41 protein-coding genes and 1 pseudogene (1 of these 42 running past the window's edge) are annotated in these 57,671 nt (G+C 41.5%); 17 read left to right on the top strand and 25 right to left on the bottom strand.

The features are described 5' to 3' along the window. Together V7L20_RS08270 and pgmB are read right to left on the bottom strand one after the other, a co-directional pair. A protein-coding gene (locus tag V7L20_RS08270; protein WP_334743608.1) for a PAS domain-containing sensor histidine kinase crosses the window boundary here: on the bottom strand, nt 1-1,055 show its 5' portion. The gene continues 259 nt to the left of window position 1, outside the view; only the first 1,055 of its 1,314 coding nucleotides appear in the window; its start codon is at nt 1,053-1,055; its stop codon lies beyond the left edge, outside the window. Nucleotides 1,056-1,461: 406 nt separating this feature from the next. After that, nucleotides 1,462-4,509, bottom strand: a complete 3,048-nt coding sequence (pgmB, locus tag V7L20_RS08265; RefSeq protein ID WP_334743607.1) for a beta-phosphoglucomutase — start codon at nt 4,507-4,509, stop codon at nt 1,462-1,464. A 23-nt stretch (nt 4,510-4,532) separates the two neighbouring features. Between pgmB and V7L20_RS08260 the strand changes: the two genes are divergently transcribed. Next, on the top strand, nt 4,533-4,907 hold the full coding sequence (locus V7L20_RS08260) for a hypothetical protein (RefSeq protein ID WP_334743606.1): 375 nt from the start codon (nt 4,533-4,535) through the stop codon (nt 4,905-4,907). 82 nt (nt 4,908-4,989) lie between these two features. Here the strand turns inward: V7L20_RS08260 and V7L20_RS08255 are convergent, their stop codons facing one another. Together V7L20_RS08255 and V7L20_RS08250 are read right to left on the bottom strand one after the other, a co-directional pair. After that, nucleotides 4,990-7,398 carry a sucrose synthase gene (locus tag V7L20_RS08255; protein WP_334743605.1) on the bottom strand — a complete coding sequence of 803 codons (2,409 nt, stop codon included), beginning with the start codon at nt 7,396-7,398 and terminating at the stop codon, nt 4,990-4,992. A gap of 419 nt (nt 7,399-7,817) precedes the next feature. Continuing rightward, nucleotides 7,818-10,574: a PAS domain S-box protein gene (locus tag V7L20_RS08250; protein ID WP_334743604.1), complete on the bottom strand. Its 2,757-nt coding sequence runs from the start codon at nt 10,572-10,574 to the stop codon at nt 7,818-7,820. An 852-nt stretch (nt 10,575-11,426) separates the two neighbouring features. Between V7L20_RS08250 and V7L20_RS08245 the strand changes: the two genes are divergently transcribed. After that, on the top strand, nt 11,427-12,659 hold the full coding sequence (locus V7L20_RS08245; protein ID WP_334743603.1) for a cysteine desulfurase-like protein: 1,233 nt from the start codon (nt 11,427-11,429) through the stop codon (nt 12,657-12,659). Nucleotides 12,660-12,689: 30 nt separating this feature from the next. Here V7L20_RS08245 and V7L20_RS08240 read toward each other — a convergent pair whose 3' ends face one another. The 7 genes from V7L20_RS08240 to V7L20_RS08210 form a co-directional block, all read right to left on the bottom strand. Then, complete coding sequence (locus V7L20_RS08240) at nt 12,690-13,964, bottom strand: molybdopterin molybdotransferase MoeA (RefSeq protein ID WP_334743602.1); 1,275 nt, start codon at nt 13,962-13,964, stop codon at nt 12,690-12,692. Nucleotides 13,965-14,019: 55 nt separating this feature from the next. Further along, nucleotides 14,020-14,646, bottom strand: a complete 627-nt coding sequence (locus V7L20_RS08235) for a PEP-CTERM sorting domain-containing protein (RefSeq protein ID WP_334743601.1) — start codon at nt 14,644-14,646, stop codon at nt 14,020-14,022. A gap of 283 nt (nt 14,647-14,929) precedes the next feature. Continuing rightward, nucleotides 14,930-16,690, bottom strand: coding sequence for a protein kinase domain-containing protein (locus tag V7L20_RS08230; RefSeq protein ID WP_334743600.1), 1,761 nt, complete (start codon nt 16,688-16,690; stop codon nt 14,930-14,932). Between the two features lie 271 nt (nt 16,691-16,961). Next, complete coding sequence (gene rpsU, locus V7L20_RS08225) at nt 16,962-17,150, bottom strand: 30S ribosomal protein S21 (protein ID WP_012407716.1); 189 nt, start codon at nt 17,148-17,150, stop codon at nt 16,962-16,964. A 117-nt stretch (nt 17,151-17,267) separates the two neighbouring features. After that, nucleotides 17,268-17,585, bottom strand: a complete 318-nt coding sequence (locus V7L20_RS08220; protein ID WP_334743599.1) for an RNA recognition motif domain-containing protein — start codon at nt 17,583-17,585, stop codon at nt 17,268-17,270. 179 nt (nt 17,586-17,764) lie between these two features. After that, nucleotides 17,765-17,887, bottom strand: coding sequence for a hypothetical protein (locus V7L20_RS08215; protein WP_334743598.1), 123 nt, complete (start codon nt 17,885-17,887; stop codon nt 17,765-17,767). A gap of 173 nt (nt 17,888-18,060) precedes the next feature. Further along, on the bottom strand, nt 18,061-19,710 hold the full coding sequence (locus V7L20_RS08210; protein ID WP_334743597.1) for a hypothetical protein: 1,650 nt from the start codon (nt 19,708-19,710) through the stop codon (nt 18,061-18,063). Between the two features lie 652 nt (nt 19,711-20,362). Between V7L20_RS08210 and V7L20_RS08205 the strand changes: the two genes are divergently transcribed. Further along, nucleotides 20,363-20,545: a CsbD family protein gene (locus V7L20_RS08205; protein WP_334743596.1), complete on the top strand. Its 183-nt coding sequence runs from the start codon at nt 20,363-20,365 to the stop codon at nt 20,543-20,545. A 238-nt stretch (nt 20,546-20,783) separates the two neighbouring features. On the opposite strand, the gene V7L20_RS08200 is transcribed toward V7L20_RS08205, so the two are convergent. The 3 genes from V7L20_RS08200 to V7L20_RS08190 form a co-directional block, all read right to left on the bottom strand. Further along, nucleotides 20,784-21,923, bottom strand: a complete 1,140-nt coding sequence (locus V7L20_RS08200; RefSeq protein ID WP_334743595.1) for a GNAT family N-acetyltransferase — start codon at nt 21,921-21,923, stop codon at nt 20,784-20,786. Nucleotides 21,924-22,222: 299 nt separating this feature from the next. After that, complete coding sequence (locus tag V7L20_RS08195; RefSeq protein WP_334743594.1) at nt 22,223-22,990, bottom strand: DsbA family protein; 768 nt, start codon at nt 22,988-22,990, stop codon at nt 22,223-22,225. Between the two features lie 14 nt (nt 22,991-23,004). Then, on the bottom strand, nt 23,005-23,886 hold the full coding sequence (locus V7L20_RS08190) for a 4-hydroxybenzoate solanesyltransferase (RefSeq protein ID WP_334743593.1): 882 nt from the start codon (nt 23,884-23,886) through the stop codon (nt 23,005-23,007). A 439-nt stretch (nt 23,887-24,325) separates the two neighbouring features. Here V7L20_RS08190 and V7L20_RS08185 point away from each other — a divergent pair, with 439 nt between their 5' ends. Beyond that, complete coding sequence (locus V7L20_RS08185; protein WP_334743592.1) at nt 24,326-25,975, top strand: Ppx/GppA phosphatase family protein; 1,650 nt, start codon at nt 24,326-24,328, stop codon at nt 25,973-25,975. A 352-nt stretch (nt 25,976-26,327) separates the two neighbouring features. Here the strand turns inward: V7L20_RS08185 and V7L20_RS08180 are convergent, their stop codons facing one another. From V7L20_RS08180 to V7L20_RS08145, 8 genes are all read right to left on the bottom strand, one after another. Then, complete coding sequence (locus V7L20_RS08180) at nt 26,328-26,582, bottom strand: hypothetical protein (RefSeq protein WP_334743591.1); 255 nt, start codon at nt 26,580-26,582, stop codon at nt 26,328-26,330. Nucleotides 26,583-26,753: 171 nt separating this feature from the next. Then, on the bottom strand, nt 26,754-28,325 hold the full coding sequence (locus V7L20_RS08175; protein ID WP_334743590.1) for an ammonium transporter: 1,572 nt from the start codon (nt 28,323-28,325) through the stop codon (nt 26,754-26,756). 1,028 nt (nt 28,326-29,353) lie between these two features. Continuing rightward, nucleotides 29,354-29,731, bottom strand: a complete 378-nt coding sequence (locus V7L20_RS08170; RefSeq protein WP_334743589.1) for a response regulator — start codon at nt 29,729-29,731, stop codon at nt 29,354-29,356. A 9-nt stretch (nt 29,732-29,740) separates the two neighbouring features. After that, complete coding sequence (locus V7L20_RS08165) at nt 29,741-31,234, bottom strand: hybrid sensor histidine kinase/response regulator (RefSeq protein ID WP_334743588.1); 1,494 nt, start codon at nt 31,232-31,234, stop codon at nt 29,741-29,743. Beyond that, nucleotides 31,224-32,381, bottom strand: a complete 1,158-nt coding sequence (locus V7L20_RS08160; RefSeq protein WP_334743587.1) for an ATP-binding protein — start codon at nt 32,379-32,381, stop codon at nt 31,224-31,226. The genes V7L20_RS08165 and V7L20_RS08160 overlap by 11 nt, the downstream gene beginning before the upstream one ends. Next, entirely contained in the window at nt 32,353-35,952 is a 3,600-nt protein-coding gene (locus tag V7L20_RS08155) for a PAS domain S-box protein (protein ID WP_334743586.1), read from the bottom strand. Before V7L20_RS08155 ends, V7L20_RS08160 begins: the two co-directional genes overlap by 29 nt. A gap of 75 nt (nt 35,953-36,027) precedes the next feature. Further along, nucleotides 36,028-36,390 (bottom strand): PAS domain S-box protein, encoded by a 363-nt coding sequence (locus tag V7L20_RS08150; protein WP_334743585.1) that lies wholly within the window; start codon nt 36,388-36,390, stop codon nt 36,028-36,030. A 71-nt stretch (nt 36,391-36,461) separates the two neighbouring features. After that, nucleotides 36,462-38,792: a response regulator gene (locus V7L20_RS08145; protein ID WP_334743584.1), complete on the bottom strand. Its 2,331-nt coding sequence runs from the start codon at nt 38,790-38,792 to the stop codon at nt 36,462-36,464. A gap of 652 nt (nt 38,793-39,444) precedes the next feature. Here V7L20_RS08145 and V7L20_RS08140 point away from each other — a divergent pair. Next, a complete protein-coding gene (locus V7L20_RS08140) occupies nt 39,445-39,753 on the top strand; it encodes a hypothetical protein (RefSeq protein WP_334743583.1) in 309 nt (102 codons plus the stop codon). Nucleotides 39,754-40,109: 356 nt separating this feature from the next. Here V7L20_RS08140 and V7L20_RS08135 read toward each other — a convergent pair whose 3' ends face one another. Beyond that, entirely contained in the window at nt 40,110-41,315 is a 1,206-nt protein-coding gene (locus V7L20_RS08135) for a DUF4336 domain-containing protein (RefSeq protein WP_334743655.1), read from the bottom strand. Nucleotides 41,316-41,799: 484 nt separating this feature from the next. Here V7L20_RS08135 and V7L20_RS08130 point away from each other — a divergent pair, with 484 nt between their 5' ends. From V7L20_RS08130 to V7L20_RS08100, 8 genes and pseudogenes are all read left to right on the top strand, one after another. Beyond that, nucleotides 41,800-42,876, top strand: coding sequence for an AI-2E family transporter (locus tag V7L20_RS08130; RefSeq protein WP_334743582.1), 1,077 nt, complete (start codon nt 41,800-41,802; stop codon nt 42,874-42,876). Between the two features lie 129 nt (nt 42,877-43,005). Further along, nucleotides 43,006-43,755, top strand: a complete 750-nt coding sequence (locus tag V7L20_RS08125; RefSeq protein ID WP_334743581.1) for an SDR family NAD(P)-dependent oxidoreductase — start codon at nt 43,006-43,008, stop codon at nt 43,753-43,755. A 545-nt stretch (nt 43,756-44,300) separates the two neighbouring features. Beyond that, nucleotides 44,301-46,193, top strand: a complete 1,893-nt coding sequence (locus V7L20_RS08120; RefSeq protein WP_334743580.1) for a lipoxygenase family protein — start codon at nt 44,301-44,303, stop codon at nt 46,191-46,193. A gap of 343 nt (nt 46,194-46,536) precedes the next feature. Next, nucleotides 46,537-47,901, top strand: coding sequence for a cytochrome P450 (locus V7L20_RS08115; protein WP_334743579.1), 1,365 nt, complete (start codon nt 46,537-46,539; stop codon nt 47,899-47,901). Nucleotides 47,902-48,140: 239 nt separating this feature from the next. Beyond that, complete coding sequence (locus V7L20_RS08110; RefSeq protein WP_334743578.1) at nt 48,141-48,701, top strand: hypothetical protein; 561 nt, start codon at nt 48,141-48,143, stop codon at nt 48,699-48,701. A 120-nt stretch (nt 48,702-48,821) separates the two neighbouring features. Further along, nucleotides 48,822-48,920 (top strand): annotated as a pseudogene (locus V7L20_RS32550) (group II intron reverse transcriptase); the annotation flags it as partial. A gap of 156 nt (nt 48,921-49,076) precedes the next feature. Next, nucleotides 49,077-50,144 carry a DMT family transporter gene (locus V7L20_RS08105; protein WP_334743577.1) on the top strand — a complete coding sequence of 356 codons (1,068 nt, stop codon included), beginning with the start codon at nt 49,077-49,079 and terminating at the stop codon, nt 50,142-50,144. Between the two features lie 345 nt (nt 50,145-50,489). Next, on the top strand, nt 50,490-51,626 hold the full coding sequence (locus V7L20_RS08100) for a peptidoglycan-binding protein (RefSeq protein ID WP_334743576.1): 1,137 nt from the start codon (nt 50,490-50,492) through the stop codon (nt 51,624-51,626). A gap of 2 nt (nt 51,627-51,628) precedes the next feature. Here the strand turns inward: V7L20_RS08100 and V7L20_RS08095 are convergent, their stop codons facing one another. After that, complete coding sequence (locus V7L20_RS08095; RefSeq protein ID WP_334743575.1) at nt 51,629-52,084, bottom strand: DUF2141 domain-containing protein; 456 nt, start codon at nt 52,082-52,084, stop codon at nt 51,629-51,631. 729 nt (nt 52,085-52,813) lie between these two features. Here V7L20_RS08095 and V7L20_RS08090 point away from each other — a divergent pair. Continuing rightward, entirely contained in the window at nt 52,814-54,427 is a 1,614-nt protein-coding gene (locus V7L20_RS08090) for an NAD(P)H-quinone oxidoreductase subunit 4 (RefSeq protein WP_334743574.1), read from the top strand. 267 nt (nt 54,428-54,694) lie between these two features. Here the strand turns inward: V7L20_RS08090 and V7L20_RS08085 are convergent, their stop codons facing one another. Then, nucleotides 54,695-55,441, bottom strand: a complete 747-nt coding sequence (locus V7L20_RS08085; protein WP_334743573.1) for an SDR family oxidoreductase — start codon at nt 55,439-55,441, stop codon at nt 54,695-54,697. 85 nt (nt 55,442-55,526) lie between these two features. Here V7L20_RS08085 and V7L20_RS08080 point away from each other — a divergent pair, with 85 nt between their 5' ends. The 3 genes from V7L20_RS08080 to V7L20_RS08070 all read left to right on the top strand — a co-directional run bounded on the left by V7L20_RS08080 (nt 55,527) and on the right by V7L20_RS08070 (nt 57,494). Continuing rightward, nucleotides 55,527-56,444 carry a LysR family transcriptional regulator gene (locus tag V7L20_RS08080; protein WP_334743572.1) on the top strand — a complete coding sequence of 306 codons (918 nt, stop codon included), beginning with the start codon at nt 55,527-55,529 and terminating at the stop codon, nt 56,442-56,444. Between the two features lie 191 nt (nt 56,445-56,635). Continuing rightward, complete coding sequence (locus tag V7L20_RS08075) at nt 56,636-57,166, top strand: Uma2 family endonuclease (RefSeq protein ID WP_442943514.1); 531 nt, start codon at nt 56,636-56,638, stop codon at nt 57,164-57,166. A gap of 70 nt (nt 57,167-57,236) precedes the next feature. Beyond that, nucleotides 57,237-57,494 carry a DUF5678 domain-containing protein gene (locus V7L20_RS08070; protein ID WP_334743571.1) on the top strand — a complete coding sequence of 86 codons (258 nt, stop codon included), beginning with the start codon at nt 57,237-57,239 and terminating at the stop codon, nt 57,492-57,494. Nucleotides 57,495-57,671: the final 177 nt, after the last annotated feature.

Genomic DNA, 57,671 nt, shown 5'->3' with positions numbered 1-57,671 from the left:
GAAAACTTAACTGTGCTACCAATAGGAGAGTATTTCAGACAATTCGAGAATAAATTAGTCAAGATTTGCCGCAGTAGTTTCGCGTCTAAGTAAGCTCTTGTAGATTGACACTCACTGCTAAAAGCGATCGCATGTTGTGAGCGATCGCTCTGTTGTAATTCTTCTAATATATCGCGGCAAAATTCTACCAAATTTAGGGGTGTTGGATTAAACTCTAGCTTGCCTGTTTCATCCTGACTCAGCACCAATACATCATTTAACAACTGGGTTAGATGCATAACAGATGTTTGAATGCGACGTAAGTGGGTCTGTTGTCGCTCGTCGTTCCATAGATGGCGATAATATTCTAGTAATTCTGCAGAAGAGTGGATGGTAGCCAAAGGGGTGCGAAACTCATGAGAGGTGATAGTAAGCAAGCGGGATTTAAGTTCACTAAACTTTCTTTCTTTGGTAAGGGCTTGTCGCATCGCCTGTTCTGCCCATTGCAGCTTGGCTTGGCTTCGCTTGCTTTCGCTAATATCCCGCAATATCCACCGCAAACCGACTAACCTACCTTTTTGATTACGGACAGCAACCACCTTAACCGCAGCAATAATTGGCGTTTTGTTACATGGCCGCAGGTTTACCTCCCACTCTTGCATTTTCCAGTCTGGAATTTCGGCATGATCGCGCAGATGAAGCAGTTTCAGATGAAAAGCAATTATTTCTTTCTCAATCACATAAATTCCTAAGAGTTTGCCCAACAAAACACTTTTAGAAATGTTTAGCAGAGTGGTGGCGGCTGAGTTAACTTCTTGAATTAACCCTTTTGTATCAGTCACAAAATAAGCGTCTGGTACTTCCTCAAATAGTTCCTGGTAGCGTTGACGTTGTGCTACTAAAGCTTGTTGAGTATTGGATAATTCTTCATTCTGCTGCTGTAGGTCTTCATTAGCTATTTGCAATTCTTCCAAAGTTAGGTGGATTTCTTTTAATAATGCGGTAATAAGTTCAATATCTTCCTGTGCATTTTGCTGTTCACTCTGGCGTTGCAAAAGGGCGACGCGCTTACGCATACTCTCTATCTGTAAGGCTAATTCGTCCAAATTCACCCTCTGACTCCTAATTTGGATATCTAAACTTGCGTTGTATTTTAGATTCCCTATTTAAATAATCTTAGCTTTTGGAGGTTAATAGTTATTAGTTATTAAAATAAAATTCATAAATCAGGAGTCAGAATTAAGTTAAATATTCTGACTGAAAAAGCAAATAGAGTAATCCTTTTAAAGGGGAGCTAGTGCAGTCTTCTCTCTACAGCCTTTCTTCTAAAGAAAGGAGATGCTATGCGTAGCTTGCTTCCCCGTAGGGGTACGGGCATCTTAGAGCAGGCGTTAGCCGAGAAGGGGAAACTTTAAGGCTTTAGCAAGTCTGCGAACATTTTGATTCTAATTTATTGATTCTAAATTCTAAATTCTGAATTCTTTAATTGGAAGTCCCTGAATATTTTTCTCTGGCAATATTGCTTAATTTAGTTCTTAAATCTGCCCATTTGACTCCTTCTAAGTTGGGCAAAACAATATGAGCGGCTCCAACTCGTTCAGTTGGGCCGAGTCCTATTGCCCACATACCACCGACTAAAGCTGCCTCAATACCTGCTGCGGCATCTTCTACAACTACAGATTGCGCTGGTTCGAGTCCAAGCTGCTTGGCTGCGTACAGAAATAGGTCGGGTGCTGGCTTAGGTTGCTGTACACTATAACCGTCAGCGATCGCATCAATTTTATCGGCAATGCCCAATCGCTCGATGACTGTGCGGGCATTTTTGCTACCTGAACCAATACCGATTTTAATCCCAGCTTGTCGCAGTTCATCCAAAAAAGCGATCGCACCTGGTAATAAATCCTTGGATGTCATGCTTTGGATCAATTCCCCATAGTAGCGATTTTTACGCTCCATCATCTCCTCAATTTGTGCTTCTGAATACGGTCTATTTCCAATAATCAGCATCAGGGAAGCACGACGAGATACACCGCGCAGCGCTTCATTAGCTTGTCGATTAAATGGTATACCTTCTTCATCTGCTAGCTTTTGCCAAGCTAAATAATGAAGTTCTGCTGTATCTGTTAGCACACCATCTAAGTCGAAGATGAATCCTTTGATGTTGGGGTTGTGGGTCGCTTCGCTTGGGGATTGGGAATTGGGGAGTGGGGGGGATGAGGGAGCAGGGGAGGCAGGGGGGGAAAACTGGTGTTTAGAAGCTTGTGAGGGGGAATTTTGGGAGAGGGAAAGTTGGAGATATTCTAGTTGACGAGTTATATCTTGAGTGACTTGTTCTTTGCGTAAATCGAAGTCATGCCATTTTCCTTGCCAGTGTAGTTTAAACTTCAAGCGTGTCCAGCCATCAGGTAGATGGGAGTTGGCTACGGGGCCATTTTCAGTTAGTTGAATGCCGCCGAATCCAAAAATTACAGCTTGCCAAACGCCACCAGCAGTAGCACCGTGAATTCCATCGCTGGTGTTACCTCGGTTATCTTCAAGATCCACCATTAACGCTTGCATAAACACTTTGTAAGCTTCCGTTGATTTGCCCAAATCGGAAGCTAAAATGGCGTGAACTGCTGGCCCAAGAGACGACCCATAAGTAATGTCTGTGCGGGGTGCGTAGTAGTCCCAGTTGGTCTGCAATGCTTTTTCGTTGTAGGGAATATCTGCTGATTCCCGCATTAAATAAAGGAGCATTAAGATATCTGGCTGCTTGAGTATTTGACATTTATTGGTTTTCTCAATACCTAAGATGGCTTGCATGGAGCGATCGCGCCCTTCGTAATCTGCTAAGTTGATATCTTCTAATTGGAAAAATCCCTCGAACTGCTCGATTAGTTCTGTTAATGGGTCATGGAGAAACAATATTTTAGTGATGATATCTTGCCAGTGTGATCGCTCTTGTGGGGTAAGTTTTAGTTTCTCTTCTAGTTCAGTAGTTCGTTCGGGGAACTTATCAGCCAACCAATCATAAACTGCGATCGCTTTCTCTAAATGCCATTGCGCCATGCGATTTGTAAAGGCGTTATTGTGGACGAACTCATGGTATTCATCGGCTCCGATTACTCCTTGAATCTCATAACGTTGGCGCTCAGAATTGAATTCAACCCGGCTACCCCAGAAAATAGCGGCATCCAAAATAATCTCTGCGCCGCGCTCTTGCATCCACTGATCATCACCAGTGGCTTGCCAGTAGTTCCAAGCTGCGTAGGGAACATCTGCATTGATATGAATTTCGCGATCACGACACCAAATCCGCACGTCTTCACCATAAAAATCACTATTGAGTCCCCAACGTGGTGTTACTTCATCTCCGGTATCAGCACTTTCCCAGGCAAACATTGCCCCTCTATAGCTGTAATGGGAAGCCTTGCGTCTAGCTCCTGGTAAGGTGTGCCAACGGTAACTGAGTAAGTTTCGGGCGATCGCTGGTTGAGTAAACAGAAAAAAAGGCAGCATAAAAATTTCTGTATCCCAAAAGATATGACCGCGATAGCCAAACCCCGAAAGTGTTTTAGCAGGAATGCTCACTTTGTCATCATGGCGTGAACCAGCAATCAGCAGTTGAAATAGATTGTAGCGAACAGCAAAAGCAGCTGTGCTATCCCCTTCAATGAGGATGTCACTTTGCTGCCATACCTCATCCCATGCCTGCTCATTGGCTCTTAGTAGTGTTGCGTAGTCTGGTAGGTGCGCGAGTTTTTCTGTAGCTGCTGAAACTGGTGTCTCAGTCTCCCGCGAGGTAAAAACTGTCACGATTTTTTCTACCGTTACCGTCTGTTGTGATTTAGTCTGGTAGGTCATGCTTAAGGTCGGATAACCAGGCGCAGTGCTGACTTGCAAAGATGCTTCAGTGCCTGATATTCTCATAGTTGCGCCCATACCAATTTCAATTCGGGAGTGGCGAGTGCGGCATTGCAACCAGATTCCTTGGTCAGTCTTGCCCTGATCTAGTCCTTCCCAGTGATTAAAACCCTGATTTTCTGGATAGCCGTTGATACTTCCCTGAACTTCAATTGACCCATCAAAATCTACTGGCATTAAATGGCAGCGTTGCGCCAACACATGCCGATCTGCCAAACTAGCAAAGCGTTCAAAGGTAATATCTATAGTGTTTCCACTGGGAGAGCGCCAACGTAAGTAACGGATTACAAGTCCGTAGCGTAAATCAAGCTTGCGATCATAGCGCAATATTTCACCTTGATCGAGACGGAAGCGATCGCCATTTACAATCACTATCAAAGGTAGCCAATCAGGGCAATTTGCCAGTTCAGTGTACACTACAGGCACATCGTCATAGACACCGTGGATAAAAGTAGCTGGCAATGCATGAGGATAACCTTCCTCAAAACTGCCTTTTGTTCCCAGGTATCCATTTCCGATTGTAAAGACGGTTTCTTTAGAGTGCAATTGATCGGGGTCAAACTGGGTTTCAATTAAAATCCAGTCTGTGTAGATAAAATTACGAGAATGACTTTTTGTTTGCATAAGGGGGGAGTAGGGAATGGGGAATGGGGAATGGGGAATTGGGAAATTTAGTGGATGAACGGAGTTCCGAGGTGGATGAACGAGTCTTTGAGGGAGATGAACGGAGTTCCGAGGTGGATGAACGAGTCTTTGAGGGAGATGAACGGAGTTCCGAGGTGGATGAACGGAGTTCCGAGGTGGATGAACGGAGTTCCGAGGTGGATGAACGGAGTTCTGAGGTGGATGAACGGAGTTCCGAGGTGGATGAACGGAGTTCCGAGGTGGATGAACGGAGTTCCGAGGTGGATGAACGGAGTTCTGAGGTGGATGAACGGAGTTCCGAGGTGGATGAACGGAGTTCCGAGGTGGATGAACGGAGTTCCGAGGTGGATGAACGAGTCTTTGAGAGAGATGAATGAGTCTTTAAGCCAATGCTTTAACTCCCCCTGCTCCCCCTGCTCCCCCTGCTTCCCCACTCTCCACTCCCCACTCCCCACTCCCTCATCCCCCCTTATGCTTTTCCAAAATATTTTCGGCTCTAGGTTTATAAATGAGATGAAATAAGGTTTCCATATAGCGATCTCTGGCTTCGTTATTTTCTGGAGCAACAAAGTTCCAAAAACTAAATATTTTAGCAAGCTGTAGTAATTGATTACTATGTAAATGCCAATTGTATCTATTATGGATTCGCTGACTCATCCATTCTGAGACTTCGTGCCAATACTCAGGATGAGTATTGCATTGTTCAACAAAGCCTAAAATTTTCTTTGCTGTTCCTTCTAAGTCTGTAGGATTAAGATTAAATTCATTCTCTTGGTTTTCGATAATTTCTAAAGAGCCGCCAAATTGAGTAGCAAAAGTTGGTAAGCCAGAAATCATCGCTTCTAAAATAGACCGACCGAAGGATTCAAAGAGGGCAAAGTGGACATAAATCCCCTGATCATCTGCAACTACTCGGTAGGCTTCGCCGAGGTTGCTGCTAGGAATACGCATCCCCACCCAGCGAATTTTGCCATTGAGATGATATTGCTCAATAATGTCGTGGAGTTTTTGGATTTCTTCTGCTTCCTGTGGGTTTGTCGCTTCATCTGGATGCAGTTTACTACTTAAGAGAATCAAGTTACAATGCTCTTGCAACGCCTGACTTTGACCAAAGCATTCAGCTAACCCAGTGAGATTTTTGATTGAGGTGATGGGAGCAACGGCAAAGATTGGTCGCTTATGAGGCTGCTCTAAATGACCAACTATTTGGGGGTCTTCGCGGCTAAAGAGTAGGTCATGAGTTTGTGTGCGAAGGTCAGAATTTCGATCTTCTTTTTGGCTATAGGGAAAGAAAATCTTTTCATTCACTCCCGGCGGCACTAAGTTGAATTTAGGACTAAACAAATCAATTCCATCAACTACATGATACAACTGCGGCATTGTAAAGCATTTGTACGACTCGTATTGACCTATGGTGTCAGGTGTGCCGACAATTTCTTGATAGGACGATGTGATAATGAAGTCGGCTGCATTCATGCTAATCAAATCGGCGGTAAATTGTACCGAGAAGTGATATTGGTCTTCTAAATCTTGCCAATATAAATTACTAAATAGATATTTAGGTTTTTCTAATGAATGGGCAATGTTGCACTGGGTAACTTTCATGCGGCGCGATAAAAGAAAAGCTACTAAGTTACCGTCGCTGTAGTTGCCAACAAAAAGATTAGGTTTACCTTTAAATTGAGCTAGTAATTCTTTTTCTGCATCTAGAGCAAATTGTTCTAAATAAGGCCAAATCTCAAATTTAGAAATCCAATTGTTGGTAATTTCAGGATTGAATTCACCAAAAGGAACGCGCAAGATCCAAGCATTTTCAGTATCTTGAACTTTTTCTAAACGCAGATTGCAAAATGTGCCTTCGCAGTTAGGGATTAGCCGGGTGAGAATAATTACATGGGGCTTCATACCCAGTACGTCGAGACCAGCGAGTTTGATTTGTTCGCGCAGTTCGTTTTCTAAGCTGCGGGCTTGTTCAAGGACATAGATAACTTGACCGAGTGTTTCATCTCTTCCTAAGACATCTTCTTGTCCAACCCAGCCGTGGATGGAAATGAGGACGACGCGAAAAATGGCGGGGACGCGGGCCACAAATGTTTCTAAGATGCCGGGTTCTGGAGAGTAAATCAGTCGGTCGAGGAGTTCTAGGGTTTGGGAAACTCGCGCCGCAGTATTACCCCAACCTGGCTCAAAGCCGAGTTTTTGGAAATCGAAGCGGAATTTTTCATAAGGTTCATCAGGCTCAAGCTCATTCAAAAATTTCAGCGCTAGCTTAATTTGTCTGGCTAGGTGAATACCTGAAGGAATGCGATCGCTCAACAGCAGCCGAATTCCATCGTGTTGCAACCCCTGTAATGCTTGAAATAACATTTCTACCCAATATTGGGGGTCAGTCAACAATTGATTGCACAGGTAACGGTTGAGGAAGGCTAAACCTTGACCAATATTTCTAGGGTCGTCGATTTTTGGGGAACTTTCGTAAAACGGGTGGAGGTCAATTTCGAGGATGTAAGGCTGGTAGCGGTTGACCAGGCGATCTCTTACATCTAGCAGCACTTGAGGCCTCATCTGCTCAAACCTACTATCAGATGTCAGTTTCCAAACTTCCTGACTAGCAATCCTCGGACGAACCACAAACCAGGTACTTTCTTCTTCAAAAATTATTTCGTGAGTGTACTGAATCAATTTGCCCACAGAAGAAGAGTGGTAAAAATAGGCTGGCTTTTGGGATTTATGACAGTAATCCGCAAAAGCTTGTAAAATTTCATTTCTCAGGAAGTAAGGCTTACCTGAAGCACTCAACGTATAAATCAACTGATGTAGAGCAGTTTTTTCATCACCGTTGAAGACAGCTTGAACTAGTTCATACATGATGACGAATCCCAGAACTTGAGCTAGGTCACGACCCCATTTTTATCTCCAATCTCTGATTTTGTGAGGCACATTTCCCGTTTAATGTTATATAAACATGAAAACCACCTGCGTCTAACTCTGGGATGAAACCCTGCGAGGGTTTTAAATCTATGGGATGAGGGAGTTATTTCATGTTCGGTAAAAGATTCATCATTAAGACCGCAGGCGGCAGGGGGAAGAGGGTTTTAATATTTTTGCATAGATGCCCAGAATCATAACTAATTAAGCAAACATGATATTACAAAAGAGAGGCGTTGCTGATTCCACGTATAAAAATGATTTTGCATAATACCAAAATTCTTGTAGAGACGTAGCAGTGCTACGTCTCTACAAGGGTTCTAGATAACCCATATTTAATTTCACCAGATGTTGAATACCTACTTCCTACTCCTAACTCTTAACTCTGCACTGTCTCTAAATAAGTGGTGTAAAGTTTGCAATAATTCTCTAGCTGTATAGGGTTTTGATAAAACCGCTTGCACATTAGCATCAGCCGCTTGAGTAAAGACTTCCATTGAGTTGAGTCCGCTACAGACAATAATTTGAACTTGGTTGTTCATTTTTTGCAAGGTGCGAATAGCGGTGATTCCGTCCATCTCCGGCATCATTATATTCATCAATACGGCATTGATTTGATGCTTGTGTTGGGCATAGAGTGCGATCGCCTCTATACCATTACTGGCAGTGAGTATTTTATAGTTATGGTTTTTCAGGATGATTGTGGCAATCTCCCGAATTTGGGCTTCATCATCTACAACTAAAATCAATTCTCCCTCTCCGGGGGGCAGATCCATCTCTTCTATGCTGAAGATTTGGGTTGCTTTCACTGCTGGTAAAAACAGATCAAATTTGCTGCCTCTATCAACATTGCTAGACACTTTAATAAAACCATTATGGTTTCTAATTATGCCAAGCACTGTTGAAAGTCCGAGTCCGGTAGCTGTGTTGACATCTTTTGTGGTGAAAAACGGCTCAAAAATTCTATCTAATATTTCTGGCGGTATCCCAATTCCGTTATCAGCAACGCTAATCACAATATAATGCCCAACTTTAGCATCGAGATTCATTCTGGTATAAGCTTGATCAATAAACTTATTTTCCGCAGAAATTTTGATCCTGCCGCCATCAGGTAAAGCATCGCGGGCATTTACTACCAGATTCATCAGCACTTGATGCAATTGTGTGGTTTCTCCAGTGACAGCCCAAATGTCTTTCGGGATAACTGTAGAAAATTCAATAGATTTGGGAAATGTCTGTTTAGCAATTTGGATAATTTCTGAAATCAAGTACTCGACTTGGATAATTGTCCGCTCTCCTTTATATCCTCGCGCAAACGACAAAATTTGCTTCACTAAAGCTGCTCCGCGTTTGGCGTTGATTTCTACAAGTGCCAGCAGTTGTTCAGACTGCTCTTCGTCTCGTAAAAATGTTCTCTGTACCAATTGAGCTGCTGCCAAAATTGGTGTCAATATATTGTTCAAGTCGTGGGCAATACCACCTGCAAGGATACCAAGGCTTTCCAATCGCTGGGTGCGAAAAAACTGCTCTTCGAGTTGTTTCTTTTCGGTAATATCTCTGCCTACCCCTTGGATTTCAACAACTTCTTTTTTGTCATTACGAATTGCGATCGCATTCCATTGAAACCAGCGAACACCATTAACTGTCAATGCACGTAGATCACGATTAGTCAAGGGATGGGGTGAAGATCCTAAAGCTGCTATATCTTTCATCACTTCAGGCAAGTCATCTGGATGAAGAAACTGGGAAAATGACTGACCACGAAACTCATCTTCTTTCCAACCGAAGGTTTGACAAGCAACCGCATTGGCAAAGGTAATCTGAAAGTGCAAATCAATGCGGATAATTATGTCAATTTGGCTTTCCACGAGTTGGCGATAAAGGTTTTCGCTCTGTTGTAATGCAACTTCTGCACGTTGGCGATCGGTAATTTCTTGTTGCAACAGGACATTGGATATAATAAGTTCTGCTGTCTGTTTTTCCACTCGTTGTTCTAACTCTTGGTTTGCTTGACGCAGTGATTCATTTGCCTGTTCGCGTTCGCTAATATCGCAGATTAACCATCGCCAACCAACTTGCTTACCCTGAGAATCGTACATGGCAGCCACTCTAATGCTAGCCGGAAAAGCTTTACCTCCCCGTGGTTTTAAGTAAGCTTCCCACTGCTGTTCCTGCTGCGAATTCATCAGTCGAATAGTAAAATTCTGGCGATCTTGGTGAGGAATAAATATAATTAATGGTTTTTTCACCAAATATTCTTGGCGGACAGCCAGTAAGATTGCTGCTGCTCGGTTAGCTTCTTGGATAATACCTGCTATATCAGTTACCAAATAACCATCTGGAGCGAACTCAAATAAATCCTGGTAACACTGGCGCTCCAATTCTACTAGCTCACGGGCAACGGCCAACTCTTGATTTTGTTCGCGCAGTTCTTCTTCTACAACCTGGAGTTCTTCGAGGGCTAGCTGAAGTTCTTGATTAATTTGCAAGATTTCAGCCGATTGCGCCTCAACCCATAGTTTTAAGTTATTTTGAGTTTGGTGGCGGACTTGCTCTATCTCTGTATGCTGATTAACCTTGCTGAATTCATCTTTGGGTTTTTGTAAATATTGCTGCAAGCCTTCAACGACCCCAACCATTTTTGCCAGGTCAAAGGCTTGTAGTAAGCTAGTCTCAGTGATGATTCCTTGCAATCGTCCGCGATCGTCCAAAACGGGCAAATAACGAGTCTGATGCTGACGTAATAATGATAAAGCAATGAAAATATCCGGAGAATCTGATTGTCTAAGTGTAACCACTGGCTGCGTCATTACTTGTGCGATCATCACCGTAGATAAGTCGATTCCCGAAGCTATAAGCCTAACTACATGCTTTTCAGTAAAAATACCTAACAAAATTGCTTCCTCTACAACCAAGACGCAACCACTTGAAGCTTGATTTACGGGGTTTAAATCCAATGAAAAATTTAATTCTTTAGGTGCATAATTGCTACATCCTTCTTGACTCATCAACAAAATAGCTTCGACAACAAAACTATCAGGCTTAATCGTTAAGGGAGAACGATTAATAACATTATTTAAGCTAGGTACATTAATCAGCTGATCGTTGAATCGCATAATTAATTTGTTAATTTTAATGATCTTTCTGATATCAAAACGAATTAGCAAAAGCTAGCAAAAGCAGAGAAAGCAAACTGTTGAAAACAACTATCAAGCAACTAAATTGATAAATCAGTTTTTATTTTTGAAATTATCTACGTGGTGCGCGTTCGTGTTGGCGAACGCGAGTAGCGTGTCGCAGACAAGCCTCTGGTAGAGAAGCGTCTTGCAAAAAGAGAAGCGCAACACAAGCCCGATAAGCGGGGAGTAGGGAATAAGGAATTAGGCTTTTCGAGTTGTACTGAGCTTTTTCAGAAATCCAATACTAGTATTATATTAACGATTTTAATGTATATAATGTATAATATAAACGCGCATCAGGTTATCACCCCTTTAATATCAAGATAATTTAAGAATCTTGTGAAGAGACATAGGACTCTGATTTGATTTATGAAAACATACTAAGACTGAAAAGCGTGTTTTCTCAGGGTTTCATCTAAAATCTTGTTCAAAAATCAGATATTAGTTCATATCACAATTTTAATTGATTAGTGAAAATTCGCTGTGTCGAAATCCCCAACTTCTTAGAGAAGTCAGAGATATAACTTTTTAAGAATAATTCAGGGTCGCTATAACTAAATATAGCAATCCGATGTGATTTTTGAACTGATTTTTGTGGTGTGCGAAGCGCGAGAGGTAGGCATTAGGCTTGCTGTGAGCATAGCCGAATGAGAGTAGAAAGTAGGGAATCAGGTCTTTTGACTTGAGGGCGAGTTTTTTCAAAAATTAAACAGGAGTCCTATAAACTTCTCTAGGGGACTTGCCAAAAGGTAGGCTAGGGTAAAGAACATTCTCCAAAAAACTTATACTATGCTTTTGAATCTTGATAAAGTTCGGCAATATTTTCCCGCCCTAGCTGGTGAATGGACATTTTTTGATAATGCTGGCGGGTCGCAAACTCTGAAAAAAGTAGTAGATAGAATTAGCGAATTCCTCCTGAGTTCTGATGTCCAGTTGGGAGCTTCTTATGCAGTTTCTCAACTTGCAGGAGAACGATTGGCTTTAGCAACTAGAGGAATGGCTACTTTCATTAATGCCAATTCTTATAAAGAAGTAGTTATGGGCCCATCTACTACAATGATGTTGAAAGTTCTTTCAATTTGTCTGGGTCAAACCTTCACACCTGGTGATGAAATTATTGTTACTAATTGTGACCATGAGGCGAATATTGGTGCTTGGGTGGCTCTCGAAAAACAAGGAATGAAGGTGAAAGTGTGGCAAATTCGCCCAGATACATTGGAACTTCATTTAGCAGATTTAGAACCTTTAATGAGTCAGCGTACAAAACTAGTAGCCTTGACTCATGCTTCTAATGTTTTGGGAACCATTAATCCTATCAAAGAAATTGCTGCATTTGTACACGATCGCAACGCGATGATTTGTGTCGATGGTGTAGCTTATGCACCTCACAGGTTAGTTGATGTCCAAGATTTGGATGTTGATTTCTATACTTTGAGTTGTTATAAAGTTTACGGGCCACATCATGCTTTACTTTATGGCAAAGAAGAACATTTATTAAAATTACCTGGTCTTAACCATTATTTTATTGACCAGATAGATATACCTTATAAATTTCAGTTAGGGAATGTCAATTTTGAATTAAGTTATGGAATGTTAGGTTTATGTGATTATTTAAGTGAGTTAGCACAACTGCACTATGGCAATCAAACTGCACCAGATTTGAGAAATAAAATGGTGCAAGCATTTGATTTAATTAGCATACATGAAGAAAAGATTAGCGATCGCCTCTTAAATTACCTCAACAGCAAGTCTAATGTGCAAGTGATTGGTCAATCAAAAGCTGATCGTAAATTCCGTGTGCCAACTATATCTTTTGTAGTAGATGGAATGAATAGCTCAACCATTCCAACAAAAATTGACCAACATTATATTGCGATTCGCTACGGAGACTTTTATGCTAAACGGCTAATTGAATACCTGGGTTTAGCGTCCCAAGGTGGAATAGTCCGGGTGAGTATGGTGCATTACAACACCCTTGAGGAAGTTAACAGTTTGATTGAGGCTTTTGAGCAGACATTTTAAATAATTCGTAATACTTGCCAGAGGCAAGTATTACGAATTATTTTGACCATTACTAAGCTGTAAAACTTGCACCTCTTCTTGTGGGGAAATTAATGTTTTACCCACCGGTAGAACAGCTAAAGCATTGGTTTGAGCTAAATTAATTAAATTGCCGGAACTTTGAGTACCATCAGCTTGATGAAATTCGTAAACTCCATCAATTAAATGCAATTTACCCCAAAGGTAAGTTTCGCGCTTGCCATTTGATCGCAATTCATGATGCGATCGCACTTTTAAAAACACTGGCTCCCAACCTTCAGCAATTCCCGAAAGTTTCTTGATTGCTGGTAGCACAAATCGCCAAAATGTCACCAACACAGCAGCAGGGTTTCCTGGTAAACCAAAGTAGAGTGAGGAGTGGGGAGAGAGGCGATTAATCGCGTCTGTACTAGGGAGTGTGGCGACGGTGAGGGGTTTTCCTGGCCTCATTTCCACAGATTGAATGTGGATTTTTGCTTTTAATGATTCTAGAATTTTATCAACATAGTCGTAATCTCCTACTGAGACACCACCAGAAGAAAGAACTATATCAGCGATCGCAACGGCGTGGGCAATAACTTTCTCTAAAGCAACTGGATCGTCTTTGACAATGCCTAAAAGTATTGGTTCTGCGCCACTTTTTTTCACTAAAGCTGCTAGCGCATACTGATTAGAATCAACAATTTGCCCTGGTTGCAACGGTTGATCGAGTGTCATCAACTCATCACCAGTGGAAAAAATTGCCACACGCGGACGGCGGTAAACACTTAATTGCGGACATTGTGTTGCTGCTAATACGGCAATTTCTGGAGCATTTAATTTAATTCCTGCTGGTAGTAATTGTGTTCCAGATTGATAAAAAGATGCTTTGTGTCTGACAAATTCTTGCGGTTTTGGCGCATCTAGAATAAATACACGGTTTTCTTCCCGGCGTGTCTTTTCTTGCATGACTACAGTATCTGCGCCTGCTGGAATTACCGCACCTGTGAAAATCCGCGCGGCTTGCCCTGGTTGAATTGTAGACTTGGGTTGATACCCAGCCGGAATATTTTCAACAATTTCTAAAACGGCTGGGTTTTCGCTGCTATGCTGTACATCTTCGTAGCGAACTGCAAAGCCATCCATTGCCGAATTATCCCAATGGGGAAAATCTAGCGGACTGGTTACAGGCATTGCCAAAATTCGATTATCTGCTACTAACAAATCGACAACTTCTGTATCATGCTGGCGATTCAACGGTTGTACTAAATTTAAAATAATTGCTTGTGCATCGCTGACTGATACCATAGCGATCGCCTCCAAATTTTTCTTTTATCCCTTTGACACTGACTAATTTGAGATTTTAGATTTTAAATTTTGGATTGAATTTCTGCTTGAGGTTAAATCCCAAACTACACACTGCTAGTAAACCGATAATTATGCTTCCTTCGGGGACTTTAGATACCTGAACTGAATTGTTACTTAAATCTAATATTTGCTCTGCGCGTGCTGCATTTCTATTGATCAAATGAAATTCTTTAGGTAGAACCTGATTGCTAAAACCTTCATCTATGAGTGCGAGATTATTATTAAGCCAGGTGTCACCAGGAAGCATATCATCCTTGCCAACATCAAAGGGGCCAAGGATTTTCTCTTTAGCGCTATCAAAGTTGAATCTCAAATAACTGTAGTTAGATGAACCACTAACCACTGGAGTAAAACTATTTATGAGATTACTCAAAGGATCAAAAAAGGAAATTGAGAGAGATTGCAAGTACTTCGTAGGTTTCGAGCCTGTTTCAGAAATGACGCTAGGAGCAGTTGTTGTATCGTAGTTAAATGAACCTTTAACTGAATAACCTGTGTCTCCTTTCCAGTTAAAGTTGAACTCAGCAGCATGAGCTAGGTTGTTGGTGGTTATGGCGATCGCTAATCCTAAAGCAGTAGTCGTCGCTATACTAATAGCTGTTTTAGTAAACGAATGTGTCATAGATACAACTTCCAAATTTATTAAAATTAAGTTTTTACAACAATACGATACAGCATAATTCAGAATTCAGAAGTAAAACACGCTTTATACCTGGGTAACAGACTTAGCTATGTGTACCTCACCAACATTAAATCTACTGGATTTCTCAAAAACAGAATGAAAGCTCAAGTAATTAGATGACCTCTTGCCATCGTTAACACCCCACTTATTATCAGCGATCAATTATCAGTTGTCAGTTATCAGTTATCAATTTTTAACTGATAACTGATAACTGTTCACTGATTTAACGCCACCCTAAAAACCGCAATCCAGGGACAATTAGGTAGTAACTGACTCCTAACCAGAAGCTAATAAAGACGCCTACAGAACCAAAAAAAATCAGAGGTAACTGTAACTCTGACCAGCCTGGTTGACTAGAGAATTGGAAAATCGGAGGCGCTAACCTAAAAAGAATCAAAATTGCATAGGCGATCGCACTACCAAAGGCAGCGAACACAGCGTACACTATATGATGGCTACGAAATCCTAAACTTAAGGTAAGTAGGCAAACTCCCACTAAAATTACTGCTACTAAGCCTTCACCGCTATCTTTTGGTGTGATTAATTGCAAAATCAACCAACCGAAACCATAGCTAATCATGCCCATCAGCGATGCTACTAAAAAGCGTCGCTGTTGACCAAAACACCCAGATACCGTCAGCCCCCAAGCGGTTCCCCAGCCTGCGGCGACGAAGACCAAAATATCTGCCCCCAAGACGGGTTGAGTATTTGGCACTAATTGGTTTTGCTGACTCCAAAGAAATTCCACAACCTGACGACCCAAGCTGGTGTGATATGCCAAAATAAAACCAGCGATCGCACCAAAACAAGCGCCAACATAAGCCAAGAGCATTGCCCAAATCGTCGCCACACAAGCTTGGAAAATTTTGATAATTGTCTGAGCGACAAAAATAACGGTTTTAGTTACAGCTTGGCTAAAGTTAGCTAAAATTTGTTCAATAGTTTGTGTTAGCTGTGTAAATCTTTGGTAAACTTGCCTTGAGCCTTGCTTAACCTTGTCTCGCAGTTGAGCAAATAATCCCGGCGGCGGTAATGGTTGAGAAATCTTCGCCAAACGTTTTTCAATTATAGTTGCATTTGGTGGACGCGATCGCACATCTTGCTGCACCATCTCATCCAGCAAATCTGCCAATTGGGGGTTGACATTTACCACACTTCGCCAGCGCAATTTACCCGTTTGCTGATCTTCCAATTCTAGCGGGTACTTGCCTGTAATTAGTTCAATCACCGTTCGACCAAGGGCATAAAAATCGGCACTTGGCCCGACAATTCCTCCAGTCACCTGTTCTGGTGGACTGTAGCCAGAAGAAAATAATCGGGTGGAACTAGACTGAGAACGCAGCTTAGAGGCGCTAAATTGTTTTGCCCCGCCAAAATCAATTAATACTAACCGATCGCCCTCTGTTTGCCCTTGAGACGGGGTTAAAGATGGCGAAGAAGTGCCTAGCATTAAATTAGAAGGTTTGATATCCCGGTGAAGAATTTGACGTTTGTGTAATTCTTGTAAAATTTCTACAGCTTGGACAAACCAGTTTAAAACCAAATCTTCTGGACACCCTTGGGGAAACTTTTTTAATATCTCCTCTAAAGTTTGCCCGTTGATTTTTTCCATTACCAGACAAGACAATTGGTGCGGTTTGGGGTTAAACAGTTGTACCTGAAAATACCCTTCGGCATCGACTCTAGGGACACCTGGATGGTGCAAACTAGATAAAACTGCCGCTTCTTGGGTAAATAACTCCAGTGCCTTTGGTGAATCTTCTATCAACACCTTCAGCACTTTCTCTGTTTGAGTTTTTTCATCCCAAACCGTGTAAATTTGAGCAAATCCTCCCGATCCCAAAGCCTGAAATGGAACATAGCGGTCTAACAGTTTTAGCGGTGCGCCACAACTGTTGCAAAATTTGTTTCCCCAAGGCTGAGGATAAGGACGTTGACAATCAGGATTTATACAGTGAACCGCCCTCTGAGTGATGTGGGACACAACCGCTACAATACAAAGGCTGAGTTGATTTTAGCGTTTCTTTAGGTTTCCTGATTTTAAAATAGGCAAAAGGAAAACCCTCATAAAATTTATGAGGGCATTCGTTTATATCTGATATATCTGAATACGCTGTTTGGGTTAGACTTGATCCTCCCTAACTCTCCTTAAAAAGAAGGGGATTAGAGCCAACCAATTGATCAGGGGGTTGGGGGGATCTTCCGAGACAAAATATCACTAATCCAAGTCTATTCATTTATATCTATGTCAGCTCTTAGTTACGGAAACTTCTCTTACTTTGTCTGTGCTTGGCAACTTCTTTGCGTTTGCGTTTTTCTAAAGGCGTTTCAAAATGACGATGCTTTCTCATGTCTGGAAAAATTCCAGCCTTGGAAACTTCTCGCTTAAATCGCCGTAAGGCTGACTCAATGTGTTCATTGTCACCTACAATTACTTGGGTCATTATTTCTCCTAACTAAGTTGACTTCATCAATGGCTATGGAAGCACTAACATAACAAAAAAAAGACAGACACCTTGTCTGACCTTAAGACTCTAGGTAAATTTTTTTTGTTTCCAATGTTAGTAGCGGTTGCGTCCGCCACCACCGCCGTATCCTCCTCTACCACCACCAAAGGAACCTCTGTCACCTCTATCTTCTTTGGGTTTAGCCTTATTCACTTTCAGGTCACGACCCATCCACTCAGCACCATCGAGAGCTTCAATGGCAGCTGCTTCTTCAGCTTCGGTTCCCATTTCCACAAAAGCAAAGCCGCGTGGACGACCTGTTTCACGGTCAGTAGGTACTTGAACCCGTTTTACAGTACCATATTCTGCAAAAATACCACTTAAATCTTCTTGTGTAACGTCATAAGAGAGGTTACCTACATAAATTGACATCGATTCTCTCCAAAATCATCACTGTGTAGAGATTTTAATTTCTCTGAGTAGTCTGTAAATACTAAAAGGAAAAAGCCTTTCAATACTAAAACCAAAGACATCACCAAATTAACTCTCCTAATCTAGGATGACATACGAGCCAACTCTCTGCATCCAGTAGATCGTTAACAGATAATTAACTAGTGATGCGATCGCGTCGGTGCGATCGCCTGCCCCCACCTACCATAAGTACAGCCCACTGCAAAAAAGGGTTGGAAATGGAAGAAGATAAATCCTGTAGTGCGATCAAGGAAATCAGACATGCAGGGGCGCATCTTTAATATCCGAATTGAACGTTTGACTGTATTAACCAAAAGTATTACTCCCAAATTTTAATATGAAAGGCAAAGTCAGGCAACAAATAAAGGTTAGACCTACTTATACTCTTTTAAAGAAGCCACTATGGAAGCAACTGCGATCGCCTACCTGCCTACCGTCACTTGGCTATGTCAAGTTGCTTATCATCACCTTTCCAAGCTGTTTCTAATTCGGCTTTGACAAGTTGAGCAGCCTGTTCTTTGCCCAGTGCCTCTAAACTTGCCTGCAAGCCAAATAGAGAACGCCTATTATGGGGATACTTTTCTAAATCAGCACGAAAGACTTTCTCAGCGTCTTTATAGTCACCTTTAGCCAAAAGCACAGCGCCCAAAAATTCCCGCGTCTGAAAGTACCAGTCTGGTGGTTCCACGTAATCAAGGGTATCTTCTACTGCTACTGCTTTTTCTAACAAGAAAATGGCAGATTCATAATCATGCTTTTCTTTAGCAATTTTGGCGTCTAGAACTTTTGAGGCAATGTCTAAAATGCGACTAGCAGGACTGAAGCCAATGGTTGCTTCAGTGAAAATTCCCTGTTTGGCAGCAAGTAATGCCCGACTTTCACTTGCTGCATCTTCAAGTTTGCCTGTGGCTACACTTGCCATACCGCGAGCAAAATGCCAAAGTGCTGTGGTAGTAGGCAATTTAGCATTGGGGGCGGGAGTTTTTAAGATGGTATCCCAATCACTAAAGCGTGTCTGAATCAGCATTTTGCTGCCTAAGAATCCCTCAAGCATTGGTGCATATGGGTCAATTGCAGTAGCATTTGCGACTAATGTCTCTGCGGCTTGGAGAGCATCTTTATATTTTCCTGCCATGCTGCTGGCCACCATGAGAAAATGTATGTTGTGGTTGTAGTACATCATGGGGTAAGTGCCCTGGACTTGATATTTCTTAATGTAAATATCATCTTGAGCGATCGCCTGTTTGTTCGCCTGCATTGCCCCTTGATAATCTCCTACATGAAAATAAATATGAGAAGGCATGTGTACCAAGTGTCCCGCCGTTGGTGCTAACGTTCCTAGTCGAATGGCACTCGCAAGGGCCCGTTCTGGAGAAGGTGAGGCTTCCACTGCATGAATGTAGTAATGATTGGCTCCGGTATGATTCGGGTTACGTTTGAGAACTGATTCTAAAATAGCCACAATTTCTTCTGTATCTGGCTGTGGCAGGCCATCTTTAGTCCAGTGCTGCCAAGGATGCAGATCCATCAAGCTTTCAGCGTAAAGCGTCGCCGCATCCAAATCATCTGGATAGCGCTTAACTAGGGTAGCCATTGCTTTTGTATAGTCTACGGCTAGTTGATACAAGTCTGCATCAGGATCTCGAGAGTAACGTTTTGCTAAGGCGGTAATGTAGTCTCGTTCTTGGGCAGATGCTTGGGTGGAAAGTGCCAAAGCTTGCTGTACCGCTTGGTAAGCAGCTAATTGTCGCTTGGGGTCGATTGCTAAGTTAATATTAGGGCCTAGAGCTAGAGCAATACCCCAATATGCGATCGCCAAATGGGGATCAAGTTTGGCAGCGTATTCAAAAGAACGCACTGCCTCATCATGATTGAAGGCGTAAATCAAATTTAATCCTTGATCGAAAAACTCTTGCGCTTGGGGATTAGAAGTGGAAACTGGATGGTGGATTGTCCCAACTCCAGATATTAAAGTATAGGGCTGTCTTAGTTGAGCGTATACGTAAAGCGGTTTTTCGTCAGCGATCGCTGCACTAGGAGGGGCTAAAGAGAGTATTAGCACCCAAATTAAAAACAAGTACTTCATTATTCTTTTTATTCAAGCTGTTTTTTTATTAATATTTAAATACCACAGTTTCTCTAAGGAAGCAATTTGTTCTTCTCCGGCTTCAGATTCTCTCTAATTATGAGTTATATTTTCGGTATATCTCTTTTTCAAGTTCCAGCTTTTCTTCATCTATTCAAATTATCAATTTAAAATATCTTGAAGTTTATCCGTAAGTTCAGACATATAAAGTAATCTATTTAGCGATTAAAGACGAAAGTATTTTGAAGCATCTCGTCTCATTTACCCTAAATTGAGTACGCAGACTTGGTAATACTGCACTATCTACCACCAATTTGGAAGTCTCCACATCCTGTTGACATATTTACAATATCCAGTGGTAATAAGCTAAATTGCGGTTATTATCATCACTGTCTACCTGAAGTTATAAATTATTTTGTCTCAAGATATAACAATAAAATTCTAATTTTCCCTCTTTTGGATATTAATTTAATTCTCAAAGATGAATTTAATATTTAAATAATTATGTACAACGGACACAAATATTCTTCATAAAAATATCGTCAGATAGAAGAATTAAAACTTGTCTAAAAGTAATTTATAAACATTGCAGTGCTTTTCGAGCAAGCAAGAGAAAATTAATCAACAATTAACATATTTAGGAAGAAAGAATATGAGTATCGAAGATAGAGCAAAAGCTTTTGCTAAAAACGTTGAAGGTAAAGTACAAGAGGTGGTTGGTGAAGTAACTGGCGATCCTAAAGATAAAGCTGAAGGTAAAGCTAAACAAGCTGAAGCTCGAGTCCGCCATACTGCTGAAAATATCAAAGATGAAGTTAAAAAGGATTTAGAGTAGTATAGGCGGAAGTTTATCTACCTTAAATAATCTCAAGTAGGGGCAATTCATGAATTGCCCTTATTTATCTAGTTAATTAAATCAGTGAACAGTCAACACTTATCACAGTAACTTTCTCAAAGATTTGACACTTCGGCTACCCTCAGTGACCACCCCGACTAAAACATACCACTTGTTAGAAGTGGGGACTCTGACCAAAAACAAAGAGGTACAGAGCAAGTAAATTAAAAGTTTTATACTACTTTGCAAAGCGTTTTTTAAGCACTTTAAGCTTTTTAATGATATATGCAGGCAGGAATCCAAACATCAAAGAAATAAGTTGATGCGAATATAATTTTATATTATAATGTGGGCGTTTATCCATCTTCCAATTGTCGTACCAAGAAAAATCACTAATTAGATTAATCTCGTCAACTTTATCCGTATAGGCTGACTTAACTACTTGTTCAAAAAGTATAGTGCCAGGAGAAAATTTTGCATAACTCTCATCGTAAGCCAGCTTCCAAATAATGATTGAACGCTTTAACTTAATCGCTAAATTGATCGCAATTGTTTTACCTTCAACCTCAAGTAATTGCCATTCAAGCCAACCAGCTTCTGATAGTCGGCGTGTAAGATTTGTGTAAAATGATATATCTGTTGATGAACTTGCAATTAATTTTCCTTTAGTTCCTTTCCAACTGGCGGCTTCCACTTCTATCAATTGAGATAAATATTTTTCAGTGGCTTCACTTCCTTTGAGGAAAATAGTTTTCACACCTTCTAGTTGATAGAGTTTCTTTCCCGACCTTTTGATAGTACTCCTTAAATTACCACTGAGGGTTTTCCAATATTCATCAAAAGATCCAGTTATTTTTAAGTTAGCTCCCATCATCCAATCAAGCTCTTTAATGAGGCTAATATCTGACATGCTTTCTAAAGCTTCGATAGTAGGTGAATTCTCCGGTAAACGGTTAAATACCATTCCCAGATGATAGGGGCAAAATTGTCTCGCAGCATCAATAAGGGCTGGAATAACTATATTTTCAATTCCCAATGCGGCTACAATATCGAGTGAACATGATTGCGAAGACCTACGTGTAACTAAGAACGAAAACTTGAATCCAAAGAACCGTTGTGGAGTTACAATTAGCGGCAGAACGCCTACTAGCTCCGAATCGTTATAAGCAAATACGCAAAACCATGATTCGTCTACTTCCACATAATGTTCAAAATATGATGATATCCATGCATACGAAGTCATTGGTAACTGTTGAGTAGCTTCAAAAGCAAGCTGATTCCAACTGTCTGCATGGAGCTTGAGTTCTTCAAGTTTTTCAACAATCTGTACTTTTAATTTTTCTTTAGTTAAGAATTTTGATTGTGTTAACGCTACCATCGTTATAAATCTCTAATTACAAAGTTTTCGTAAGCAATATTGCACATTAGAATGCCATTGAGGATTTGATACAATCTATCTGAATAAGTATAAAAAAAGAAGTCGTTAGCTAGATTAGTTTTTTTACTTAAATAAAGCTACTAGCTATGATTCACTTTATATAAGCTTATGTAGTTAGGTTTAATTGTGTCTACTTACTAAGTACAGTATTTCATAAATCTGTAACGAATTGACCGATGCTCCGCTAAAGCTTTGTGAGATTTAATAACGCTACGAACTTGTGAAATCCTGTACTTAGTTTACTTAGTATTAGTCAATATACTTTCGATATCTACTAGCTGCACCACTCCTGAAAAAGTTGGACTATTAATTACAAAAAAAGGTGTCCCAGAAACAGCCAATTTCTCAGCTAGTTGAATATCTTTTGTAATTGCAGGAGTAGCAAGAGTAAGGTCGCGTTTAAATTTACCCAAATCTAGCTTGAGTTTTTTAGCAATATCTAAATATAATGCCTGACCTAGTTGCTTTTGATTCGCAAATAGCGCATCATGATATTCCCAAAACTTACCCTGCTGATATGCCGCCCAAGCTGCTGTTGCAGCTGGCAATGCTTCAGCATGAATTGAAGTCAAGGGTAAATTCTTGTAAACTAATCTTATCTTATCTGGATATTTTACTAACAATTCTTTCAATGTTTTATGTGCTTCAGCACAGTAGGGACATTGAAAATCTGAAAACTCTATTAGCAGAGTTTTTGATTTAGTTGAACCTGTGGTGGGAGACTTACCAATCACGGTTTGAGGATTCGTCTTTAAATCTTGTAAAAATCCTTGCTGTTCTTGCTTGATTTTCTGTTGTTGTTGCTGTTGATAGGCTTGAACAGATTCAATAATTGCCTCTGGATGTTCGCGGATAATTTGTAATACTTGCTGTTCTAACTGCGGCTCAATGCGGCTAGCAGCTTGTGCAGGAAATGACCACGTAACAACCAAAACTAGCAGACTTATTACTGCCCAAATACGTAGATACTGAAATAGGGAACTAAAGCAATATAAAAATGTACCCATACAAAAATTCACATTTAAAAAGAGCCAGCAATCATCCCGGCAAGTAAAATAAAACCAATCGAGACGTTTTGCCGGAACATCTTACCATAAACACGATTAGGTAAGTCTCGCTGTGTTAATCGCATAGACTGCCAAACCCATCCGATACTAGCAATTGTAAGGCTAATCCAAAAGGCTAAGTGCAGATGTATGAGTACACCTAACCAAGCCAATAACAAGATTGTGCCAGCAAAGAAAATTCCAATAGCTATAGGGGCATAATTCCCAAAAAATAGGGCGCTAGAATTAACACCAATGCGGCGATCGTCTTCTTTGTCGCTCATAGCATAAACTGTATCAAATCCCAATGTCCACAGTACAGTCGCGCCCCAAAGTAACCAAGTTGGTTGGGAGATGTTTTGTGTGACTGCACTCCAGCTAATCAACACGCCGAAACCCCAAGCGATAGAAAGTACCAGCTGTGGTATAGGAAACACCCGCTTTGCACCTGGATAAAGCACAATTACAGGTACTGCTGCCACGCATAACCAGAAACTCAGAGGGTTCAGATAAAATGCCAAGATAGCTGCACATGCTAGGGAGACGATCGCAACTACAATCCCAACTTTCACAGACAAGGCGCGAGATGCCAGAGGGCGATCGCGTGTTCTCTCTACTTCTGGATCAATATCTCGATCCCACAAATCATTGACTACACATCCGGTGGCACTCGTAGCCAGAGTACCTAATATAATCACACCAACCAGAGGTAAAGGCGGTTTCCCAGAAGCTGCCAAAAATACAGCCCAAAGGGCAGGGATCATCAAAATTAACCGTCCTTCTGGTTTGTGCCAGCGTAAAAGCCGGATAATTACAAGCCAAACTGGCTGCTGGGGGCGTTCTGGCGTCCTTAACATAAGAGTGGGGAGTGGGGAGTGGGCCTGCCGTGAGCGTAGTCGAATGGGAGTAGGGAGTGGGCATTAGGGAGTGGGTATTGGGGAGTGGGTATTGGGCATTAGTTATTTTTCACCTTGCTCCTATGTCCCATTCCCCATGCCTTATTATTTAATTCACACTTCTTTACATCTATAGAATAACGTTATTTGTTATTTGTAAAAGCATAACCTCAAGTGGCAACTTTAAATATCTTTAAATAGTCACTAGGTTAGGAGCAGTAGGGTAAATATACTTAGCTCTGTTATTCTTGACCAAAGATGAAGAGTGCTGAGTAATTTTTAATTTACTCAGTACTAAGTATTCAGCACTCAAGCTGAGAATTGTGTTGCAAAAAATATCAGTGTCAGCTACCCCCAATACCACCATTTGCCATCATTTCTTATAAAGAGAGAAAACTAGATGCTGAATTTAGTTTCTAGCTGGGAGAGTGTTCCAACTCAACCACCTAAGCAACATCGGATTATTGCTGCCATTGACCTGGGAACAAATTCTTTACACATGGTAGTAGTCAAGATTGATCCCACATTACCAACTTTCAGCATTATCGCTAGAGAAAAAGAAACTGTAAGACTAGGCGATCGCAATCTTAAGACTGGGGAACTTAAACCAGAAATAATTGAAAAGGCGATCGCTGCTTTAGGGCGCTTCCAAGAAGTTGCCAAAACTATCAATGCTGAAACAATCATTGCTGTGGCAACTAGCGCTGTGCGAGAAGCCCCCAATGGTAAAGATTTTTTGCAGAGAGTAAAAACGGAGTTGGGTTTAAGCGTTGACTTGATTTCTGGTCAAGAAGAAGCGCGACGAATCTACCTTGGCGTGCTGTCAGGGATGGAATTTAACAACCAGCCCCATACGATTATTGATATTGGCGGTGGTTCTACAGAGTTAATTTTGGGCGATAGTCACGAACCGCGCACTCTCACCAGTACCAAAGTTGGGGCAGTGCGACTCACTAGCGAGTTAATCACCACCGACCCGATCAGCAACACTGAGTATCAATATTTGCAAGCTTATGCACGCGGGATGTTAGAACGTTCCGTGGATGAGGTACTAGCAAACCTAGAGTTTGGGGAATCTCCCCGTTTGGTGGGTACTTCGGGCACAATTGAAACTCTAGCGATAATTCATGCACGAGAAAAGTCGGGTGTTATTCCTTCCACTCTCAATGGCTACCAGTTCAGTCTTAAAGACTTGCAAGAGTTGGTAAATCGTTTGCGGAAACTGAGTAACTCAGAAACGGCTGCGATTCCCGGTATGCCAGAGAAGCGTGCTGAAGTTATACTCGCTGGTGCAGTAATATTACAGGAAGCAATGACCCTTTTGGGTAGTAAATCGGTTACAGTTTGTGAGCGTTCACTGCGGGAAGGTGTAATCGTAGACTGGATGTTAACTCACGGTTTAATTGAAGATAAGCTGCGTTACCAAAGTTCAGTTCGGGAACGAAATGTTTTAAAACTCGCAAATAAATACCACGTCAATTTAGAATATAGCGATCGCGTGGCAAAATTTGCCAAGAGCTTATTTGACCAAACTCAAGGTACTTTACATCACTGGGGATCTGATGAGCGACAACTGTTGTGGGCAGCTGCAATATTACACAATTGCGGCCATTATGTTAGCCATTCGTCTCACCACAAGCACTCTTACTATCTAATTCGCAATGGTGAATTACTCGGTTATACAGAAACCGAGATTGAAATCATTGCTAATTTAGCACGTTATCATCGGAAATCGCCGCCGAAGAAAAAACATGAAAATTCCCAGATGTTGCTGAATAAATACCAGCGACAGATGGTCAGTCAATTGAGTGCAATTCTGAGATTAGCAGTGGCATTAGATAGACGACAAATTGGTGCGATCGCTCAAGTGCAATGTGAGTATTATAAACAATTTCAGCAGGTAAATCTACTGATTTTTCCATCTCAACCTAATGATGATTGTGCTTTAGAACTTTGGAGCTTAGATTATAAAAAAGGAGTATTTGAGGAAGAATTTGGAGTGAAATTAGTAGCAACTTTAGAAAACTCTAACATTTCTAAATTGTCTTAGAAAGGAGGGTGCGTTAACGCAATTTAACGCATCTATGAAATGTATAAACGCACATATATACGTTACTATAAATCATATCTAACTTTATCTATTTGCTTTTAAAGCTCCTATATATTTAAGTTAAAGTTTTCATCATACTAAAGAAGGAATTGTTAAACTACCTAAAGAAGTAGTTTAAAAACAAAAATTAGACTTATAATTGAGGTATAGTTAATAGTCTTATTTACTATAGGTTATGTTGCTATTGGATATCTAAGCCGGGAAAACTTAGATATCCTTATGTTAAATTTAAAATCTTAAATTTTAATTAAACAGGTTAAATTGCTCAGTTTTATGCATTTGATAAAAATACTCAGACTTTAGCAGCGTTTTCTAGAGAAAGCATCGCAAAAGTTTTCGGTCTACTGACTGTGTTTGTATTTTTGTCGTTGCAACCAGAAAAGGAAAGAGCCAAAGTTGAACCAATGAGTTGAGCAACTCGAAGGGCAGACATGATAGCTCCTTCATGCAAACCATCTCCTAGATAAGCTGCCACATAGTAAGTATTATTCTCTCCATTGGTAGCAACCGCTTCACCTTGGTATCTAAAAGATTTAATGGTACGCAATGGAGTGTGATGTTCTTGACAGATTCAGTAATCATAAGTGATTAACCGGACTTGATATCAACTACTAAATCCCGGCTTTTTCTCCACAAAAAAGCCCCACCGACTGATGGGGATAAAGACTGATGGATTTTTAACACTTTTCTCTGTTTAGGGTGCGCTTGGCAAAACTCTCTATGTGTTTATTTCTTCTAATGGAGAGTTGTCAGGGTTCGCTGATGTACTGATGATATATTCAGGGTAGGCTGGTATGCCATGCTCGTGTAAATCCAAACCCTCCAATTCGCCTTCTTTCGACACACGCAGTGTCCCGGTCAAATTTACCAAATACATCAACCCCATTGCCACAGCGAATGTAGACACAGTAATAATTAGGTTGCCGATAACTTGTGCGCTCAACACCTGTATCCCCCCACCATAAAACAGACCTCTTAATGGCGCAGACACATCAGGTGAGATGGGGCCACTCGCACCGAATTCACCAGTGGCAAACAAGCCCAGCGACCATGTTCCCCAGATGCCGCAAAAACCATGTACAGGAACTGCACCGATGGGGTCGTCAATCCGAAGCCATTCCAACAGGTCTATGCCTAGAACTACAACTACGCCAGCTACCGCCCCAATAATGATAGAACCTGTTGGATTCACCCAATAGCAAGGGCAAGTAATCGCAACCAAACCCGCCAAGAACCCGTTGACTGTGAAGCTCAAATCCCACTTTTTTGTTTTTGGATAAGCAAAAAACAGTGCCGACAGACCGGCTGCACACGCTGCCAAGGTAGTATTGGCAGCAACCCGTCCAGTCCCTACAAAGTCCATCGCCGAGAGTGTCGAGCCGGGGTTGAAACCGTACCAACCAAACCACAGAATCAGACCACCGGAAGCAGCAATTACAAGGTCATGGGGCAACATTGGCCCACCACCATCGCGTTTGAACCGACGACCCAAACGCGGCCCAAGGGCGATCGCACCCGCTAGGGCAATGAATCCCCCAATGGTGTGAACAACTGTAGAGCCTGCAAAGTCATGGAAGCCAGTTCCCAAGAAGGGCAGCAAACCATCTTTGCTGCCCATCGTTACCAGAAAACCATCAGGTCCCCAAGCCCAATGTCCGATAATTGGGTAGATGAATCCAGAAACGCCAAAGCTGTAGAGAAGATCACCAATAAACCCTGTCCGTCCAATCATCGCACCAGAGGTGATCGTCGAGCAGGTGTCTGCAAAGGCAAACTGAAACAGCCAAAATGCCAGGAACGCCACACCTGAACTTTCATAAGTCGTGGGCGCACCTTGCAAGAAAAACCAATTCAGTCCAATCAAGCCGTTACCATGACTGAACATGAAGGCAAAGCCCCAGGCATAGAACAATAAACCGCAAAGACAGGTGTCAACGATACATTCCATCAAGACATTGACGGTTTCACGAGAGCGACAGAAACCTGCTTCTAGCATCGTAAAACCTACCTGCATTGCAAATACTAGGAAGGCAGCTAGCAGCGTCCAGAGGGTATTAATCGGGTTAACAATGTCATTGCCTTTGAGTACTGGATCGGCTGCCAAAGCTGGTGTTTCTATTAAATTGGGGATGAAGGCAAATACTATGAACAGCATCATCATAGCCATTGCCTTGCCCAGCAGTAGTAAGTAACCGTAGCGCCTCCACTCCGGATCGCGTAAACGCTGTCCCAATCGTGTTAATTTGTCAACTTGCTGACTTTGCCCAACAGTAAGAGGCTTTTTCTTCATTGTGGGGAATTGCTGATGCTTAAAGAGGAAAAAGCCTTTCTTGACTGGGGTAGATCCTGCCTTGATGAAAAAGACAATAAAGCTTGTTATTAAATAGCCAAATAGGGTGAGACAATTTCGGCTCTTTTTTCCCAAAAAACTACAAGCCTTAAATAAGATAGTTTTTAGTCTGCTTTTCTTGTTACCCACTAAGTAAAACCTCCATCAAGGTAAATATTTTTAAACAACCCCAATCTTAATTGCCAATTAAGTTGTTGAGGAATAATCTGAAGATATTTATGTCAAATCAACTTCAGCATGATTATCTCAAAATCCACAGCCTATCACGTTAGGATAGTTGCGGCGGCATCAACAACAAAGAAGAAGTTTTCCTGTAAGTCTTTAACCAAATTTTTCTAATATCAAAAACCTTGATATTGTGAGAAATCGGAATGTTCCTTTACAGGAATCAACTAAGAAATTTGACTAATTGTTTATTTATGACTGATAAAAAACTGTATTAAATAATACAGTTTATTGTGAGATGCCGCATAAAGTTACTCCTGCCACATCAGATATAACGACTGTATTCTTTCCAGTATCAGTATTTCCCGATATTAAAATAGAAACATTCTGAATGTTATTAATTTTATATACAACAAGTTAATTAATTGTTACTTTTTGTATTTACAGCCTCATGAATTTCGTCACACTTTCGTCATAATTTTGTCATATCTTCGTCAATCTGACCCAACTCAAAACGGTTGAATCTCAGTCAGATTTGAATGCTTATAAAAATCAATTAGGCGAGTATTTACTTACCTAAATAGATAAAAGGGTATCTTCACGCTTGAGATACCCGGGTGCTTAAGAAAAATAATGTAAACAAGTTATGAATTTACCACGCAATATCTGTATAGGACTTGACGCTGGTGTGTCAGGAGTGTGTATTGGCATGGCGATTTTTGCTATGTCAGACTTCAAACTCAACTGCTTGAAAAGCTTCTATATCATTTTTGGGCAAGGAGAGAGTATTTTGTTGATTATTTTTATTTAGAAGTCCCTAATACACCATTGATTTGGTCTGCAAGTTTTAAGGGGCGAAAAGGTTTGGCAAATACAGCCGCGACATCCAACTCAGTAAAGTTTCCTCGATCTGATTCTTGAACTTTTGCTGTTACTAAAATTACAGGAATATGTTGAGTTCTAGGGCAAGCTTTGAGTTGTTGCAGTGTAGCGCGACCATCCATATCCGGCATCATCATATCTAGCAAGATGACATCAGGTTGGTTGGTTTCTGCCATTATCAAGGCTTCCTGACCACAACTGGCAATCAACACGTTCCAACCTCCGGTCATTTCCAACCCCATTTGAGCGATCGCTCTGACATCTTCTTCATCGTCAACAATTAATACACATTTACTCATAATCATGCTCTATTTCTTTAAGAATGGTAGGATGATATGGAAGGTGCTACCTTCACCCAAAATGCTTTCAGCCCAAATCTTGCCTTGATGTTGCTCAACAATGTTGCGGCAAATGGCAAGTCCTAAACCTGTCCCCCCTTTTTTACGAGAATCGGATACATCAACCTGCTGAAAACGCTCAAAGATTGTCTGTAGTTTATTTGCAGGGATTCCCCGTCCTTGGTCTTGGATTTCAATCTGTAAGTGATCTGTATGCAACCGAACACGCAACCAAACAGTATCACCTACTTTTGAGAATTTGATCGCGTTAGCGATTAAGTTAGTCAAGGTTTGCAACATTCTGTCTGGATCTACAAATATTTCATGACTGGCTGGTTCGGTAACTAAGTTAATTTGCGCCCTTTCTGCCATCGCTTGCATCGCTTCTGCTGCTTGGACAATCAGATCGGCGACATTACAGTTCACCGGTTGCATGGCGATTTTGCCTGACTTCATCCTTTCCAAGTCGAGAATCTCGTTGACTAGGCGATTCAAACGTTCGATGTTGGTAATGGCAATATTCAGGACTTGCTGCCCTTTAACGTTCAATGTTCCTAATTGTCCTGTACCTAAAAGGTCTAGCGACCCAATGACAGAAGTTAGCGGGGTTCGTAATTCATGACTTACCAAAGAAATAAATTCGTTTTCCAGTCGCTTGCGTTCAGTAATGTCATTAACAATATTTAAAATGCATTCTGTACCATCCAGGTGAATCAGTTCGGCAGATAGCAAGACAATTCTCACTTCACCGGACTTGGTACGAAATTCCATCTCATGATTTTGTAATGCTCCAGTTTCGAGTAGTTTTTGAAGGTTGCTGGCATAATGTTCTTGAGTAATCCCAAGATTGAGGTCATCTACACAGTGATTGATGATTTCCTCCAGGCTATAGCCACTCATTTTCAGAAAACTGCTGTTTATATCAATAAAGCGTCCTTCTGAAACAGTGGTAATTGAGATTGGGCTAGGACTGGAACGAAAGGCTTTAGCAAACTTTTCTTCAGCAAGTTTGCGATCGCGGATTTCCTGTTGTAACCTGGTGTTTTGCTCTTGCAGTTGTTTTTGTAAATTGCGAATTGTCAAATGATTTTCTACACGCACCAAAACTTCTTCAACTTGAAAGGGTTTTGTGATATAATCTACGCCTCCAACTGAAAAAGCTTTGACTTTATCTAGCACATCATTCATGGCGCTGATAAAAATCACCGGAATGTCACGGGTGCGATCGCTCTGTTTTAAAGATTGACAAACCTCATAACCATTTATTTCTGGCATGTTGATGTCAAGCAAAATTAGGTCGGGTGGAGATGCTTGCGCTCCTCTCAAACCAGCTGCACCTTTAGTAACGCTTCTAACTTTGTAACCTTGTTCTGTCAACATGGCAGCTAAGAGATACAAGTTTTCAGGAGTATCATCAATCACTAAAATATTGGCTTTCGGCGTTACCCATTGGCTATGCATCATCACCTCTTTGAGTCAAATCGATAATTTCATCAAAACAAAAACGATTTACTAAATCGCTAAGTCTCTCAGATAAAGCAAAATTGGTTTCAGGGATTTGTTCAATTAACTGGAAAATGATCTCTGCATCTACTTGAATGGCTGCTTCGTGTAAGCTGGTTCGCCATTCCTGGGGCATAATAAATAAATCTTGCGTTTTTAGCTCCTCTAATTCAGACACAACCAATGGCGTTTGGTCAAAATTATCTTGTTCCTCTGCATAGACATAACAAACTCCCAAAAGTTCAGCCATTTTGTTCAAAATGACTTCCTCACGAAAAGGCTTGCGGATTAAGTCATCACAACCCGCAGCTAAAATACTTGATCGCTGTTCTTCAAAAGCGCTGGCTGTTAAGGCGATAATCACCGTCAGGGGAGAAATTTCCTCTAGTTCCCCTTTTTGAATCTCCCTTTCTATAGCACGAATCTGTCGAGTTGCCTCATATCCGTCCATTAAAGGCATTCGCATATCCATCCAAATCAGGTGGGGGTGCCATGCTTGCCAAGCTGCGATCGCTTCAATTCCGTTAGCGGCTGCACGGGTTTCAAAACCAATCGAGTTGAGTAACTGCGTCAATAAATCGCAATTTTCTTGGCGGTCATCTACCACTAAAATCCGATATACAGGTTGACCATTAGCCAAAGCGATCGCTTTGTTTTGAACTCTTGGTGGCGCAATTTCAAATGACTCTGCTAGTTCAATTTTGATATCGAAATCGAAAGTTGACCCGCAACCCACTTGACTATGAAGGCGAATATCACCCCCCATTAACTGCACAAATTGACGGCTGATGGTAAGTCCAAGCCCCGTACCTTCTCTAATTTTTGTACCACTTGCAGTTTGAACAAAGGGCTGAAAAAGATTGTCTAATTCTTCGGCTGCAATTCCCGCTCCTGTATCTTCGATTTCAAAATTAATAGTCATTTGTCCTTGGTCATTATTTTGACCATTGAAAAATGACACTCGCAATGTCACCCCCCCGGTATTGGTAAACTTGATGGCATTTCCCAAAATGTTGATTAGCACTTGCCGGAGTTTGCCTTCATCTGTAAGGATGTACTGGGGTAAATTGGGGGCAAGTTCAAATGAAAGTGATAGTTTTTTTTGCACTTGCTCGTACCTGAAACATCTCCTGGAGACTTTGTAATACTTGATACAGGTCAAAGGATGCAGGATTTAAAATAATGCGTCCAGCTTCGATTTTGGACATTTCCAGCACATCGTTAATTAGGTTGAGCAGATGTTCTCCACTGCGGTTGATGGTTGCTAGAGAATCTCGCTGACGTTTGGTGAGGCTGTTGTCTCGCTCCATTAACTGAGCAAAACCTAAGATGGCGTTTAGTGGTGTTCGCAATTCGTGACTCATGTTTGCCAAAAAGGCGCTTTTCGCCCGATTGGCAGTTTCTGCGGCTTCTTTGGCCACCCGCAATGCTGCTTCTGCTTTGTGACGCGATCGCCCAATGGCAATTAGCTCACCCACTCGTTGCAGTAAGTTGATATCCTCTTGCTTCCAATTTATCGAGAAGTTCACAACATCAGTGCCCAGAAATCCTACTACTTTGCCAACGTGGATTGTCGGTACAACAACAACCGATTGAATAGATTGGTTCTGAAATAATGCTTTTTCTGCTGCTGCTTCTAAGGGTAGCTTGGCAACATCGGAGATTTGTATGGATTGGCCGCCAAGGATTTGATTGTAGAACCAGGGAAATGACTCAATAGTTGAACTCGTGGCACCACCAAATAAGGGTTCGATGCCAGCAGCACGCCATTCATGGACAATATCAAACTGCAAGTTTTGTTCTGAGTATTCAAAGATACAACTTCGTTCGGTTCCCAGAAATTCAGCGATCGCTTGCAGGGTGAAATTGATCGCGGTGTCTGCATCTTGGTCGATAAATTGGCGGGAAATCCTGTTAAGTAAGCTGTCTACCTGGGCACGACGCTGAAGGGTTGCTTCGGATTGTTTGCGTTCAGTCAGGTCTTGAACCACGCCTTGAATTAGCTTGCGATAGCCCAATTCAAACACAGTTAAACAGACCTCGGCCGGAAAGTCTGTGTTATCTGCACGACGGTGAACCCACTCAAAACGATTTCTGCCTTGCTGGTAAGCCAGAGCAACCTGTTGTTTAGCAAGGCTAGATGAAGTTTGACCATTTGGTTGCAGTAATGGCGAAAATTCGCTAGGATGCTTGCTTAAAAAATCTTGCCGAGAATAGCCAAATAGTTCTTCTGCTGCCCGATTGCAATCGACGGGAATTCCCTCCTCCTGTAACATAACAGCAATACTAGTTGATTCGTAAAGAGCGCGAAATCTCGCTTCTGATTGTCGCAAAGATTCTTCTGCAAGTTTGCGTTCGCGCAGCGCAGCTTGCTGTTCGCTAATATCGGTAATGACGGCGTCTATACAGCCATCCTCAGCATTCCGTCTCAGCGATAGTAGTCCCCAACCAAGAGATTTATCCCGACGACATAGTTGCACTTCAAAGTTACGTACCTCGCCCTGCTGTGCCATTTCTGCCAACATTTGTTGGCGATCATTTGGATTGGCGTAAAACTCCGTCGTGAATTGCTTGCCAATTAAATCCGTCGCCGAATCATAACCCAAAATTTCAGCTTGGCGTTGGTTGGCTTCCAGAAACAGCCCATCTTCTAAGCGAATGCGAGCAATCCCCACTTGAAAGTTTTCAAAAATGTTGCGATATTTCTGTTCGCTGCGACGTAGAGCTTCTTCTGCCTGTTTGCGCTCCGTAATATCGCGGAAGTACCAAATTCTACCGTAGTAATCTTCTGTTAGCGATCGCACGGATGCAGAATAGCGATCGAGAATTCGTCCATCCCTCATCAAAATTTCATCACGACTGACTTCTTCTGGATGGGCGTACAAATACTCCACCTTTGTGAGAAACTCCTGTGGTTCTTCCAGTTTATTAAGTACAGATTCTAATAAGCGCCGATGGCTAGCGCTGTGGATCAGTGTTTCTGGAATTTGCCATAACTGGCAAAAACGTTGATTGTAAGATACTATTTGACCATTTTCATCAACGACTAAAATTCCATCAATTGAAACTTCTTGTTGGGCTTTAAGTATGGCATTACTGCGGTGTAAATCTGCCTCTACTTGCTTGCGATCGTTAATGTCAGCAACCACCGCTTCCAGACAATTATCTTCCAAATTCAACCGTAAGGAAAACAAGCCCCAGCGCTCCTTACCGTTGCATTGACGAAACTGTAGCTCAAAGTTGTTGAGTGAACCTTTTTGACGCAATTCAGTTACTATGTGCTGGCGATCGCTTGGGTTGGCATAAAAATCTGTGGTAAATTTTGTGCCATTAATTAAGTCTTCTACACAACTGTAGCCTAATAGCTCGGCAAGGCGTTGATTGGCATCTAAAATTAGTCCATCCTCAATTCGGCTGCGAAGGATGCCAAATTGAGAATTCTCGAACAGATTGCGAAACTTTTGCTCACTCTTGAGCAAAGCTTTTTCTGCCTGTTTGCGCTCTGTAATCACACGCGCAACGCTGATCAGTAATAAGTTTCCATTGATATCATTGGTTGGAGCTAAATTTGTAGCTTGCCACTGCCAACTACCATCCTTGAGTCTAGCTCTATATTCAACTTCCAAGCTCTCCCCTGTTGTTACTACCCTGCTGACTGCATCTAGACAACTTGGTAGATCGTCAGGATGAAGAAAATCCGCAAATGGTATACCTTCTAACTCAGTGGTTTCATACCCTGTAAGTTTGACTAAATTGGGAGAGATATAGCAGATTCGTCCTTCTAAGTCAATCAGAGAAATAATATCATTAGAATTCTCCACAATGCGGCGAAACTTAACCTCACTTTCGCTCAAGGCTTTCTCTACTTGCTGGCGTGCGGTAATATCTCGAAAGCTCCAAACACGTCCAATAATTTTACCACCTTGAGATTGAGGTTGAGAATAACGCTCAAAAACACGTCCATCTTTCATCTCTACCAAATCACAAGCTTCCTGTTCTGGGCACTCATAAAACAGTTCCTTGACTCTGGCGATAAATGCTTCAGGATCTCGCGTTTGTTCAGACATGAACTTGAATCCTTCATTGCTTTGAAAAGGTTGCAATAACGATTCTGGTATTGACCACATTTGGAGAAACTTTTGATTAAAGACTGTTACATTAAAGTCTTGATTTACAACTATAATTCCATCAGCAGTAGATTCCAGTGTCGCTTGCAAAAGAGATAAAGTTTCTGCTTGTTCTTGTTGTGCTAAGGAGCGTTCTGCTTCCCAAAACTTTTCTTGAGTGATATCTCTAATTACTAATACAGATGACCTGTCACCTCCTGAAAGTTCAACACAGTTTGCTGATATTTCTAAAATTAAGGAGCGATGTCTACCGTCATGACATTCATATTCTTCTGTGATTTCATCTTCTCCCCCTAGAACCCTCATGTTTGGATAGAATTCTGGTGCAACTGCTTCACCAGCTAGGCTCAGGAATAATAAGTCACTCAGGTTGGCATTAAGAACTAGAATATGTGGTTGGTTAACAAGTTTGTCAAAAGCAGCATTACACCATTGTATCTTGCCATTACTACCAGTCCAGACAATAGCATCAGCGATCGCCCCCAGCGCCACCTCCATCTTGCCTAAGACTGCCCGTAATTGGTTGACCAAAGTAGTCAAATTTATGCTCATCGGCAGACTCCTGTTTTAGAAGCAAGACTAAAGGTCAATTTGTGGTTTCTTTTTCTACCCATCTCTCCATTTATTTTAAAGAGGACGCAGCATGGCCATAAACACCCATTCTCCGTGATGTTTTTCTGCCATAATTAAATGCTCGGCTTCAATTTCTAGACCATCTTTGGTAATTCCGACTAGACGCAATGGGTGATTGAGAATAGTAGAACTTTCTGTTGCCAGAAAGCGGGAAAAACCAAGATGGTGCGGAGCATGAAAACCCTCTGGAATAACTACCGTGATGATTTGACCATTAATTTCAGCCATACTCCAGCCAAAAATAGAGGTAAAGCAATCGTTGACATAGGTGATGAATCCTTGTTGATCTGTAATTACAACGGGTACGTTTGTTTCCAGCTTCATTTCACTGAGGGTTTTCATCACTGCTTGAGCCATAAAAAATTTGAATTGAACTATTGACTACACATAGGGAATTGATAATTCCTAAGTGGAAATATATTTTTACATTAATTGTTATCGAAATAGTTTAAATTGTCTAAAGTCGTACTGGCAATTTTAAACAGAGATTGTACAGTTAATGCATCAGTAGGATACTCCGCAATTCCAAAACGAAAGTTTACTTGAAAACGGCTGCTATCTGATGCGGTGAACACTTGTTGGCGTAAGGTAGTCAAAAATTCGCACAGATGCTCGCTTACCTCTTGTTTTGTCAATTCAGGTATTCCCACCACAAACTCCCCATTGGCCCAATATCCCAACACTTGGGTACCTCGAAAATTAGATTGGAACAGGCGACCCCACCGTTGTAAAACTTGATTGCCAATGGCATGACCGTATTGAATATTAATCTGCTGTAACTCAGTCACTGTGAACACTGCTAAACACCAAGGATGAAAAGTACTACTGTCTGCATCCTTGAGTCTTTGAATGAGAAGCTCTAAATTCTGGCTGGAGTAAGGTTGATTTGCTAATCCGGTTAGATGGTCTTTGCGAGAAAGGTTTTGCAACAAGCGAGTCCGTTCTAGACGATTGGTAATACGGGTTAACAATTCTGCTGCAACAACTGGCTTGCTTATATAGTCATCTGCACCGATCGCAAACACCTGTTGAATCGTTTGGCGATCGCAACGAGCTGTGAGAAATAAAATTGGCAGTCCTTGCCAGTCGCGATCAATACGTACTGCCTGACACAGTTCAATGCCGCTAACTTTAGGCATATCCACATCTAAAATCAGCAGATCGGGGACAACAGACGGCAGCACTTCCCAAAAACGTAGTGGATCATCTAATCCTGTCATCCGAATACCCCAAGGTTCCAACATGGGGCGCAATGCTGCCAGAAACACAGGATCATCATCTACTACTAGCACATTTGCTGAAAGTGAATGTCTATGCTGTAACAATTGCATTGCCAGATCCCAAACCTGAACAGCTGTCACAGGTTTTACCAAAAATCCTTGTCCGCCAGCACGCGCTACAGTTACCCGATCTAGCAACTTCTCCGCGGAGGTAAGTACCAATGCAGATATGGGCGGTGTCCGAGCCGCCAGTTCAAAGAGTAGCGCCAGATTCTCTTTGCGTTGTTCCACTGTGTCTGTTGCCAACACGACTAAATCCGGTGAGTGAGACTGGAGCCAAGTTTTAGCTAATTCCAACGTTGCCATCTGTTTCCAACTCAAATCAAGCGATCGCGCCAATTCTTGTAACTCTTGACCTAAATTTTGGTCAGGGTCAATCAATAGCAGTCGAGATGTTTCTATAGGTAAAGATGGTTCTTTTTCGCCTAGATTTAGCATCTGGCCCAATTTCTGCACTAAATCTAAAAATTGCTGTTCCTGGAGGGGTTGCAAGGCTCCATCTGCTCGCAAAATCTCTTCAATCTCACGCGCTAACAGAGTTCCCGCCTCTCGCTCAAACATTCCTAAAACACCTGCTAGCTTATGTGCTGCCTGCATGGCATTTTGGCGTAACAATGAAGTGAGCATTCCCGTCTGTAATGCGATCGCTGCTGTTTGCAAAGCCTCTAGCCGTTGAGCCATCAAACCTTGATACTGCTGCCACAGCTTACCCATCCCCTGCTGAAACTGCTGTTCAATAGATGAAGGTGGAAGAGTAGGAGAGAGAGGAAATAATTCTTCCTTGTTTCCTTGTTCCCCTATCTCCCCCACACCTTCCTTCAACCGATATCCTAAACCGTAGACATTCTCGATCCAGTCTACAGCCCCGGCGGTCTTCAGTTTTTGCCGTAGTCCTTTAATATGTGCTTTGACGCTTTCTTCTAAAGGGGGATCGTCAAAAGTCCAGAGATGCTCAACCAGTTGTCCGCGACTGAGAACCCGTGAAGGGTTCCGCAGAAATACTTCTAGCAGAGTGTATTCTTTGGGAGTTAATGCCAAAAGTTTCTTACCATAGCTGACTTCGCAACTACGAGGATCTAAACACAAATCGCCAACCTTTAAAACGGTTGTAGGGGAAACTTCGCGGCGTCGCAGTAAGGCCCGTACCCGCGCTTGAAGTTCTGCTAAATCCAGGGGTTTTATTAAATAGTCGTCTGCACCTGCATCTAATCCGCGAATGCGATCGCTACTGGCATCTCTAGCAGTAATCAGCAGAATTGGCATAGAGTAACCTTCAGCACGTAACCGTTGGCATAATTTAATACCATCGATTCTTGGCAGTCCCACATCCATCACAATCAAGTCATAACTGGTGCTTTGGGCATATTCCCATCCACTTTGACCGTTTTCAACCGTATCTACCACATAGTGCTGACTGGCGAGAGATTGTTGCAAAACACCCAGCAAAATTTCATCGTCTTCAATCAACAAAATTCGCATAGCAGAAGCCCTCCATTTAAGGTACATCTGACTTGTGCAAGGCTGGAATATACCGATTTAGCAATATGATTGCAGTTTTACGGCTTATTTCCAGGTATATTTGCCAAATTTAGATGCTCTCTTCAAAATCTTCTCATAATTTGTATTTTTTCCCTATTCAAGTTATCGGTGCAAAACTCCAAACTTTACACTGATTGATACACTCTGAATACATTTCACGCCCTTTGTCTCATGTTTTGAGCCGACTAGGCAACTTGAACATTTGCGATAGCTGAAAACTTAAGCTTTGCTTATCGCCTCCGGCAGGCGGGTACACCATCGCACTCTCAGATCACGCACAAAACGTCATTTGAGCATCTTATCGTTCTGAAGGTTTTCTAGATATTATTACGTTTATAATTAATCTTATTATTTACTCCATATTTGGAATTAACATTTTTGTTATAAGTTAATCGGCTTTTAATGCGTAATATAAATGCAGACGTTGCAGAGGGAGAGAAAAAAGCTTAACTGAACTGTATTGAGACTTAACCCCTAGCCCCTTCTCTACTAACGTTAGGGAGTAAGATTCAAAGTCTCTCTCCTAAAAGGAGCTACGGAGTACACACAAGTTGACTAGCATAGGTTTCAACTCTTTTAGTAGTTTCATCGAGTGCGTTATGGACACGCCGATATAACAAATGGGTTCGCCGAAGTAACAAATGGGTTCGCCGAAGTAACAAATGGGTTCGCCGATATAACAAATGGCTTCGCCGAAGTAACAAATGGGTTCGCCGAAGTAACAAATGGGTTCGCCGATATAACAAATGGGTTCGCTGATATAACAAATGGGTTCGCCGAAGTAACAAATGCGTTCGCCGAAGTAACAAATGCGTTCGCCGAAGTAACAAATGCGTTCGCTGATATAACAAATGGGTTCGCCGATATAACAAATGGGTTCGCCATGATTGCAAGAATTTAGCTTTGTCACGCCAGCGTAATGCACTGCAAATCTTTGGTAGATGAAGTTTTTCCGACTTGTGTGTATACCGTAGTCTAAAAGGAGAGAGGAATGGAACTAATACCATTTCTTTGTGAGGCTGCGCCAAACCCTTTTAACTTTTTTGTTTCTCTTTCTCCTCTTTCTTTGTGTCCTTTGCGTCCTTTGCGGTTCGTTTTTCTTCCTTGTACTTAAATATGATTTACCGCATCTTCATACAGAATTGGTATGACAGGTAAAAACTGTACTGCACCCAAGCGAGAACCGCTATATACTTTTGCTACAATTGCTGGACAAGAAATTAAACGTAAAGTTGCCAGAGATACGTATATTCTTGATTACACCTTCTCTTTCGCTGGTGTTGCGATACCGCGTTTAACTAGACCCGCTTCAAGTTCCTTAATGAACTTTAAGTCTTCCTCTAATAGAGGCTGGCTTTCGCTAGAAGAAAAGTCATTACTGATAGAGGCATTTTTCTCAAGAAAAGCAAATGCTTGCCGAAATTGACGCGGATTAGCCAAAATTAGTGAGTCAAAGTGACAGGGAATAATCTGCTGAAAATCCCAACTTGCAACTGTATCAGCCCAGTTGAGGACTTGTCTTGGTGCTTGGGGAAGAATGAGGATTTGCAGAATTGGGGCGACAAATGGTCGGCCTTGACCTCGTAGAGCATCGAATGCTTGCTTCCAGGTTTCTTGCCAGCGAAAAGGAAATAAACCAAAGTAAGTTTTTAGCGATCGCTGTGGTGCTTTGATCGCATCACAAAACATCTGTCTGATTGAAGTAATTTCCAGCGCACTGGGACGGAAGTAAAGTGCAAACAATGAAATGCGTTGCCATCCCTTGCGGCGGTTGTCTTCATTGTCCTCGATCGTCTCCAAGGCATTGTCCCTTGCATGAAACAGTAGGGGATAAGGATCTAATTGGACAATTTCTGGTGGGTCAACTGGAACAGAAACTATAGAATCAGTTACAAGCAGAGTGCGCGATCGCTTATGAAATACTGCAACTTCTGCAAAAGATCCTCGTCCTAAATTGATGTCCAAGATTGCATAGTCAAACTCATAAGCGAAAGGAGCAAGGCTTGAGTCTTCTGGGAGTTCTTGAGTTCGTTTTCGAGGAAAGCCTAGCCAACTAAGCGGCAGGTTAAAGGGGAAACTCCACTGATGCGGGGCAACAAAGACTTGTGCTTGAGGAAAGCGTCTCGAAAAGGGGCCAACAAAGATTTTATGCTCTAGGCCAGAACTGGTTGGTAATATGATGTATTTAACTTCACCGTGCTTCGCTACCAACTCATTAACCAAGCGGACACACTCAGTTGTTGGAGCAACGGGTGCATAGACCAGAAGACCTCCGGCAGCGAGTTTAACGATAGTCATGCGAATCGGCACGATGGTGTAGAGAATGCCGTGAAGCTGATCGAATGTCCAGATAGTGTCCTCAACTATTTCTTTGCGAAGTGTCCGCCGTCTGCCATAGGGATAGAGTGGGACAGCAGCCCAGAATGGCCATGACCAATCTTTTGGGTGAGTCAAAGGGTACATCCCTTGCTCAAGTAGCTCAACCCTCGACTTAGATCCTTGTGATTCCATCGTCGTTCCATTCACTATTGTACTTCTTTCTAATTTCTAATAGTACGTGATGCTGCGATTTGTAAGAATGTAGCCACCCACATCAGTTTTTGTTGTCCCATGCAATCCATCTATAGGCTAATATCTAAAACAAATAATCAACACTTTTGCTATGAATAACAGATTTTAAATTCCCTCTTTTTGTAGTCGTCATCTAAATTCAAATTAGGTGTACTTGTAGTAAAGCGAAGTCTAGACCTCTTTGAGGGTAAATAGAATAAAACTTTAGATAAGAGTAAAATATTTGAACAACTTAAAACTGATTTAACTATATGGGCACAAACACGAGAGAAAAATTAGACTGGTGGTAATTAGATTTACAGCTACTTTTCAAAAAAATCTGCGCCATCCCAGGCACTAAATTTGGAAAATTCAAACAGAAGAACAAGTAATAGTAATGGCGAATCCCAGAGATACAGAGAATGGATGGTCGCAGTTAGTTCGTGGTGCGCCATTGGCAGTAATGTTGGCTGCGGCGCTTTACATTTTATATCAACTTTTACCAGTCTTAGAACTTTTAGTTGTTGCAGCATTGATTGCTTTAATTTTGCGAACTCTATTACGATTTTTGCAAAAGTTAGTCAAATCACAGGATGTTGCTGTTTTGCTACTAATTGGATTAATTATCGGATTTGTTGTAATATTAGCTACTGTAGTTTTACCTAGTGTGACATTTGAATCTCAAAAATTAATCAAAACATTACCAACTTATCTCAATAGATTGACAGGAGATGTTGAGCAATTGCGTCAGAAATTCACTTTTATTCCTGACATTTCCCAAGCACTAATACAATTACGAAATTTGGCCGACCAGTTACTAGGGGGAGTACCAGTTTTCTTAGGTGAAGCTTTAAGTTTAACCGTTGAGTTAGTAGCGACGTTAATTTTAGCACTTTATATGGCTTACGATCCTAATTCATTAGTGAAAGGGATTTTAAGATTAGTACCAAGGCGACATCATCAACGGTTTCAACGAATCCTTAAGGCTTGTGAAACAAGATTGCGAGGCTGGATTTTTGGGACAGGAATAGCGATGATATTTTTGGGTGTTGGAGCAACATTTGGACTTTTGATTTTAGGGATTCCGTCACCCCTACCATTTGGGATTATTGCAGGTTTATTTGAAATAATTCCTTACTTTGGTTCGATTATTGGTGCTTTTTTACCAGCATTAATAGCATTGAGTATTTCACCAATAAAACTAGTATTTGTGGTGATACTTTTCTTTGTAATGAATCAAATAGATGCCCATGTTGTTCAGCCAGTGGTGATGGGTCAACAAGTTAATATCCATCCAGTTATGGTGATTGTGACATTTTTGGTAATGGGTAAACTATTTGGATTTATTGGTGTGCTGCTTGCAGTGCCTGCGGCAGCAGTGATAATTACATTTATTGATGAGTTTACGCCGGAAGAAAAGCTGATAGAGCCAGTAGGAATTGCAGATACAATAGATGTTAAATCGAAGGACTAAATAAGCAGCTATCCAGCAATTTTTTGAACCACTTTAAATGAATTTAGTTGCTCTGTATCCAAATTATTCTTTGGTCAATTTACTTTTACGTAAAAAACGAAAAAACAAACAACAACGGAGAAGCTAACAATGGCTGGTAAGTTAACTGATAAGGTAGCAATTATCACAGGGGCATCGTCTGGTATTGGCGAGGCGACAGCACTAGCGCTGGCATCAGTTGGTGCTACAGTAGTGATTGCTGCCCGTCGAAGCGATCGCATACTTGCTCTAGAAGATCGTATTACTAGCACTGGTGGAAAAGCCCTATCTATTACTGCTGATGTTTCAGATGAAGTGCAGATAGAAGCATTAGTAAACAAAACTCATGCAAAATTTGGCAGAGTTGATATTCTCATCAACAATGCAGGGGTGATGCTGTTAGGTGTGATTGACGGTGCAGATACAGAAGACTGGCGACGCATGATCAATCTCAACGTATTGGGATTGATGTATGCCACTCACAAAGTTTTACCATTGATGAAGGCACAAAATGCTGGGCACATCGTCAACATTTCATCAGTAGCAGGTCGAGTTGCAAACGCCGGAAGCGGTGTTTACAACGCCAGCAAATGGGCGGTTGGTGCGTTTAGTGAAGCACTTCGCAAAGAGGTCTATCAAAACAACATCCGTGTCACGATTATTGAACCAGGGTTAGTGGCAACAGAGCTAACACAGCACATTACAGATTCCACTGCAAAAGAGCAGGCGAATAACTTTTATGGTTCGGTCAAAAATCTGGAAAGTGAAGACATTGCCAATGCGATCGTCTATGCCGTCACACAGCCTCCACACGTTAACGTCAACGAAATCTTGATCCGCCCGACTGAACAAGAACGATAATCGACACTCTCTTAAAACTTAATACTCCTATAGCAATCCTAAATAAGTTGTAAATAAAGTATGTACTGTTGCATTTTAACCGTGCTAACAATTTAGGATTGATCGTAATCCATAACCGAAGCCTGGAAGTCATCATTAATCCAGGCTTCAGTTATGAATACCGTGACTTTGCTATTATCGTCAATAGTAGCTCTACCAATATAATGGGTATCATATTTATGTATCACCAACTGGAGAAGTTAATTATGTAGATGGCAAAGGGTCTAATCGTCTCAGTGATTAAAATGTAAACTAAAGCACATTATTTCAGTACGAAAGTGTTCTTTGAGAATTGGTTATAAATCTTGGCGAGTATCATTTATCTCGCTAAAAATTACTTATAAGATTTCTAAAGGTTTAGTGCCTGGTTGAGAAATTGATAAATTCTATAAAATTTCTTTAAAAAAATCACAATTTTCAACTTGATTGCGATAAAACATTTAGGTAACTCAAAGCTGTTTATCCAAAACTGTTAAATTTCTTCATACTAAACATGAGTAGAGTCAATGACTGCTTCATCACCAGATAATTCAATCAGTTCATCAAGTACTCATACTTTAGATATAGCTAGGCAAGAGTATCAATATAACTACATCCATATTCCATCTATTGCAATGGTGGATCAGCTTTCTATTGCGGAAGAGTTCACTACTAACTGGTATTTTTTATTAGCCCAGCAGTTACGAGTTCTTTTTGTCAATACCTTGATTGTTAACAGAGGTAATCAAGGTTCTAAATCGATTCGTGATGATGTCGAAAGATTTATTTTAGAAGCCTTGCTTAAGGGAGCACTACCAGCCCGAATTAGTATTTTGGCAAGAATTCTGCAAATTATTCCTCAGTTTTGGCTCAGATGGATATCTAAGGATTTTAGAGAACTCGACGATCTATTTTATTCTATTTTGAAAGAAAACGGACTCGTGATCCTTAGAGATGCTCTAAATAGGGTAATTAACCTTTTATATGAAGGACAGCCTACAGGACATGCGACCAGTCTCAAAGACTACGAAAATTTGTTTTCGGTAATTAGTCTACCAGCGATCGCTAAAACTTACCAAGAAGATGAAGTATTTGCTTACATGCGAGTAGCTGGCTACAATCCCGTGATGATTGAGCGAGTAACTAGTCTAGGCGATCGCTTCCCAGTCACAGACGAACATTACCAAGCAGTAATGGGAAGTGACGATTCATTAGTAGCAGCAGGACTTGAAGGAAGGCTCTACTTAGCAGACTATAAAATTTTATCTGGCGCGATTAACGGTACATATCCAGATGAGCAAAAATATGTCTACGCTCCCCTAGCACTGTTTGCCTTACCTAAAGGCTCAGATCCCACCCAGCTATTACGTCCGGTAGCTATTCAATGCGGTCAAACCCCAGGCCCAGATTATCCAATTGTTACCCCTAACTCTGGTAAATACGCTTGGCTTTTTGCCAAAACAGTTGTCCAAATAGCAGATGCCAACATCCACGAAGCTGTTACTCACCTAGCAAGAACTCACCTGTTAATTGGTGTTTTTGCGATCGCAACTGCTCGACAACTGCCACTTACCCATCCTCTCAGAATTCTGCTGCGCCCGCATTTTGACAGTACCTTAGCAATTAACGATGCCGCCCAACGTATTCTCATTGCTCCAGACGGTGGTGTCGATAGATTACTCTCATCATCAATCGACAACTCTCGTGTTTTAGTAGTGCTGGGGTTGCAAAGCTATGGTTTTAACAATGCTATCTTACCTAAGCAATTCCAACAACGCGGTGTGGATGATCCCAATCTCTTACCTGTTTATCCTTACCGGGATGATGCATTATTAATATGGGATGCTATTCATCAATGGGTTGGGGACTACCTAAACCTTTACTACACTACCGATAAAGACATTCATCAAGACACAGCCCTACAAGCATGGGCAACCGAAATCTCAGCTTATGATGGTGGTCGCATCCCCGATTTTGGCGAAGATGGGAGCATCAAAACACTCAATTACTTGATTGATGCCACTACGCTGATTATTTTCACTGCCAGCGCTCAACATGCTGCGGTTAACTTTCCGCAAAAAGATTTTATGGGTTACGCCCCAGCTATACCAATGGCAGGTTATCTACCAGCCTCAACTCTTAACAGAGAAGTTACTGAGCAAGACTATCTTAATTTACTCCCCCCTTTAGATCAGGCGCAACGGCAATACAACCTACTCAGCTTGTTGGGGTCTGTGTACTACAATAAGCTGGGCGAGTATCAGCAAGGATACTTTACAGATCAAAATGTAAAACCATTATTACAGGCATTCCAAAGTCATCTTCAGCAGGTAGAAGATACTATCAAGCAACGTAATTTGCACCGTCCACCCTATGAATATCTACTTCCTTCTAAAATTCCTCAGAGCATCAATATCTGAATTGGGAACTGAGAGAGAAATCAATTCGCAATACTTCTCTACGAGAGGCTACGCCCTAAGCGTAGCTATGCCGCAGGCTTTACGGCTACGCTCAGTACAAGTTCGCAATGACGCTCCTACGTCACTAACGTAATTACGTTTTTAACGGGGATTTAACCCTGACAAAAAACCTGCTTTCGTGGTTAGGCAGAGAAATTAAACCCCGAAACTTTGTTCAATATTCAGAATTCCAAATTGTACCCTTGCAGGGAAGCAAACTAGGCGCTGCGTCTGGTAGAAAACAAAAGAACTAGAGGAGATTAAGGAGAAGAATTAATAACCAATAACAAATGACAATTAACAAATGACAGTAAATATTATGACACTTAAAGATAAAGTTCTCAAAGGTCACGAACGCCAGCTTTGGCTTGCACCGATACTAGCCAAAGTAGGTTATGAAACTGCGATCGGCAAGTTTCTACGCTTGATTTTTTATTACATGGATGCCTCAATCATGCTCAACGCATGGCGAGACTTTCTCTACATCCGTAAGGACAATATTGGAGACAAGTATTTTGCAGTAGACCAAGCAATTATGCATTCTTCTCACTCCCAGGTGAGAGAACTAATGCAAACCCAACCACAACTGCGGGGAAACGATTTAGGCATCATCAGAATATTAGCTCATAGCTACCTGCTCGATAATCCTCTGAGCTTGGGAACGAACGGGAACGAACACACAGGACTGCGTACTGTAATTTTACAAGCCTTACCGGAACCGTCTCGAAAAATAGACTTTTTAGGGGATTTAGTTGAGCAAAGCCTGTTAGAAGCTGCTAAACAAGGTAAATTACACATTGGCAACGATTTGCCAAAGATCATGCTGTCGATTTTGCACCAACTGGTTTTTCAGATATCTTTATCTGAGGGAGAAATCACAGCATCCAATAGTTACATTAAAGGTTTGGTTCTCGCATCCTTGCCTAATTTTATCAGCAAGTATCTACTAGCAATATTAACAGCGCCAAAAATTCGGCATCGTCAATATTTAACCAAGCGATATAAACAATCGGCCTTATGGACATCTTACTTGGAAACAGGCACTCAGTATCAGTTGAATGAACACCAAATCGTTAATACTCTTTTCGATATGATTCACATCGCTGGGACTGCTGGCACAAGTGCGCTTTTAGGATCAGTTATTGGCGTTCTCTGCTTGGATAATAGCCTCAGAAATGATGTATTGTCAGAAGTGAATACAGTCTGGAATGGTAAGGAAAGTTTAGACCCAGACTCTCTAGAACGTTCAACACTTCTCAACCAAGTAATTCTAGAAACGGCTCGTCTCTATCCACCTGTGCGATTTGTTAGTCAACTCACCACTGAAGCGGGTGAAGTTGAGATTGGAGAACAAAAATGTCCATTCCAAAAAGGTACTCGCTTGCTTGGCTCTATTCTTACGGCTAATCGGGATGTCAACAGATACCAAAATCCAGATGATTTTGACCTAACACGGAATTTTTCAGATATCTTATCTTGGAACGGCGAAGGACATGAGCGAGCCTGTCCTGGTAAATCCTTATCAATTGGCTTTATCAAGATTTTCTGTTTACATCTGTTCAAGAATTATCAATGGGACTCAATTACAGAAGTCAAGTGGGATTTTGAAAAAGTTACTGCCGTTACTCCTAATAATTTAGTGCTACAAGGTTTTGCTAAACGACTGTGAGTGTTGAAGTCAAGAGTTTAGAGTTAGAGAATGTTTGAAAAGTATCAAATATTTTTTGTTCTCTTCTAAACCATTAACAAAGGGTGAATAAAAAGTTAAAAGTCACGCTTACAAAATTTAATTTAGGAGGTTTTATATCTTTTTCATGTCTCGCCAAATTTTTATAAATTATTTTATAACTCTCTAATTATTTTATTTTTTGGTTGTATCTTAATTAAAAATTATAATGATAAATTAGTATGGTTGAATTAATCGAGAAAAAGCAACTTAATAATATTGCAACCTGGATGATTCCAATCAAAGAAACAAACTTACCATCTGTCCTTAAGGGTGTGTTTTTTATGGATGGTAATCCACTGCCAGATACTTGCATCACTATGTACAATTTAGAATGGGATACACACAACAGAGCTTTGGTCTTACCAGTCTTTGCACCGTTGCAGTGGACTTTTCATAACTCGATTGCTGGCTGGATATTACTACGTTTAGTTCAATGGTTTGAGCTAACTTACAAAATTCAGTTTAAAGATGAAACTTTGCAGGAAGCCCAAATCATACCTTTTTTGTTGGGAATACCAATTTCAACATCGATTGTAAGTTTTACGATGTCCCAAGACAAAAATTATCTCAATGGAGATATTTGGCACAGAAAGAACGTTTGGTTAGGCGGACTTTCTAAGGCTGGTGAGTATACTCTTCGTAAGGTTGTTGATAAAGATGGTAGCTATACTCCTGCTTTTTACGATATGCTTACCAGGGTTGAAAATGAGTGTTTAGTGATTGCAGCCGATTCAAATTGACACGGCTTGTCCTTTTTAGTGGCACATTTACCCGTTTCCCGGTCAATGCTCTTTTAGAAAAGCAGTCTAGACAAGAAATGACTACCTCGCGCTCGCGTAGTATTTCTTCTTTATCATGAGCATATCGATGAAAATCACAATAACTGGAAGAGAAATAACCTTCTAGCGGTTCATCAAAGCTGCCACAATTATACCCACATGAGCAAAAGCGAAAGATAAGAACATCAGAAGCCGGATGTAGGGAAACCTGCACGTCCAGATTTAATTGGAAGGGGCGGGGAATAATATCCCCTCTCGACTCAACCAATCCCAATTTTTCGGTAAAATTGGGTAAAGCAATTTTTGCGCTTGTTAAATAAAGGCATCAGCAAACCCATGCAACTGAAACTCAGTGCATCTAAACTTCCTTTCGCCCCTCTTCTCTTAATTGCCCCCTTTTTCCTATGGGGGACGGCAATGGTAGCCATGAAAGGAGTAATACCCCATACCACACCGCTATTTATGGCAGGAGTGCGTCTGATACCAGCAGGGATGTTAATTCTGATTGCAGCAGTATTCATGGGTAAACCCCAGCCGAAGGGTTGGGCTGCATGGCTGTGGATTGCCTTATTTGCCCTCGTAGATGGGACGCTGTTTCAAGGCTTTTTGGCAGAGGGATTAGTTAGAACCAGTGCAGGGTTAGGGTCTGTAATGATTGACTCGCAACCTTTGGCTGTGGCTTTGCTATCGTTGTGGCTATTTCAAGAACACATTGGTTTTTGGGGATGGCTGGGGCTAGGCTTGGGTGTCACAGGTATTACTTTAATCGGCTTACCTGATGAGTGGATTTTACATTTTCTCGACTCAGGCGCAAATATTACAATTGATAATTGGCAAAATTTGTTTGCTAGTGGCGAGTGGTTGATGCTGTTAGCAGCGCTATCAATGGCAGTGGGAACAGTGTTGATTCGGTTTGTTTGCCGACATTCTGACCCAGTAACTGCTACAGGATGGCACATGATTTTGGGTGGATTGCCACTATGGGGAGTTTCATCAGTTGTCGAATCCCAGCAGTGGGAGAATCTAGGAGCATCTGATTTAGTGGCTTTGGGTTATGCTACTGTATTTGGCAGTGCGATCGCCTACGGGTTATTCTTCTACTTTGCCTTTAGTGGCAGTCTCACCAGTCTTAGTTCCCTCACCTTCCTTACACCCGTCTTTGCACTACTATTCGGCAATCTCTTCCTCTCAGAAGTCCTCAGTCCGTTGCAGTGGGTCGGTGTTTTCCTAACTTTAATCAGCATCTATCTGATTAACCAACGTGATACTTTAGCAGCTCAAAACGACACAGTTACTGTCGGTGAGATAGCTAATATACAGCAACCAGTTTTAGAAGCATCTGCTAAAAAATTAAACCCTATAACTTTTGGAGTAAGAGAATCTGAACGAGAAATTTTACCCTAACTGGTAATTCGTAATTCAGTTGGGAGATCAGGGAGAAATCAATTCAAAATTCACGCATTAAAGAACTTCTGCCGACGCTCGCGGACCCGCTCTAAGCGTTCGCGTAGCGTTTTGTAGAGAAGCCATGCCGAAGGCGTTGCCTCTCGTAGAGAAGGCTTTACGCTGCGCTATCCTGCCTCCTCTTTCCCAATACCCAATACTTTGACTTCTCTACGAGACACACTTGCGAAGGCTCAGTACAAATGCCCAATAAAAAAATCACAGTTAACATTTGGTAATTTGCTAATCTTGAATGTATTGTGGTATCGAATACTTCAAAAGCACCTTCAGGCTGAAACTTGCAATATGAGGCTATGCCGTTCCTCAATTTTGATATTTACCTGTTTTACTTGCGTGGGTTTTTACCCAAATCGTGCAAGCACAGCAACACCTAACCTAGTACCTGAAATTTTAGAACTTGCACAAGCTAGTTCGACAGTAGCTGCTAGTCCGACTGTTTTGAGATATGGTAGTCGAAAATTAGATGTGCAGAGATTACAAACCCAATTAAAGCAGTTGGGATACTACAGTGGCGTGGTAGATGGAGAGTACAACACCAGTACGGAAATCGCTGTAACTAAATTTCAGAAAGCAAAGGGTTTAAAAGTAGATGGCCTTGCTGGTCTAGAGACTAGGGGGAAACTGGAAGCAGTAATGGTAGCCAAAAATCAGATTGCTACCTCTCCAATTATTGCCTCTGGTGCGACTTCCAAAGCAATTACAACACCCCAGCCAAGGGAGAGAGGTTTTGTCTGGTGGTTAATATTTTCCATCGGAGTTCTAGGAAGTATTGGCGCACTTGTTTACCTGCTGAAGTCGTTTCGTCAGGGCAAACAAGTGCAATCCGAAATATCAGAGACTAAAAGTTTGAGTGAAGCTAGCAAAAACTTAATGATATTACCCTCTCCAGAGACTGTAACTAATCGACAAACAGATACGCCACCAATCGCCACAAAATTACTATTACCAGAAAAAACTTCCCGGCTAGCTAAACTCAATATTGTTGACGAATTAATTCAAGACCTACGCAGTTCTGACCCAACGAAGCGGCGCAAGGCTATTTGGGATTTGGGTCAGCAGGGAGATTCGCGGGCAATTCAGCATCTGGTTGACTTAATGATTGATGCCGATTCTCAAGAAAGCAGCTTAATTTTGGCAGCTTTGGCAGAAATTGGCATCCGCACGCTCAAACCGATGAACCGTGGCCTAGCAATTTCACTGCAAGATGAAAGTCCACAAGTGCGGCAAAATGCGATCCGTGACTTGACGCGCGTTTATGACATGATGGGTCAAATGAGTCAGATGTTGCATCATGCACTAGAAGACCCAGATGCTGAGGTGCAAGCAACAGCACGATATGCTTTAACTCAGATGAATCGAATGCGTGGTTTGCCGGAAGAACAAAGTCTAACAGAAGATTCACACGACGATTCACGAGAATAAACCTAAAAATATTTCAATTGGATTTGGATGTTAGTGTTTGGGCCTACCACCAAAAATGCTGCTTCGCTAAATTTGGCTGCTCTTGTGCGAATTTCTGGGTTGGTGGAAAATCCAAAGCCTTCGCTTGGTATACCTAAAACATTGCTATTGAGAATGCCGTCATTATTTTGATCGTGGAAGACAGCAACGGCGTAACTACCTGCTTTCAAGTTTTCAAAGGTAATGGGTAAGGGAATGCTAGTAATCTTGGTACACTGCTTTTGTAAGCTGCGATCGCCATCGTTAGGAAATCCTTCACTACTAGCAAATATACTGACACAGACTTGTCCTTGTTTATTTTTTAAGCCATCAATTTCTACGGTGAGTTTGCCGTTAAAATTTGCCTTGGCACTAAATGACCATGCCAGATTTCCCAGAACTGCTAATAGCAGCATACTAACTCTCAATCCTCTAGCCATAAAATTTTTGCAAGGTAAAATAAGTTTTAACTTTGATTCAGCTCAGGCAGACTCATGGTGACATTCTTCAGTTAATATTCGCAAGTATTCTGCTATATTTCGTCTAATTGCGTTAGTGTAGTGCGGCGTAAAGCCTTTGGCATAGCTTCTCTACGAGAGGCTGCGCCAACGCTTAACGCTTTTAGCGTCTCACTGATAATCCGATTGCAAATTGGTTTAATTCTGTCATCCCCTCTGAGTCTGACTTACTGCAATGTTAAGAAAGATCCGGGTAATGAATAGCCTTGTTAAGCAGAGAGGAGTGTTTGCGCTAGCAAATACAAGGTGAGGTTCAGACTGTATTGCACCGAAGTGAGAACCGTCATAAATTAAAGTTCGTAGTTGGCGCTTTAGCGCTAAAGCGCCAACTGTAAGCGACAAAGTATTTATTGACAAATAGCCTTGAAAATTTGGCTTAATTAGAAAATGCAACGATATTGTAGCGGCAGCTATAGCCATCGTTAGTCATCGTTTTTTATTGACGTTGTAAAACTTTACATTTAGAATGGAATCGACAAAATCCGATAAGTATTTATTCTTACTTTATCCTAAAAATTTGAAATTAGATGAGTATATATTCCTGTCTAGGTCAAAAACTTAATATTATAGGGTTAAAGAAAATTTACAAAAATACAGATTCCTTAATATAATGAAACCAAAAGCAAAAAGGCAAATTAATTGTCAGAAGTGATGAATGCTATTGAATTTCCCTGGCTAACAGCCATAATCCTTTTACCCTTGGTGGCTGCCTTAGCCATCCCCTTAATCCCAGACAAAGAAGGTAGAACTGTGCGTTGGTATGGTCTGGGAGTTGCTTTTGCTGACTTTGCACTGATGATTTATGCCTTTTGGTATAAGTACGACTTCCAAAGTTTAACACTCCAATTTGTTGAAAACTATCCTTGGATACCGCAGTTAAGTTTGCATTGGGCTGTGGGGGTTGATGGTTTATCGATGCCCTTGCTGCTTTTAACAGGCTTAATAAATACCCTCGCAATATTCGCGGCTTGGAAAGTTACCACCAAGCCGCGATTATTTTATGGTTTGATGTTAGCGATGTACAGCGCCCAGATTGGCGTATTTGTTGCTCAAGATTTGCTGCTGTTCTTTCTGATGTGGGAAATCGAGTTAGTGCCGGTTTACCTGCTGATTTCCATTTGGGGAGGACAAAACCGCCGTTATGCGGCTACCAAATTCATTCTTTACACCGCCGCCGCATCAATATTTATCTTGATTGCCGGTTTTGCACTTGTTTTCTCTGGAGATACCGTCACCTTCGACATGGCGACTCTAGGAATGAAAGAATACCCTAAAACCTTGGAATTATTAGTTTATGCAGGTTTTTTAATTGCCTTCGGTGTGAAATTACCGATTTTCCCATTACACACTTGGCTACCTGATGCTCACGGTGAAGCATCAGCACCCGGTTCAATGATTTTGGCTGGTGTGTTGTTAAAAATGGGTGGTTATGCTTTGATCCGCTTTAATGTGGAAATGTTGCCCAATGCTCATGTGACTTTTGCGCCAGTGTTAGCGATTTTGGGTGTAGTGAACATTGTTTACGGTGCTTGCTGTGCCTTTGCTCAAACCAATCTCAAACGCCGCTTGGCTTACTCTTCAATTGCCCACATGGGATTTGTGCTGATTGGGATTGCCTCTTACACAGAACTAGGTATCAGTGGTGCAGTGCTACAGATGGTTTCTCACGGCTTGATTGCTGCTAGCTTGTTCTTTTTGTCTGGCGTGACTTACGATCGCACCCACACCTTGATGATGGATAAAATGGGCGGTATGGCCAAGGTAATGCCCAAAACCTTTGCCCTATTTACCATTGGTTCAATGGCTTCTCTCGCTTTACCAGGAATGAGTGGTTTTGTGGGTGAGTTGATGGTATTTCTGGGTATCGCCACCACTGATGTTTACAGTTCCAGCTTCAAAGTTGTAGTCGTGCTGCTGTCTGCGGTTGGCGTGATTTTGACACCGATTTATTTACTGTCGATGCTGCGTCAAGTGTTCTATGGTGAGCAAAGTCAAGAGTTACACTTGGATGCTGTAATATCTGATGTCAAACCCCGCGAAATATTTATTACCGCTTGTTTACTGCTTTCTATCATCGGAATTGGTTTCTATCCCAAATTAGCAACGCAGACTTATGATGTGAAAGCAGTTGAATTAGCTGCTCATGCTCGTCAAGTTCTACCAGTCGTTGCTCATCAACAACCGTCAAGTTTATACTCGCAGATTTTCTCTACACCAACATTGGCTAATTCTCAAGTTGAAAGTTTGATTAATATTTCTGAATAAATTAACTTCCTAAAAAGGGGCTGCAAGTAAATTCTAAATATCGGGGGAATCAAGGGGTGGTTTGGTAACCACCCCTAAAATTTTGCCAAGATATATCCTAAAGACAGGTGAAGCTCCAAAATATGAATTATGACTATTAACTTACCTATAGCCACAGAAATTATACCAATGGTCTTGCAATTGCAACCTGCGATAGGAATCTGCTGTCAAATATTGAGTGCCAGAAGCGTAAATAGGCGGTAAACCTGCGGAATTTGCCATATTAACCTACCATTGTACTTGAATGGGGCCACCAAACTTTCGCATCTCTGCAAAAAACATTCCTTGTGCTCCTCCATCAGGAAGTGTTGCTAAATAGACAGCAGTTTCAGCTCCTTCTTCTGGCGTGAACGGGGCATTATCTCCCCCCATATCTGTCTTCATCCAACCTGGAGAATAGGCATTTACGAGAATATTAGTACCTTGAAGTTCCTTGGCGAGAATCACGGTTAGTCCATTTACTCCCACCTTCGAGAGTCGATAGGAGGGTGCTAAAGGGTAGTAATCAGTAGGAACTGATACCAGAGAAGCCATTTCCGTTGAGATATTGACAATGCGACCGTAGTTTTGCACTTTCATCAACGGAATTAATGCTTGAGAAATTCTGAGTACCGCTAGAACATTGGTGTCAAATGTTGATTGCATCGTTTCCAGTTGCACAGTTAGTAAGCTGGATTCCTCCGGCTTAGTTGTGGGATTTACGCCTGCATTATTGACCAGAATATCTACTTTGCCGTAAGTTTCACGCAGCCACTCGGTAAACTGTTGCACACTTCCATCATTGGTGACATCCAGCGTGTGATAGTCAACATCAAGCCCTTGATTAGTAAGCTGCTGTTTAGCAGTAAGACCATCTGTTTGATTACGACTCGTGAGAATTACGCGGTTGCCAATTTGGGATAATTGACGGGAAATTGCATATCCTAGCCCTCGATTACTGCCTGTTACTACAGCAATCCTTTTTTGAGTTGTCATTTTTATGACCTTCAAACTGCTTTTAATCTTACTGTACTGAGGTAATATAAATTAATCAAATTGATTGCAGCAATATATTAAATCAATGGCATTAATAGATTTGTCCTCTGTTGACCTGAACCTTCTTGTTGCCTTTGAAGTGCTTTTTGAAGAACGGAGTGTTACGGCATCTGCCCAACGCTTGTATCTGGGCCAACCAGCAATGAGTGCAGCACTTGGAAGATTGCGATCGCTATTTCAGGATGAGTTATTTATCCGTATCGGCAGAGAAATGCAGCCTACGGCAAGAGCGATGAAAATTGCCCCCAATATCTCAGTCGCCCTACAGCAGATCCGAGAGACGCTAGAATCAAGTCAAACCTTTGACCCAGTTACTTGTAAACACACCTTTGCAATTGGCAGTTCAGACTACACCAGCTACGTCGTTGTGCCCAAGCTTTTGGAAGTTTGTCGTCAGACTGCACCAGGCATTGATTTTCGCCTGATTGGCTTTGATAAAAGCTATGTTGGAGAACTTTTAGAAAAACGAGAGATTGACGTTGCTTTGGGTGTCTTCCAAGATCCGCCGAAACAAACAATACAAATTCCATTATTTCCAGAACACTTTGTAGGCATCTGTCGTCGTGGACATCCTATCATTACCAAAGAGACTCTCACATCAGAAACTTTTGCTCAACTTCCCCATGCACTTTTCACTCTCCGACGGGATGACGTTGGTGAACTAGACAAAGTGCTTGCTCAATCCAACCTCCAGCGTCGAGTCGTGTTGACAACTCCTCACTTACTAATATTGCCAGCAGTCATTTCATCCAGCGACCTAGTTACTGCCATTCCATCACGGCTGACGAAACCGTTTGCATGTCAAGACACATTAGAAATTTTTGAACTTCCTGTGCAAACTGAACCGTGGATGATTTCCATGCTCTGGAGCAAACTTACAGATCAGGATCAGGCAAATCTTTGGTTACGGCAGATGCTCAAAAGTGTTTGTGAAGGAATTTAAAATTAATTACCACTCTTAAAATTTTCACCAAGAGATATGGTGAAGACAGGTGAAGTAACCAAAAAGCAATTATGACCACCGATTTACCTGTACCCGCGGAAATTATACCAATCGTCTTGCAATTGCAACCTGCGATCGCACTAACCGAAGATCAGTTTTACGAGTTTTGTTAACTAAACGGTGATTTTCGCATTGAACGTAATGCTGGTGGAGAATTAGTGATTATGCCCCCTACTGGTTCCGAAACTGATGAACGCAACTTTAACTTAGTTGGGCAGTTGTGGGTATGGACAAAGCAAGATGGTACAGGTGTAGTGTTTGGTTCCAGTGGTGGGTTTACTTTGCCTAATGGTGGAGTGCGATGTCTGACGACAAGCCACTGCGTGTCTACGCCAGATGCAGCGTGGATAAAACGCGATCGCTGGGAGGCGATACCAGTGGAACTACGAAAAAAATTTGCCCCGATTTGTCCTGAGTTTGTGATTGAATTGCCTTCCCAGAGCGTAGTTTACCGCCGTAGGCATCGCTTGCAAATTTGGCAAGATAAGATGCAAGAGTATATTGATAATGGGACGCAACTTGGTTGGTTAATTGATAGAAAACAATGCCAAGTTTTTATTTATCGTCCTAATACTACGATTGAGGTATTAGATAAACCCAAGACACTGAGTGGTGAACCGTTGCTACCTGCTTTTGTTTTGAATTTAAGTCAGGTTTGGTAGCTGACATCTTGCACTAGACAATTAAAAATAGTTACAGAGATATTCCACATCCACAGAAAACATTAAATATATGAACACAACACCCTCTAAAATCGAAAGAGATGAAATGTTCAAGTGGTTGAATTGTAACCGCCAGATGTTATTAGATTTATATAAAAATCAATATATTGCTTACAATGCAAATGGAATAATTGCTCACAGCGAAAACTTACGCGAAGTTTTAGTATTAGCTAATGCTGCAAAACAGCCTTTTTTAATTTACCTAGTTCCTCGTCGCACTGCTTCTTTTTATTTTACCAATTCGCTTCCGCCCAATACTGCGGTTTGATTCGCCTATATCCGTATCTGCACCCGGACTTGTTCAGGAATCTGGCTCGCTGTTAAGGGTTTAATCAACCCACCTTTGACCAGGGAAAACGCATCTTATTTACTAATAAAAATTGAAGACGGTTTCAAAATGATATAGATTATTGCAAAAATTCCGAGAATCATCAACAAAATAAAT

Origin of the sequence: Nostoc sp. (assembly GCF_036916735.1) — a bacterium.
GTDB lineage: Bacteria > Cyanobacteriota > Cyanobacteriia > Cyanobacteriales > Nostocaceae > Nostoc.
Note: the sequence above shows the minus strand (reverse complement) of the source record. Positions and strands in the feature narration are given on the sequence as shown.

What these genes read in the sequence shown, in the direction of transcription:
- V7L20_RS08185 (WP_334743592.1), top strand. Translation starts at nt 24,326, where the DNA reads ATGCTGAATTTAGTTTCTAGCTGGGAGAGTGTTCCAACTCAACCACCT.
- V7L20_RS08155 (WP_334743586.1), bottom strand. Translation starts at nt 35,952, where the DNA reads ATGAGCATAAATTTGACTACTTTGGTCAACCAATTACGGGCAGTCTTA.
- V7L20_RS08130 (WP_334743582.1), top strand. Translation starts at nt 41,800, where the DNA reads ATGGCGAATCCCAGAGATACAGAGAATGGATGGTCGCAGTTAGTTCGT.
- V7L20_RS08235 (WP_334743601.1), bottom strand. Translation starts at nt 14,646, where the DNA reads ATGACACATTCGTTTACTAAAACAGCTATTAGTATAGCGACGACTACT.
- V7L20_RS08090 (WP_334743574.1), top strand. Translation starts at nt 52,814, where the DNA reads ATGAATGCTATTGAATTTCCCTGGCTAACAGCCATAATCCTTTTACCC.
- rpsU (WP_012407716.1), bottom strand. Translation starts at nt 17,150, where the DNA reads ATGACCCAAGTAATTGTAGGTGACAATGAACACATTGAGTCAGCCTTA.
- V7L20_RS08260 (WP_334743606.1), top strand. Translation starts at nt 4,533, where the DNA reads ATGGGGAATGGGGAATTGGGAAATTTAGTGGATGAACGGAGTTCCGAG.
- V7L20_RS08215 (WP_334743598.1), bottom strand. Translation starts at nt 17,887, where the DNA reads ATGTCTGATTTCCTTGATCGCACTACAGGATTTATCTTCTTCCATTTC.
- V7L20_RS08250 (WP_334743604.1), bottom strand. Translation starts at nt 10,574, where the DNA reads ATGCGATTCAACGATCAGCTGATTAATGTACCTAGCTTAAATAATGTT.
- V7L20_RS08220 (WP_334743599.1), bottom strand. Translation starts at nt 17,585, where the DNA reads ATGTCAATTTATGTAGGTAACCTCTCTTATGACGTTACACAAGAAGAT.
- V7L20_RS08165 (WP_334743588.1), bottom strand. Translation starts at nt 31,234, where the DNA reads ATGATGCATAGCCAATGGGTAACGCCGAAAGCCAATATTTTAGTGATT.
- V7L20_RS08210 (WP_334743597.1), bottom strand. Translation starts at nt 19,710, where the DNA reads ATGAAGTACTTGTTTTTAATTTGGGTGCTAATACTCTCTTTAGCCCCT.
- V7L20_RS08070 (WP_334743571.1), top strand. Translation starts at nt 57,237, where the DNA reads ATGAACACAACACCCTCTAAAATCGAAAGAGATGAAATGTTCAAGTGG.
- V7L20_RS08080 (WP_334743572.1), top strand. Translation starts at nt 55,527, where the DNA reads ATGGCATTAATAGATTTGTCCTCTGTTGACCTGAACCTTCTTGTTGCC.
- V7L20_RS08100 (WP_334743576.1), top strand. Translation starts at nt 50,490, where the DNA reads ATGAGGCTATGCCGTTCCTCAATTTTGATATTTACCTGTTTTACTTGC.
- V7L20_RS08205 (WP_334743596.1), top strand. Translation starts at nt 20,363, where the DNA reads ATGAGTATCGAAGATAGAGCAAAAGCTTTTGCTAAAAACGTTGAAGGT.
- V7L20_RS08195 (WP_334743594.1), bottom strand. Translation starts at nt 22,990, where the DNA reads ATGGGTACATTTTTATATTGCTTTAGTTCCCTATTTCAGTATCTACGT.
- V7L20_RS08255 (WP_334743605.1), bottom strand. Translation starts at nt 7,398, where the DNA reads ATGTATGAACTAGTTCAAGCTGTCTTCAACGGTGATGAAAAAACTGCT.
- V7L20_RS08085 (WP_334743573.1), bottom strand. Translation starts at nt 55,441, where the DNA reads ATGACAACTCAAAAAAGGATTGCTGTAGTAACAGGCAGTAATCGAGGG.
- V7L20_RS08115 (WP_334743579.1), top strand. Translation starts at nt 46,537, where the DNA reads ATGACAGTAAATATTATGACACTTAAAGATAAAGTTCTCAAAGGTCAC.
- V7L20_RS08095 (WP_334743575.1), bottom strand. Translation starts at nt 52,084, where the DNA reads ATGGCTAGAGGATTGAGAGTTAGTATGCTGCTATTAGCAGTTCTGGGA.
- V7L20_RS08105 (WP_334743577.1), top strand. Translation starts at nt 49,077, where the DNA reads ATGCAACTGAAACTCAGTGCATCTAAACTTCCTTTCGCCCCTCTTCTC.
- V7L20_RS08240 (WP_334743602.1), bottom strand. Translation starts at nt 13,964, where the DNA reads ATGGTATCAGTCAGCGATGCACAAGCAATTATTTTAAATTTAGTACAA.
- V7L20_RS08190 (WP_334743593.1), bottom strand. Translation starts at nt 23,886, where the DNA reads ATGTTAAGGACGCCAGAACGCCCCCAGCAGCCAGTTTGGCTTGTAATT.
- V7L20_RS08135 (WP_334743655.1), bottom strand. Translation starts at nt 41,315, where the DNA reads ATGTACCCTTTGACTCACCCAAAAGATTGGTCATGGCCATTCTGGGCT.
- V7L20_RS08110 (WP_334743578.1), top strand. Translation starts at nt 48,141, where the DNA reads ATGGTTGAATTAATCGAGAAAAAGCAACTTAATAATATTGCAACCTGG.
- V7L20_RS08120 (WP_334743580.1), top strand. Translation starts at nt 44,301, where the DNA reads ATGACTGCTTCATCACCAGATAATTCAATCAGTTCATCAAGTACTCAT.
- V7L20_RS08150 (WP_334743585.1), bottom strand. Translation starts at nt 36,390, where the DNA reads ATGGCTCAAGCAGTGATGAAAACCCTCAGTGAAATGAAGCTGGAAACA.
- V7L20_RS08245 (WP_334743603.1), top strand. Translation starts at nt 11,427, where the DNA reads ATGCTTTTGAATCTTGATAAAGTTCGGCAATATTTTCCCGCCCTAGCT.
- pgmB (WP_334743607.1), bottom strand. Translation starts at nt 4,509, where the DNA reads ATGCAAACAAAAAGTCATTCTCGTAATTTTATCTACACAGACTGGATT.
- V7L20_RS08145 (WP_334743584.1), bottom strand. Translation starts at nt 38,792, where the DNA reads ATGCGAATTTTGTTGATTGAAGACGATGAAATTTTGCTGGGTGTTTTG.
- V7L20_RS08175 (WP_334743590.1), bottom strand. Translation starts at nt 28,325, where the DNA reads ATGAAGAAAAAGCCTCTTACTGTTGGGCAAAGTCAGCAAGTTGACAAA.
- V7L20_RS08200 (WP_334743595.1), bottom strand. Translation starts at nt 21,923, where the DNA reads ATGGTAGCGTTAACACAATCAAAATTCTTAACTAAAGAAAAATTAAAA.
- V7L20_RS08170 (WP_334743589.1), bottom strand. Translation starts at nt 29,731, where the DNA reads ATGAGTAAATGTGTATTAATTGTTGACGATGAAGAAGATGTCAGAGCG.
- V7L20_RS08125 (WP_334743581.1), top strand. Translation starts at nt 43,006, where the DNA reads ATGGCTGGTAAGTTAACTGATAAGGTAGCAATTATCACAGGGGCATCG.